The sequence below is a fragment of the Streptomyces sp. NPDC051738 genome (genome assembly GCF_044453205.1).
Classification (GTDB): Bacteria; Actinomycetota; Actinomycetes; order Streptomycetales; family Streptomycetaceae; genus Streptomyces.
Genome location: NZ_JBITCM010000006.1, coordinates 287,358 through 345,028 on the forward strand (window position 1 = coordinate 287,358; position 57,671 = coordinate 345,028).

The following is a 57,671-nucleotide window of genomic DNA, read 5'->3' on the forward strand; positions in this document are numbered from 1 at the left end:
TCGTCAGTGAGATCCGAGGGCATGAGATCAAGAACTGGCAGGACAACTTCCTGGTCAGGTCCTTGTCCGCGACGATCACCCTGCCCGAGCCCGACCAGGCCGCCGTCTGGCTGGCCCCGGCCGAGCTGACCACGGTCGACATCGACGCGTACAACCTCGACATCGTCCGGCAGGCCCTCACCTCACGAAGCCCTGAGCCGCTCCGCCAGTTCACGTAGCGCGGCCAGATAGTCCGGTACCGCCAGCGGGACCTTCGCCACCGCGCCCGGGTGCGGTCCCGCCGCCGTGAACACATCGGTGTGCCGCCGCCGTTCGGCACCCGTCTCCAGGAACAACGTCACCGTCGGCGCGTCCGTGTCGCACCAGGCCCGATGCAGGGTGTGCGCGGGCAGCGCGTACGAACTGCCCGCCGCGTACTGCCCCACATGCGTCAGCCGCAGCCGCGCCGGACCCGTCGGTTTCAGCACCCAGTCCGCCGACCGCTCCGCCAGCGACTCCTCGTAGCGGGCCGCCGCGACACCGTCGGTATCGGCGGAATCCGCGGAATCGTCGGCGACTACTTCGTACAACTCCATCGCCAAACGGCCCCGGACGACATACGACGCCAGCGGCGAACGGTGGTTGTGGATGTCCTCCTCGCCGATCGCCCCCGCGCCCGGATGCCACACATGCGCGCGCAGCATGTGGCGCGGGCCGCCGTCGATCAGCAGCAGCTTGTCGAAGCCGAGGACGTGACGGTACGACAGCCGCGCGCAGCCCTCCGGATCGCCCTCGCCGGAGGCGAGTTCGCCGATCAGGTCCAACAGCCGGTCGGGGGAGCCCAGTTCGGTGACGACCGAGCGTGCGGCAGCCGCCCGCTCGTGCCCGGGCAGTTCACCGTCCAGCGCCTCGGCCAGTCGCCGTCGCGCCGCCAGGACCTGCCGACCGCCCATGCACTCATCCTCCAACAGCCGCTCTCCGCCCGTGAGTTCAGCCACCGGGCTGATACATCCATACGGCATGCGCGCGCAGCGCCGACAGCCCCTGATAGGTCATCCACATGGGCCGCCGCAGATCGGTGCCGGCGCCCCGCCCCCAGTACCAGATGCCGTCCGACTGTCCCGCCCACACCGCGGCGAGGGCCCCGTCCAGCCGTACCCGCCACTCGTCCTCCAGCCCGTCGGCGCGGGCGATCTCCAGGGCCCCGGGGGAGAGCAGGGCGCGGACCAGCCAGGAGGCGGTGAAGTGCCGTACGTTCAGCACCTCGTGGCGGGAGGGGTCGTCGGTGCGGGGGCGGCGCACCTCCTCGTGCAGGTTCTCCAGGTCGGGGCAGGTGTCGTGCGGTGCGTCCGGACAGGACAGCAGCCAGCGGACGCCGTCCTCGCGGGCGGTCCGGGCCCGCGCGGCGCGCGCGTCGCCGTCCTCGCCCAGGACCCGGGCGGCCCGGTCGAGGGCGACGACGGCCTGCGCGGTGTGCAGCGGGGACGGCCTGCCGTACGGCGGCTGCAGCCGGTGGCCCCAGCAGCGCAGATGGTCGCGGCGCGGGTCGCTGATCGCGCCGTCCGCGAGGGCCTCGCGCAGCAGGGGCAGGACGTCGGAGCGGGGCGCGGCGCGCAGCAGCCCGCGCAGCACGGTCGTCACCACATGGGTCGACTCCCGTCCTGCGCGGTCGAGTTGACGGGTGAAGCCGCTCGTACAGTGGTCCACCTCCGCGGCCAGCCGCTCGGCGGACGTGCCAGCCCGGGCCAGAGCGCCCAGCACCAGAGCGGTGACCTCGGGACGCGCCTCGGACCCTTGCGAGCGCGCCGACCAGCCGCCGCCGGGGAGCCGCAGCCGCCACAGCGTGTCCACCAGGTCGCCGGTGCTCAGCCGGCCGTAGGGCACGCCCAGGTCGAGCATGATGTGCAGCCCGTACGCGGTGCCGACGGGGGTGGGCCGGGAGGGCGAGTCCTCGCCGAGGGAGTGCGGCCAGCCGGTGAGTTGCCCGAGCTCGGGGTCGTCGACGACGGACACCTGGTCGACGAGGGAGTCGTAGGCGGCGGAGAAGACCTTGGGGAGCGGGCCGGGCGCCCCCGGTGCCATCGCGGCGGGCCCCACGGCGGGGAGTTGCGCGGCATCCACGGCCGCCGCTGCCGCCCGGGCCCGCAGCAGCGCCGCCGCCAGCCAGGCCGCGACGAAGGTGCCGAGTCCGCTGATCCCGGCGATCACATACCGGGCGGCCGAACCGTCGAGGGAGTCGGGCAGCACACTGAACAGGAACTGGAACACGCCGTACCCGGCGGCGGCACAGCCGAGGCCGCCGAGCCAGCCGACGAAACGCGCCGGGGGCGAGCCGTCCGCGGAATCGTCGTCGGGAGCGGGAGGCGGCGAACCGGGCTGACGGGAACTCAACGGACCGCGTCCGAGCTGCTGTTGGGACAAGACGCGCTCCCTCCCCCGTGGCGCCTGCGTGTGACCTCCGCGAAGCTTCCAGTCTAAGTGGTCAGGGTGACAACTGGGGCGGCTGCCGGTCGTGCCCACCGCGCGGCCAGTGCGCGAGCGCCACGTGCAGGGCATCGACGGCGCGCTCCCAGGACTCCCGTACGTCCCGGGGAGCACCGAAGGCGCCCGTGGACTCCAGGGCGCAGTAGCCGTGGAAGGTGCTGCGCAGCAGACGTACGGCGTCGGTGAGGTCGGGTTCCTCCAGGCCGTAGGCGCGGAGCATGCCGTAGGTGATCTCGGCGGTGCGGCGCATCGCGGGGGAGTCGGCGACCAGGGCCTGGTCCACCCGGATCTGGGTCGCCGCGTAGCGGCCCGGGTGCTGGAGGGCGTACTCCCGGTAGGCGTCGGCGAACGCCTTCAGCGCGTCTCTGCCCGCCCGGCCCGCGACCGCCACGGCGATCCGGTCGATCATCTCCCCGCCCGCGAGCAACGCGATCCGCGTCCTGAGGTCCTGAAGGTTCCTGACATGCGAGTACAGGCTCGCGTCCTTCACACCGAAGTGCCGCGCCAGCGCCGACAGACTGACCTTCTCCAAGCCGACCTCATCGGCCAGGTCCGCGGCGGCCGAGGTGATCCGGTCGGCGGTGAGACCCGCTCGGGGCATGGGTGACCTCGTTCCTGTGAGCACTGGTCCGTAGCCTAGAGGTCTTAGGAAGCTGAACCTCATCGCATCAGCGGCGGCAGCCCGGTCAGCACACCCCAGCCCGCCGCGCCGGCCGCCAGCAGCGCCGTCGGCCAGCCCGCCCCGGCGGCGAGCGCCAGACCGCCGACGACGGCGGCGGCGAGCAGGGCGAGGGTGAGGGCAACCAGAGTGCGGACGTCGAAGAGCGGCATGTCGTGTCCTTCCCGTACGTCTCGGGGCCGTTGCCCCGAGGGATCCGTACGGCCAGCCTCCGGCCCCGCGGGCCCCTTCGGCGGCGACGGCGAACGACTCCGAACGACCACGAACGAGCGACGAGATCCCCGAACACGCCACCCTGGCTACGCTGATGACGAACCGTCGGAAACCGCGTGTCAGGGGAGACGCATGGCCACTCCGCAGGGCACCCTCGAACCGCTGCTCCGCTTCTGCGGCAGTCTGCGGGAACTGAAGTTCGTCTCGGGAGCGCCCTCCCTCGGCGACCTGAAACGGCGGATGCCCTCACGCCCCGCCGCCAGCACGCTCAGTCCCCTGCTGGCCGGGAAGATCCGCCGTGCCCCGCGCTGGGAACTCGTGCGCGAACTCGTCACCGCCTGCCAGGAGCACGCGAAAGCGGTCGGCATCGACATCCCCGAGGACCTCGGCTCCGTCACCGCCTGGCGTCGGCGCCATGACGAACTGGTCCGGGCCCTGGACGGTTCGGCACCCCAGCAGTCGCCCGACGAGCTCGGCGGGCTGCTGCGCCTCACCGCGTCCGGACTGCCACCCGTCCTCGGTGAACTCACCGACGCCGACCTGGGGGTGGCCCCGCCGCTGCCCGGCGCGGACGCCGGGTACATCGCCCGGAGCGACTTCGACGAGGAGATGCGCAGCATGCTCTCCCTCGAAGGCCCGCCCTACCCGTACGTCCTCGCGTACGGCGAGGACCGTGCGGGCAAGACCCGGTCGGCCGTCGAGGCGCTGCGCGCGGAGTTCGCCGCCGGCACGCCGGTGCTGATCCCGCACACCGTCTCCGCGGTGTCACGGCTGCGCTCCCACGCCGAGATGCCGGGCCGCCTCGGGACACCGGTCGTGCTCTGGCTGGACGATTTGACGGAGGCCGACGTGGAGCGGCTGACGCCGGAGCTGCTGCAGTGGCTCTCCGGGTGGGCCGTGACGGCCGGAACCATCTCCGCGCGCCGATGCGGGGCGATTCTGGAGGAGACCGGACCCGACGGCGCCGGCGCCCGGGCCGCCCTGAGCACCGCCTGCCTGGTGCATCTGCCGCTCGAACTCGACGAAGCCGAACGCGCCGAGGCCGCCTGGCACTTCGCGGGCGGTGCCGTGCCCAGGAGCTTCGCCGAGGTGGTGGAAGCCTCGCAGCCCCGCGAGATGCTGCTGCGGCTCAACACGGCCCGGTCCGCCAACCCCGTCGGCGTCGCCGTCGTCCGGGCCGCCGTGGACTGCCACCGGGCCGGACTCGACCGGGGTCTGACACGTGACGAACTGCTCCGGCTGCTTCCGCCGTATCTGACCGTGCTCGGCGCTCCCATGGCCACGGAGGACGCGATCGAGCGAGGGCTGGACTGGGCCCGGGACCCGGTCGTGGGCGGCCGTGCACTGCTTCAGGCCGCGCCGCGCGAGGCGGGCACGGACCGCTGGCAGGCCGCGCCGGAGCTGGTTGGCGAGGCCGACTCCGGTCCCGTGCCGGGCTTTCTCTGGCCGGAGCTGCTGGATCTGGCCAACCCCGAGGAGGCCCTGCGCATCGGCTACCAGGCCGGGAGGCGGGACGCCCCGGTGTACGCGGCCGCCGCCTTCACCAAGGCCATGAAGGACGAGGAGAACCGGTCGGTCGCCCTGCTGTGGCTCGGGAGGGCGAAGTCGCTGCTCGGTGCGAACACCGGTGCCAAGGAGGCCTTCCGGCAGCTCATGCGGACCGGCGACGCCGAGGAACGGGCCCAAGCCGCCCTGGAACTCGGTGCGTTGCTGAAGCTGGAAGGGGACGTCCCGGGCGCGGAGGAGGCATGGCGCCGGGCGGCGGCGAACGGGGACGAGAAGCGCGTCGCACCGATGGCCCGCTTCCAACTGGCCATGATGCTGGTGGACGAAGGCGCGGACAGGGAGGACATCGAGGCCCTCTTCCGCGAGGTCGCCACGAGCGGGCACACCGATCTCGCCCCGAGGTCGTGGGCCATGCTCGCGGGGCTGTATCAGGACCGCGGTGATCTGCCGGCGGCCCTGGAGGCATGGGAGCGGGCCGCGGAGTGGGATCACGCCGAGGTGGTGGCGCTGATGGAGGAGTCGGTCCCCGATCTCAACCAGCGGATGGTGGAGCTGGCGGAGGTGCTGCACGGGGGACCCGCGCCCCGGACCGCCGGGGAAGTGCTTGAACAGGCCGACCGGCTCAGGGACCTGGGCGACTTGGCGGGGGCGCTGGCCGCCTTCGAGGCCGCTGCGGACTGCGAGGATCCGGACGTACGGGCCCGGGCGCTGCTCGGCGCCGCCCGGATCCTGCGCGGGCAGGAGCGGGGCGATCAGGCGGGTGCGGCCTTCGAGGCGGCCGCGGAGTGCGGTGTACCGCGGCACGCGGCCAAGGCGCTGCTGGAACTCGGGGTGCTCCTGGCCGAGGCAGGAGACGAGCCGGGGTCGTACCGGGCCTGGTCGAGGGCCGTGGCGACGGGCGTGGCCGACGAAGCGGAGATCGCCGCGCTCAACCTCGGCCTGCACGGGCTGGGGCGCGGGCGCGATGCGGCCGCGGAGACGGCCTTTCGCCGGGCGTTGGAGACCCAGAACCCCAGGATCAGGGCGAAGGCCGCGCTGAACCTGGCACTGCTGCACGCCGAGGGCGGGGCCGAGGACGACACGGTGGACGGCTGGTACCGCACGGCCATCGAGACCGAGGACCCGGAGTTCATGCCGCAGGCCGCCATCGCGCTGGCGGGCCGGCTGGTCGGACGGGGCCTGCGGGCCGAGCCGAAGCGACTGCTGGGCATGGCGATGGCTGCCGAGGACCCTGGTGAGAAGGCGCGCGCGACCATGTTCCTGGGCGCGCTGCACGACCTCGACGACGACGTGGACCGCGCGGCGGCCCTGTACCGCCAGGCCATCGAACTGCGGCACCCGGACCGTTCCGTCGAGGCCCAGCTGTACCTCGGGCGGCTCTGCCTGCGCACCCATCGCGACGACGCGGCACGCTGGCATCTGCGGGTGGCCCTGGACGCGGGGCACGCCGAGCACTCGCCCGAGGCGGGGCTGCTGCTCGCGCAGATCCACCAGGGGTACGGCGAACTCGACGAGGCCGAGCTGGTGTTGGGGCAGCTTGTGGAAACGGGTCACGACGAGGTGGCCGCCGAGGCCGGGGAGCTGCTCGGGGAGGTGCTGGCGGGCCGGGGCCGTACCGGGGAGGCGCGGCGGGTGTGGGCATGGGTGGCCGAACAGGGCCGGGAACCGCACGCGGGCGTCGCCCGTACGCGACTTGCGGCACCCGGCGACCGCGAGCTCTGAGGCCGGGGCGGGCCCGGCCCTGGACGGATTCGCCTGCGCCGGGCTGGTGATCGCGTGAGGCGACGCCTCTCCCGTACGGCGGTGATCAGCCGATCGGCGCGTACAGCACCCCCAGCTTGTCGATCTCGTCGCCGGCCCGCCCCGTGAACCCGGCGATCTGCCAGCCGGACGGCGCCGTGAAGGTCTTGCTGTCCGAAGTCGCCGTACCGGCGGACAGGGTACGGCCCTTGTCGGTGGTGAAGGCCGCCGAGAAGATCCGCGTACGGCTGTCCTTCTGGCCCTGCGTCAGCTTCACGGAGGTGAGGTGCTCGCCGGAGGCGAGGGTCAGGGAGGACGCCGTGCCGCCCGTACCGCCGTGCGTGAGGGCCGTGCCGCCGTCGTGCGTGAGGGACACCGAGTCCAGGCGGGAGCCGCCGCGCAGGGTCAGGGTGCGCGGGGACACCGAAGCCGGCAGGTCGTCGGCGTCGTTGAAGGCGGTGCCGTGCGGGCCGCCGATGAAGTCGCTCGCCCGCAGGGAGGAGTTGAGGGTGTAGGAGAAGTCGACCGCGTGCGGGAAGTGGTCGGACAGGTTGCCGCCCGCGGAGTCCAGGAACGACGCCCACTCGTTGTTGTAGCGGGTGGCGTTGAGTGTCAGGAGCTTGCTGCCGCGGTAGAGGACCTTGTCGACGACCTCGCAGCCGTTCGGCGGCGCCGTCGTCGGGCACAGCAGCGCGTCCGCGCCCTGCGTCGGCCGGACGCCGCCCTTGACCAGCTGCACCCAGGCGTCCGTCAGGCCGTTCTCGTCGGCAAGGGTGCGGATGTTGTCGCCGCTGCGGGTGTACCTGGTGTTGGTGTCACCCATGACGATGACCGCGTTGCCGGAAGAGTTCGCCTGGATGAAGTCCGACAGCTGCTCGACGTTGGCGCGGCGGGCGGCCAGCGCCTCGTCCGTGGCGTCGGCGTTGGTGTGGACGTTGTAGAGGTCCACGAAGACGCCCTCGGCAAGGCGGACCCTGGCGAGCGAGAAGCCCTTGGGGGTCAGGCAGTTGGTGCCCGTGCAGTCGTTCCACTTCACCCGCTCGAAGTCGTCGAAGGCGTAGTCCGAGAGGGTGTTGAGGCCGTCGCCGAAGGGTACGCCGCCGCTGGTCGCGGTGCGGTACGGGTGGTTGTCGCCCGCGTACAGGGCCGCGTGGTAGTTGAAGTCCTCCTGGACGTTCACGATGTCGTACGCCGCCAGCCGCGGCGATATCAACGGGGTGTTCGTCTCCGGATTGCCGGAGCTCAGGCCCTCCGGGAGGCCCGCGACGTTGTACGTCAGGACGTTGAAGGTGCCGGAGGTGGCGGCCGTCGCGGACGGGGCCGCGGCGGTGGTGAGGCCGGTGAGGGCCAGCGCTGCTGCGGCGAGGGTGCCGATGAGTCTTCTCATGTGGGGGTGTCTCCGGTGGGTGACGAAGAATCCATTGGGTGACGAAGAAGGTGAGCGCTGCTCAGGTTCGATGTCAACCAGGGTGACGTACAAGGGCGGTTGAGGAAACAGTGAGCGACGCGGCGTTCCGCCGTGTCCGGGGCACCCGCTGGCCACGCGGCGCTCGTTCAACGTTCATGTTTCGCCTTGATCCTCCACAGGCGGCGCAGAAGCGCCGCGGCGGGCGGCCGCAGACGGCAGTCGTCATGCAGCCGTGGAAGGCAGCGGCAATGGGGAGGCGTTCATGGGACACGGACACGCGCACGGCCATCACCACCACGGACCCGGGCACGGACACGACCACGCGCACGACGCGGAGGCGTCCGGTGCCCTGCCCGCCGCCTTCGACACCACCGTCCCCGACGAGGCCCTGACCTCCGAGCAGCAGTCCCGGCGCACACTGCTGCGCCGGGCGGGTCTGCTGGGCGCCGGACTGGCCGGCGGCGTCGTGGCCCCGACGGCGGCCGCCGCCACCACGTCCACCGCGTCCGCCGCATCCCCCGCCTCCGGCGGCCGCAGGACCAACGGCTTCCTGTGGCTGGCCGGCGACCACCACATCCACACCCAGTACAGCAGCGACGGCAAGTACCGCGTCGTCGACCAGGTCCGCCAGGGCGCCAAGCACGGCATGGACTGGCTGGTCATCACCGACCACGGCAGCACCACCCACGCCAAGATCGGTGTCGACAAGGTCAACCCGGACATCCGCAGCGCCCGCGCCGCCTACGAGGACACCCTCGTCTTCCAGGGCCTGGAGTGGAACATCCCGGGCGCCGAGCACGGCACCGTCTTCGTGCACCCCGGCACGAACGAGGTCTCGGTCCTCAAGCAGTTCGAGACCGACTACGACGGCAGCGTGAAGGGCGCCTCCGACTCCACGCCCGCCAACGAGGCGCTGGCCGTCGCGGGCCTGAACTTCCTGGCCGAACAGGTCAGGCGCCGCAAGGTCAAGGACGCGCTCATGCTCGCCAACCACCCGGCGCGGCGCGGTGTCGACTCCCCGCACGAGATCCGCGGCTGGCGCGACGCGAGTCCGACGCGGCAGATCGCCGTCGGCTTCGAGGGCGCTCCCGGCCACCAGGCCGCCGGACTCCCGGCTCCCCTCGGCATGGCCCGCGCCCGCGGCATCTACGACAACAACCCCAGCGCCAACTCCTTCGCCGGCTACCCGCCGGAGAGCTACCGGACCTGGGGCGGCTTCGACTGGATGACCGCCACCGTCGGCGGCCTGTGGGACAGCCTCCTCGCCGAGGGCAAGCCGTGGTGGATCACCGCCAACTCCGACTCCCACCAGGTGTACGCCGACACTGCCGTGCGCGGCACCGGCGGCGACTTCAACACCGACGGCCGCCACCCCGACCCGGTCTACGGCGGCCAGATCGACATCACCCAGGGCGACTACTGGCCCGGCCAGTACAGCCGTACGCACGTCGGTGCCGACGGCTTCTCGTACGCCGCCGTCATGGACGGCATCCGCGCGGGCCGCATCTGGGTCGACCACGGCGGGCTCATCGGCGGCCTCGACGTGCGCGTCACCGGTGGTCGCCGCTGGGCCACGCTCGGCGGGGCCCTGCACGTCAGGAAGGGAACGAACGTCACCCTGACGGTCGACGTGGCGCTGGCCGGCGGCCCCAACTGGGCCGGTTTCGTGCCGAAGTTGGCCCGCATCGACGTCATTCAGGGCGATGTGACCGGACCGGTCGCGGACAAGGACACGTTCACCGCGCCGACGGCCAAGGTCGTGGGGTCGTACGAGGTCAACAAGCCGACCGGCACGGTCCGCCTCACGTACGACCTCGGCAAGGTCGACCGCCCGGTCTATGTCCGCGTCCGCGGCACCGACGGCAACCGCAACGCCGTGGGCCCGATGGGCGCCGCCGTCGATCCCGTCGGCCCGGCCATCGACGTCGTCGGCGACGCCGACCCGTGGCGCGACCTGTGGTTCTACTCCAACCCGGTGTGGGTCCTGCCGTCGTGACGCCGCACGTCCTGAGCGTCGACACGGAGATCAGGGACCTTCGTGCGGCCGACCACCTGCTGCGCACCCTCGCCGCCCAACTCGTCCTACCCGAGGGTGCGTTCGGCTGCACCCACCTGGTGCGGGGTGAGCGCCCACGCGTCGCGCTGTCCCTCACCCTCCCGTCCGAGCCGCTCCTGCGTACCGCCCAGGAGCGGCTCACCGCCCAGGGACACGCGGTGTCCCCAGGGGCGCCGGACGCGGTGGGCCGCGCCGTGATCTACCCGGGCGTCTCGTCGCTGACCGGCACCCTGAGGATCGCGGACCTGCTCACTCGCTCGGCGATCGACCGCGTCACGGTCCTGGGCACGCCCAGCCGGCCGACCTCGGAAACCCGGCTCGCGACAGGCGATCACGTACGGCCGCAATGGCAGAGCGGCGAACTCGTCCTGACCGCCATGCCGGCGGCGGGCGGCACGCTCGTCCCGTTCGAGGTGCCGAATCCCACCCCGTGCTGTGCGGACCACTGAGGCGGCATCGGGACGGCGGCGGGACGGCACCGGGACGGCGGCGGGGCCCGGGTAGGCGACGGGGGGCGCCGCCGAACCACCCCCTCAGGCCGCCGGATTGAGCCCGTTCGACAGCCCGGTGTAGGCGGGCTTCGCGCCGTAGCCCTCGTTGTACGGCAGTGCTGCCCCGTAGCCGCTGAAGGTTCCCGGTACCCATGAGTACTTGTCCGTGAGGCCCCAGACGGTGACGCCGGCGCAGCGTGGTACGCCCAGGCAGTTCTCGCTCGCCGTCTTGTAGTCGGTGGACTGCTGGGCGAGTTCGGCGGTGGAGGCGGGCAGGGGGATGCGGACGTCGAGTTCGGTGATGGAGACCTCGAGGCCGAGGTCGGAGAAGCGCTTGAGGTTCGCCTTCATGGAGGACGGCAGCTGGCCGACGACGAAGTGCGACTGGAAGCCGATGCCGTGCAACGGGACGCCCTGGGCGAGGAGTTGCTTCGCCAGGTTGTACAGGGCGTCGCTCTTCGCGTTGTCCGCCTCGATGTTGTAGTCGTTGATGTAGAGCCTCGCGTTCGGGTCCGCCGCGTGCGCCCAGCGCAGGGCGTTGGCTATGTGGCCGGTGCCGAGCTTGTCCTGCCACAGCGAACCGCGCATCGAGCCGTCCTCGTTGAACGCCTCGTTCACGACGTCCCAGGCGTAGATCTTCCCCTTGTAGCGGCCGACGGTCGTGTCGATGTGCTTCTTCAGGAGCGTGTTCAGCTCGGACGCCGAGAAGTTGCCGTTCTTCAGCCAGGACGGCAGCTGCGCGTACCAGACGAGGGTGTGGCCCCGTACGCCCTGGTTGTGCGCGGCGGCGTGGCTGACCAGGCGGTCTGCCGCCGCCCAGTTGTAGCTGTTCCGGCTCGGCTCCAGCGCGTCCCACTTCATCGCGTTCTCCGCCGTCACCGAGTTGAACTCCCGGTCCAGGACGGCGGTGTACGCCGACTCGCTCTGCAACGGCCCGTCGGCGACCGCAGCCCCGATCCGCACGCCGCGCCCGTCCGCGTACCCGCGCAGGGTCGTCGCGGCCGAGGCGTCCGGGGTGAACTGGGGTACGGCGACGGTCGCGGTGGCGAGGAGGGCGCCCACGGCGGCCAGGGGGAGCGGGCGCAAGAGGCGTCGGCGGCGGTGGGTGCGGGGGGTGGGGGACACGGCTCCTCCTGGGGTGGGGGGACGCGGGCGCGGGAGCGTTCTTTCCTGGTTGCCGCCGGCGCCCGTAAGGTTGCCGACAGCGGGACGCCCGCCTCCCGCGCAGCCGCCCCGGCCGCCCGGCCCGCCCGATCAGGTCACCCGTTCACCCCCGTGTAGTGCCGCAACGCCCACCGCCACACCACCCGCGACGCCAGATACCCGGCGACGCCGAGCAGCGGAGACGCCGCCGCCAGCCAGTACGGCACGCCGATGTCGTGGTCGTGGCCGGTCAGTACGGCGGTCGGCAGGTACGCGACGAAGGCGAGTGGGAGGGCGTAGGTCAGGAAGCCGCCCACCGCCCGGGGCAGGACGTTCAGCGGGTAGCTGCCGAACGTGCCGAGCAGTTCCTCCAGCCAGCGGCTCCAGTAGTCGGCCGCCGGGAAGCGCAGGCAGGCGCCGGCGATCGCGGTGAACAGGGCCGCCTCCAGCAGCATGCCGCCGATGATCGCGGCGATCAGATACGAGATCCGGCCAGCCGTCCAGTCCAGGTGACTGCGGCTGAGCGCGCCCACCATCAGGCCCGCCGCGACCGTCAGGTCGCCGATCGCGTTGGTCGGGAAGTAGGCGAGCTGGACCTGGCGGTACACCGGCATGGGGCGCAGGAGGTAGACGTCGATCCTGCCCTCCTGTACCTGCCGGCCGATGAAGTGCATCCGCCCCAGGAAGAGCACGAACAGACCGTGGGCGAGCATCCGGATCGCCGGGATGAGCAGGACGTCCGAGCTGTCCCAGCCGCCCATCCCGGTGAACCGGGCCAGCAGCACCGTCGCGAACACGATCACCGACACCTGCCAGATCGCGCCGATCGCGATGTTCAGCAGGAACTCCGCGCGGTACTCCATCGCGGCCCGGATGTTGAGCAGCGAGATGCGCCACACGATGCGCAGGGACTTCGCGGTCTTCGACGACATCTCAGCCTCCCTGCGAGATCACGCGCCGCGCGGCCCGCCGCCACACCCACCGGGTGAACAGCGCCAGCACGACGACCCACGCGGCCTGAATCGCCAACTGGGCGCCCGCGTCGGACAGTTCGATACGGCCGACGTAGATCGACAGCGGCACGCTCAGCGTCGCCTGGAACGGCAGGAAGCCGCTCAGCGTGATGAACCAGTCCGGGAAGAACCACAGCGGTGCGTACACCCCGGACAGCAGGTTCTGCGCGAAGATCAGGATCAGCATCGCGGAGTTGTTGCGGAGGGTGAAGAAGCACAGCTGGTCCAGGGCGAGCATGACGTAGTACAGGACCCACTGGCCGAGCAGCATGCTCAGCATGAACACCCCGGCCACCGCCGCCGACTCGGGGGGTTCCACCACCCCCGCCGCGAGGCACACCGCGTATCCGCCGAGTGCCCACGCCAGCCCGTACAACTGCTCGCCGAGCGCGCGCAGGGCGTAGTAGCGCTGGGGCGGCAGCGGGCGCAGATACCAGTAGACGATCGTGCCGAAGTGCATGTGCTGCAGCACCGTGTCCCGGCCCGCGTACTGGTCCAACTCGCGGAGGCGGGAGGCGAGTACGGCCATGACGGCGTACGTGACCGCCTGATCGCGGCTCAGTCCGGCGGTGGTGCCCGTCTGGGCGTACAGGCCGCGCCACAGCGAGGCAACCAGGACCACCTGGACGGTCAGTCGCAGCAGGACGGCCGTCATCCGGGGCGGTGTGTGCAGCTCGCCGAGCGGCGTGACGCGGGCGGCGCGCCAGCCGTGCAGAACGGCGGCCATCTCAGGCTCCCTCCGCCACCGACTCGGCATGCACGTACGCGGCCCGCATCACGTCCTCCAGGTCCGCCTCGTCGAGGGCGAGGTCGGTCACCTCGTACCGCTCGATGACCTGCTTGAGCGCCTGGTGCACGGTCGGCGCGTCGACGCCGTCCGGTCCGAAGACCGCCTGCGGACCCTCCCGTCGCAGCAGCGCGATGCCCGGCAGGGCGCCGACCTCGGCGTGCGGGTCGGCCAGCGTCACGCGCACCTGCCAGGTCGAGCCGAACTTGCGGCGGATCTCGTCGAGGGTGCCGTCCAGGACGAGCCGCCCGTGGTTGATCAGCACGACCCGCTCGGCGAGCCGCTCGACCTCGGTCATGTCGTGGGTGGTGAGCAGGACCGTACGGCCGCGCTCCTCCACCTGGTGCCGCAGGAACTCCCGCACCTGCTCCTTCACCACCACGTCCATGCCGATGGTCGGCTCGTCGAGGAAGACGACCGGCGGGTCGTGCAGCAGCGCGGCGGCCAGATCGGAGCGGACGCGCTGGCCGAGGGAGAGGTGGCGGACCCGGGTGTCCCAGAAGGAGGAGAGGTCGAGGAGGTCGTCGAACTCCTGCAGGCGCGTGGCGTGTTCGGGCTTCGGCACCTCGTAGATGTCGCGCAGGATCGCGAACGACTCCCGCACCGGGAGGTCCCACCACAGCTGGGTGCGCTGCCCGAACACGGTGCCGATGTTGCGGGCGTTGCGCTCGCGCTCCTCGTACGGCACCACACCCGCGACCCGGGCCTCGCCGGCCGTGGGGGTGAGGATGCCGGTCAGCATCTTGATGGTGGTGGACTTGCCGGCGCCGTTCGGGCCGAGCAGGGCGAGGAGTTCGCCGGGGGCGACGGAGAAGGTCACGTCACAGACGGCGTGCTTGGCGACCTTCTCCGGGTTGACCAGAGAGCGGAGCGCGCCGGCGAAGCCGGGGCGGCGGACGGTGGTGTGGAAGGTTCGGGACAGACCACGAACCTCGATATTGCCATTCAAGCGACATCAACTCCTTTGCTGGGAACGCAAGTTGCGGCCGGTCGGCATCACTGCCGACCGGCCGCTGGGTGGCCCTCCGACCGTGTCGGAAAGTCGATCAATCGGTCAATCGATTTATGATCGCCCGGTCACGGCTTCTCACTCGGCGATCGAGAACACGAACGAGAACTCCGTCGGCTCCGCCTTCAGGAAGTACTGCGGCAGCGGACCCGGACCGCAGGACTGCGAGCCGATGCCGTGCTGGCCGTGGTCGAGGTTGACCCAGACCGTGTCGCCCGGCGTGAGGTCGGTCAGGTGCCGGGCGGCGTCCAGCTGCTCGTTGGTCCAGCGGCGGGCGCTGAACCAGAACTCCGGGGCGCCGTCGATCCGCAGCCCGCCGAGCTCCGCCCAGCGGACGTCGGCACGGGCGCCGTTCTCCTGCGGGCGGACGTACGGCGTCTGGAGTTCGTCGATGCCCGCGTCCCACTGGAGGTGCTTCGCCGCGGCCCTGGTGTCCGGGTACGCCTCGCCGCCACTGCCGTACCAGACCGCGGAGTCGGTGCTCTGCGCCGGCAGCCCGAAGCGGACGCCGAGCCGGGGCAGCGGCACCTTCCAGTCGCCCTCGGGGACGACCGAGACGGTGAGGCGCAGTCGCGTGCCGTCGGACGTCCACCGGTACACGGTGCGCAGGCCCACCTCGCGGGCGGCGGGCGCCACCCGGGTCCGGACGATCAGCGCGTCGCCGTCCGACTCCACGCCCTCGATCCGGTGCCGCATACGGTGCAGGCCCAGCTGCCGCCACAGCACGCCCCACCGGGTGTCGTCCTGCCAGGACGCGCCCTCGTCGTTGTCGGTGGTGGCACGCCACACGTCCAGGCGCAGGCCGGTGACGTCCACCCCGCCGATGGACCGCAGGGCACCGCTGCGGGCGTCGAACGTGGCCGGGCCGAGCGTGATCCGCTCGCCGTCGGCCGTGGGTCCGGCACCGGTGACCGCCGGGAGGGGAGCGCGCGGCGTGACCGTCCGCTGTGCCCACGCCACCTCGTGGCCCTTGCCCGCCCAGGGGGTGTCCTCGGCGAGCAGCGCGCGGACCGTCCACTGGACCTCGTCGCCGTTGCCGTCGGGCGCGGACGCCGGCAGCTTGACCTCCGCCGACTCACCCGGCGCGAGCGGCGGCACGGCGAGCGTGTGCGCGCCGGTGGGGAAGCCGTCCACCTGGTAGGAGAACTCGAACTGAAGGTGGGAGAGATCGCCGAAGTCGTAGGCGTTCGTCACGCGCACCGTGCCGTCCGCGCCGTCACCCTCGATACGGACCGGCTCGATCACCTTCTTGTACTCGACGAGCCCCGGCGACGGCGTCCGGTCAGGGAAGATCAGGCCGTCGCAGACGAAGTTGCCGTCGTGCAGCTCCTCGCCGAAGTCGCCGCCGTAGGCGTAGCCCAGCTCGGCGTGCTTGACGCCGTGGTCGATCCACTCCCAGATGAAGCCGCCCTGGAGCCGCTCGTACCGCTCGAAGATCTGCTGGTAGTCCGCGATCCCGCCCGGTCCGTTGCCCATCGCGTGCCCGTACTCGCACTGGATGAACGGGAGCTCACGCCTCTTGTGCGTGCCGCCGTCCAGGTTCTGCCCGATCCGCTCGACCTCCTCGTGGGAGGCGTACATCCGCGAGTACACGTCGGTGTCCCGGCAGTCCCAGTCGCCCTCGTAGTGCACCAGGCGCGAGGAGTCCCGGCCGTGGATCCACTCGGCCATGGCGGTCAGCCCGCGTCCGGTGCCGGCCTCGTTGCCGAGGGACCAGAAGACGATCGACGGGTGGTTCTTGTCGCGCTCGACCATGCGGGCGGCGCGGTCCAGCAGGGCCGGCGTCCAGCGGTCGTCGTCGACGGGGTTGTCGCGCCAGGCCTGCTCGGTGAAGCCGTGGGTCTCCAGGTCGCACTCGTCGATGACCCACAGGCCGTACTCGTCGCACAGATCGAGGAAGGCCGGGTGCGGCGGGTAGTGCGAGGTGCGCACCGCGTTGAGGTTGTGCCGCTTCATCAGCAGCACGTCCTCGCGCATGGTCTCCAGGTCGAGGGCGCGGCCCTTCTCGGGGTGCCACTCGTGCCGGTTGACGCCCTTGAAGAGGACCGCCCTGCCGTTGACCTTGACCAGGCCGTCCTCGAGGACGACGGTACGGAAGCCGATGCGCAGCGGAACCCGCTCGCCCTCGGTGACCAGCTCACCGTCGTACAGCTTCGGGGCCTCGGCCGACCACGGCTCGACCGCGACCGTCACCGACTCACCGGTCGCGACATCGATGTCGAGGGCGGGCACGGACACCCGCCCGTCGACGTCGGAGTCGACGCGCAGGGTGCCCTCGCCCGTGCTGTGGTCGTAGGAGGCGTGCACGAAGAAGTCGCCCGCGCTGCCCGCCGGACGGTGCAGCAGGGTGACGTCACGGAAGATGCCGGGCAGCCACCACTGGTCCTGGTCCTCCAGATAGGAGCCCGCCGACCACTGGTGCACCCGGACGGCGAGCACGTTGCCGGCCGGCTTCAGCAGGTGCCCCACCGCGAACTCGTGCGGCAGCCGGGAGCCCTTGAACTCGCCGATGTCCGTGCCGTTCAGCCAGACGCGGGCGCAGGACTCGACGCCGTCGAAGCGCAGGACGGCATCGCCGTCGGCGGGCCACTCGTCGGGCAGGTCGAAGACCCGCACATGGTCGCCGGTCGGGTTCTCGGTCGGGACGTGCGGCGGGTCCACCGGGAAGGGGTAGAGATGGTTGGTGTAGATGGGCGAACCGAACGCGCCGTCGCCCTGCAGGACCCAGTGGCCGGGGACCGTGACCTCGGCCCAGTCCCCGGCGTCGTAGCCCTCGTCGGCGAACGAGTCGTCCTGGGCGTCGGCGGTGGCCGACAGCCGGAAGCGCCAGCTGCCGTTGAGTGACAGGGACTTCGCGTCCGAGGAGGCGTACCAGGCGCGGGGCGGCAGGGCCCCGCGGCCCGGGGAGACGTCCTCGACGTAGTCGACGGAGGGGGTGGTGCGGAAAGACATCGGTCTCCAGCTCGTGAGAAGAAGGCGTCAGCCCTTGATGCCGGTCTGTGCGATCCCCTGCACCAGCCAGCGCTGGAGGAAGAGGAACACGAACACCAGGGGCAGGATGGAAACGGCCGTCGCCATGAAGATCAGATGGAAGACGACGGTCTGGTTGGTCATGTAACTGGAGAGCGCGACCTGGACGGTCCACGAACTCGGGTCCTGGCCGATGACCAGCGGCCACAGGAAGGCGTTCCAGCCGTTGATGAAGGTGATGGTCGCCATGGCAGCGAAGAAGTTCAGCGAGTTGGGTACGACGACACGCCAGTACGCGCCCCAGTAGCCCAGCCCGTCCATGCGCGCCGCCTCCTCCAGTTCCTTGGGGAATCCCAGGAAGTACTGCCGAAAGAGGAAGCAGGTGAAACCACTGAACAGGCCCGGAATGATGAGACCCCGGTAGGTGTCCACCCAGCCGAGCGAGGAGACCAGCACGAAGCTCGGCACGAAGGTGACCGCGGTCGGGACCATCAGGGTTCCCAGGACGGCGTAGAACACCTTGTTGGCGTGCTTGTACGGGATGCGGGCCAGACCGTAGCCCGCGAGGGAGCACACCAGCAGGACGCCGACGGTGTGCAGGGTGGCCACGACCGCCGAGTTCCACAGGGACTGGGCGAAGGGGACCGTCCCGTCGCTGAAGAGCTCGCTGATGTTGCCCCACTGGATGTCCGTGGGGAAGATCTTCCAGTTCTCTCCGGTGATCTCGGCGTCGGTGGAGAGGGCGTTGCGGACGAGGATGTAGAACGGGATCAGGAAGAGGAAGGCGGCGACGCCCGTGGCGATGTAGAGGCCGGTGGAGCTCATCACGCCGCCACCGCGCCTGGCGCGGCTGGGTGTGTCCGACGTCGGCGCGGACTTCCGCACCTTGGGCATGGTGGTGGTCACTTGGACTCGTCACCCCTTCCGAAGCCCATGATCTTGCCCTGGAGCAGGGTCACGGCACAGATCAGCACGGTCAGGATGAGTGCGCCCGCGCTGCCGGCGCCGTAGTCCTGGCTCTCGCCCAGGGCCTTGTAGTACAGCTCGACGAGGGGCGGGCGGCCCCAGGTGGTCTTCGACAGCAGGTTGAAGAACTCGTCGAAGGCCTGGTAGGCGGCGATGAGCAGCAGCAGGATCACCGCGGTGGACGTGGTACGCAGCTGGGGCAGGGTGATGTACCGGAAGGTCTGCCAGCCCGACTTGGCGCCGTCGATGGCGGCGGCCTCGTACAGCTCGTCCGGGATGTTCTGCAGCGCCGCGATGAAGAGGATCATGTAGAACCCGGACTGCAGCCACAGCCGGGCGGTCACGATGACCAGCCAGTACCAGGGCGGGTTGGGGTCGATCAGCCAGGCGATGTTCTCGACGCCGAACCAGCTGAGGACCGTGTTCATCAGGCCGAAGCGGACCCCGCTGAAGATGGACATCTTCCAGATGAGCGCAGCGGCGACATAGCTGACCGCGGTCGGCAGGAAGAAGACCGAGCGGAAGAACGCCCGCATGAACCGGAGCCGGTTCACCAGCAGGGCGAGGCCCAGCGACAGTGCCCAGGTGGTGGGCACGATGAACGCGGCGAAGACGGTGAAGGTGCCGAGCGAGCCGACGAAGTCGTCGTTCGTCAGCATGTACTTGTAGTTGTCGAAGCCGATGAACTTGTCCGGCGTGACGGTGAAGCGGGCCTCGAAGAAGCTGAGCCAGAGGCTCCAGAGGATGGGCGTGTAGACGAAGATCGCCAGACCGATCAGGAACGGCCCGGTGAAGAGCCAGAAGGCGAAGGTTGGGCTGCCCCGCAGACCCCGCCGCGGCTTGGCCGGTGAGGCCTTCGCCGGGGCGGGGCTCGCGAGGTCGAGCTTGCTGGTCGTCGACATGTCGTGGTCCGTCCCGCGGCCTATCCGAACAGCTTCTTGAGCTCGCGGTTGACGGCTGTGTCGGCCTTGGCGAGCGCCTTCTCCGGGTCCATGTCCTTGCGGACGGAGTTGGCGAAGACGTCCTCCAGGGCGGTGATCATGGCCTGGGTCCAGCCGATGTTGTCGAAGTGACCGAACTCGTTGAAGAGCTTGACGCCCTCAGCGGCGTTGCCCGACTTGAGCTTGTCGGCTTCCTTGGCGAGGGAGATGCGCGGCGGGATGTGGAAGCCGTAGGAGGTGGCCCAGTCCTCCTGGTACTCCTTCTGGTCGATCCACAGCCACTTCACGAACTCCTTGGCCGCGTCGGCGTTCTTGCTCTTGGCGTTGACGAACATCGACCAGCCGCCGTTGTAGACCGACTGCTTGCCGGAGTCGACGGTCTTCGGGAAGGGGAAGACGCCCCAGTCGTCGCCGAGCGCGTCCTGGATCTGCGGCATGGCCCACATGCCGCAGAACTGGATGGCACACAGGCCCTGGTTGAGCGAGGACGGGTCCCAGGACTCGGTCGGGGCGCCGAGGAGTAGGTCGCCGCTGGTGAACAGTCGGCGCATCTTCTTGATGCCCTCGACGACGCCGTCCGTGTGGTAAGCGATCTCGTTCTTCTCGTTGAGGGTGTCGGCGCCCGCCGACCAGATCATGGGGTTGATGACGTTGTGCAGGTCGTTGCCCATGTACAGGCCCTTGACCTTGCTGGTGGTCAGCTTGGCGGCGGCCTCGATCAGCTCGTCGAGCGTGGTCGGCACCTCGACCTTGGCCTTCTCCAGCATCGACCTGCGGTAGAAGAAGAACTGCGGGTCGTCGATCATCCGGACGCCGTATATCTTCCCGTCGACCGTGTGCGACTTGATGTCGGCCGGGTTGAAGTCGTCCTTGACCGGCTCGACGATGTCGGTCAGGTCCGCCACCTGGCCGCTCTTGACCATCTGGATCTGCGGGTGGAACTCGAAGAGGTCCGGCGCGTTGTCGGTGAGCAGGGCCGAGAAGAGCTTGCTCTCGAAGTCCGCGCTGGTGATCCACTGCGTGGTCACGTTGGCGCCCTTGTAGGCCTTCGCGTACCGCTTGATGGCCTGCTCGGTGCCCGCCTCGCCGTACGCGTGGAACATCTGCACCAGGCTGTCGCCGGAACTGCTCCGGCCGGTGTTGCCGCCGCACGCGGCCAGTCCGCCCGCGGCCGCCAGGCCCATCGCGGCCCGCAGTACGTTTCGGCGGTCCCAGTTGCTGTTGCTCAATGCCGACATGCTGACGTCCTTGTCTCGAGTACGGCTTGCGGCTCTGCGCCCGTGCCTGTGGCTGGAGCGGCTCAGCGCCAGGTGGCTCAAAAGGGGTTGCGGTGCGGGACGTTAACCTTCGGCTAAGGCTTCGGCAAGGGGTTGGACGAAGCCTGCACGAAGCGTTGTGCAACGTTCGGAATACCGGACGTTACGGAGCCACGTACCTGCCCGTCGTCATGCAGGTGGTGCGGTACGACTCCTTGCGTGGGCGGTGCGTTTCACCGTCCTGTGCCCCACGGGCGAGGCTTTCTGGCCCACCGACTGCAGGGCCCCTTCCAACGCGAACGTCGCCGCGCCCAGGCACACCGGATCCGTCGGGATGGGGGAGAGAACGATCCGGGTGGCGGCCAGGGGCCGCCTGAGCGCGTGCCGGGCGACGGCCTCGCGCACCTCGTGCAGCAGCGGTTCGCCGAGGGTCGCGGCGACCCAGCTGCTCAGCACGACGACTTCGGGGTTGAACAGGTTCACCAGGTCGGCGATGCCGGCGCCGAGATAGCGGGCGGTGTCCTGGACCACCTTGAGCGCCACCGGGTCGTGCGCGGCGACCCCACGGGCCAGGGCGTCGATCGTGGCCGTCTGGTCCTCCGGGTGCAGCAGGGCGCTGTCGGCGGCCAGCTCCCGAAGGTTCACCATGATCCCGGGCGCCCCGACATACGTCTCCACGCAGCCGTGGTTCCCGCAGTGGCACGGCCTCCCGTCCAGCACGAGCGTCGTGTGGCCCCATTCGCCGGCGCTGTTGCTCACCCCCCGGTGCAGCCCGCCGCCGAGTACGAGCCCGGCGCCCACACCGGTGCCGAGGTTGACCACCACGGCGTCCCCGCTGCCGCGCACGGCACCGAACCACAGCTCGGCCACCGCGCTGGCGCGCAACGGGTTGTCCATGTAGAGGGGGTAGGCGATGTGCTCGGCGAGCAGGGCGAGCAGCGGCACGTCGTGCCAGTCCCAGTTGGGCGCGTACTCGGAGACGCCGGTGTCCCGGTCCACCTGCCCCGGCACGCTCACCCCGACGCCGAGCACCCGGGCGCCCTCCACGCCGGCCTGCGCGACCACCGATCCGACGGCGGCGGCGACATGGCCGACGACCTGCTCGGGGCGGCTCTCGCCGGGGCGCATGTCCTCGTCGGCGCGGGCCAGGACGTTCAGCGCGAGATCGAACAGCTCGACCCGTACGTACGTCTCCGCGATGTCGACGCCGATCAGCGCGCCGCCGGACGCGTTGACGGCCACGAGCCCCCGCGGGCGGCCCCCGGCCGAGTCCTCGAACCCGACCTCCGTGATCATCCGGAGGTCGAGCAGCTCGCCCACGAGGGTGGCGACCGTGGCGAGACTGAGGCCGGTGGCGCCCGCCAGCTCCTGCCGGGAGGTGGGCGACGTGGCGATGATCTGGCGCAGCACCTCGTAGCGGTTCGCGGTGCGGATGTCACGTGATGTGCGCTTCACCGGGCGTGCCCCCGTCCCTTCGGTTCAGGCCGGGTCGACGTCGGCACCGGCGAGGCGCAAGGCTATGGCGTGCGCCGACTTTCGACAAGGGGTTAGGAAAGGGGCTGTAGAAAGTCTTTCCGCTGGAAGGGCCCGGTGTGCGGGTACTGGCAAGTATCAGCCGTCGAGGACGTCTCGCACAAACGCGTTGGCGAACTTCCCCGCCGGGTCCAGTTCCCGCGCCAGCGCCCGGAAGTCGGCCAGCCGCGGGTACCGCCCGCGCAGCACCTCCGCCGGCACCGCGAACACCTTCCCCCAGTGGGGCCGCGGCGCGAAGGCGTCCAGCGCCTCCTCCAGCCGCCGCACCACCGGCAGGACGGCCGCGGTGTCCTCGATCCAGGTGAAGTGCAGCGCCACGGTGTCCCGCCCGTAGGAGGGGCTGAGCCACTGCTCATCGGCGGCGACCCGGCGCACCTCGCAGGTCTGCAGCACGGGGGCGACCGTCGCCCGGATCCCGTCGACGGCCCGCAGTGCGTCGACGGCGTACCGGCTCGCCAGCAGATACTCCGACTGCAGCTCGGCCCCGCTGCTCGGCGTGAACTCCGCCCGGAAGTGCGGCAGTCGCTGGTGCCACGGCCCCGGCGCCCCGAACTGCTCGGTGCAGTTGACCGCGGGCATCCCCGGCACCGGGTGCAGCTTCTCGGTGGCGGGCGCGGCCCACGGGAAGTCGGGCAGCGGCTGGTCGGTGCGCCGCTTGAGCCACACCTGCCGGAAGCCGGGTTCGCGCCAGTCGGTGAAGAGGCTGACGCTGTACGCGGACGCCATCACCGTGTCGAACGTCGCCAAGTCCAGCCCGTCCAGCGGCAGTTCGGTGAAGAGGTGCTGCTCGACGTCGAAGGACGGCTCCAGGTCGAGGGTGAGTGCCGTGACGACACCGAGGGCGCCCAGCGAGGTGACGGCACCGCCGAACCGCGGGTCCTCCCGGCCGACGGTCACCACCGAGCCGTCCGCCGTGACCAGCTCCACCTCCCGCACGGACGTGGCCAGCGAGCCGTTGCCGACCCCTGAGCCGTGGGTGCCGGTGGCGACCGAGCCGGCCACCGAAATGTGCGGCAGGGAAGCCATGTTGGGCAGCGCGAGGCCGTGCGCGTACACCGCGCGGGCGAGTTCGGCGTACCGTACGCCGCCCGACACCCGTACCGTACGGGCCTCGCGGTCCACTTCGATCGCCGGCGGCAGGGCGGCGATCGACAGCAGGACGCCCTCGGGGCCCGGGTCGGCGATCTCGTTGAAGGAGTGCCCGCTGCCCAGCACCCGGACCCGCTCGCTCCCGGCCACCAGGGCGCGGATCGCGTCGAGCGAGTACGGCCGGTGCAACTCCTTGGCGGAGTAGGTGATGTTGCCCGCCCAGTTGGTGATCGTCTCGGTCATCCTTGCCGTCCTTCAAGGTGAGTGCCTGTGCGTTGACCCTCTCATCTGCGGCTGCCTACGGTAGAGACCGCTTTCTCACCTCGCGGAGCCGGAGGCCACGCCCTTGACCCAGCGGCCGTACGCCCTGTTCGCCATGTCCGCCGAGAACGTGCCGCAGGTCTTCCCGCCGGAGGTGCTGGCACGGCTGCGGACGCTGGTGGACATCGACCCCGACCTGGTGGCCGAGGACTTCACGGACCCCCGCCTCGCGGGCGCCCTCGCCCGCACCGAGATCCTGGTCACCGGCTGGGGCTGCCCCCGCCTCGACGCCTCCGTCCTCGACGCCGCCCCTAAGCTGCGGGCGGTCCTGCACTCGGCCGGCTCGGTCAAGGGCCTCGCCACGCCCGAGCTGTGGCGGCGCGGCATCGCGGTCAGCTCGGCGGCGGTGGCCAACGCCGTGCCCGTCGCCGAGTACACGCTCGCCATGATCCTGCTCGCCGGGAAGGACCTCTTCGCGGCTCGCGACCGCCTGCGCACCGAGCGCACCTTCCCCGGCTGGGGCCTCGTCCCCGGCATCGGCAACCACGGCCGCCGGGTCGGCGTGATCGGGGCCTCGCGCATCGGCCGCAAGGTGATCGAGCTGCTGCGCCCCTTCGACCTGGTCGTCGGCCTGACCGACCCGTACGTCGACGAGGCGGGCGCCGCCGCACTCGGCGTACCGCTCCTCCCGCTGGACGACCTCCTGCGCACCTCGGACATCGTGACGATCCACGCCCCCGAGACCCCGGAGACCCGCCACCTCATCGGCACCCGCGAGCTGGCCCTGATGCCCGACGGGGCGGTCCTGATCAACACCGCACGCGGCGGCCTGCTCGACCACGACGCCCTGATCGCCGAGCTCCGCGCCGACCGCCTCTCCGCGATCCTCGACGTCACCGACCCCGAGCCCCTGCCCGCCGACTCCCCCCTGTACGACCTGCCGGGCGCCTTCATCACCCCGCATCTGGCGGGCTCCCAGGGCAATGAGGCGGCCCGCCTGGGGCTCGCGGTGGTGGAGGAGGCGGAACGGCTGGGGGCGGGTGGGGAGGTGGCGTACGCGGTGAACCCCGCGGCGTTGGAGAGGGAGGCGTGAGGGGCGGGGAACGGTTGGGGTAGCCGCTCTTCACGCCTCTTCACGGGGCCCTGCTCGATGGCCCCTCGGCGCCACGAGCGCCCCCGAGGGGGACCCGGCGCCGCTCACGCCGGGGCGGGGGCATACCGTGAGGAGTCGTACGCCTGAGCCGGGAGGAGATTACGGATGGGCAGCCGCACCGCACTGGTCGAGGATCTGATGGAGCGATTCCCGCACGTACCGCGGGAAGCCGTCTTCAAGGAGGATCTGCTCCGGGGTGGGGTGGCCTTCGATCCATCTGCCCTCAGTGACAACGAGGACGGCGAGGTCAAGCCGAAGTCGTACTTCATCTTCTCCTTCGACCACGGCACCCTGCCCGAGCTGGGCGAGGCCGCGCTGCGGCGACCGCCGGAGGAGATCATCCTGACCGGCGGGCCGTACGACCTGCGGCGCACCGTCGTCTCGGTGCGGGTGAACCCGTCGTCCCCGTATCGCGTCGCCGCCGATGACGACGGCGTCCTCGGCCTCTACCTCGACGGCAAGCGGATCGCCGACGTCGGTGTGCCGCCGATGCCGGAGTACTACCGGCACACCCTCTCCAACGGGAAGTCGGTCATGGAGGTCGCCCCGACCATCCAGTGGGGCTACCTGATCTACCTCACTGTCTTCCGGGTCTGCCAGTACTTCGGTGCCAAGGAGGAGTGCCAGTACTGCGACATCAACCACAACTGGCGCCAGCACAAGGCGGCCGGCCGGCCGTACACCGGTGTCAAGGACGTCGAGGAGGTCCTGGAGGCCCTGGAGATCATCGACCGGTACGACACGGCGAAGGCATCCACCGCCTACACCCTCACCGGCGGTGCCATCACCAAGACGGTCTCCGGGCGCGACGAGGCCGACTTCTACGGCCACTACGCCAAGGCCATCGAGGAGCGCTTCCCGGGCCGCTGGATCGGCAAGGTCGTCGCCCAGGCGCTGCCGCGCGACGACGTGCAGCGGTTCAAGGACTACGGCGTGCAGATCTACCACCCCAACTACGAGGTGTGGGACGAGTACCTCTTCAAGATGTACTGCCCGGGCAAGGAGCGCTACGTCGGCCGCGACGAGTGGCACAAGCGGATCCTCGACTCGGCGGAGATCTTCGGCGCCCGCAACGTCATCCCCAACTTCGTGGCGGGCGTGGAGATGGCGGAGCCGTTCGGCTTCACGACCGTCGACGAGGCCATCGCGTCCACCACCGAGGGGCTGCGCTTCTTCATGTCCCAGGGCATCACGCCCCGCTTCACCACCTGGTGCCCCGAGCCGACGACCCCGCTGGGCAAGGCCAACCCGCAGGGCGCGCCGCTGGAGTACCACATCCGCCTGCTGGAGTCCTACCGCGCCACCATGGACGAGTTCGGCCTGTCCTCGCCCCCCGGCTACGGCGAGCCCGGCCCCGGCCGCGCGGTGTTCTCGGTCAGCTCCTTCATGGACAGCCTTCCGGCGCAGGAGTCCGCGGCGGTACAGGCGGACTGAATCCGGAGGATTGACGGCACGGGTGAGACGGAAGGGGCTCGCATCCGTACAAGTGGCTGGAGTGGCGAGGACGCGACGGTCTGTCATGACATCTGAACACAGCGCTTGTCAGTTGTGTTGAAGACGTGAAAGGCTCATGCCCTGCCGCGAGGTTCCCCCCAACTCCATTGCCAATATGGCGAGTTGACCTCGCATGTGGATGCAGGAGTCTCATGCCCGACCTGCCGACCCCCCAGGACGCCACCGAGGCCGCGCTGTTCTCCGAGTGCTGGGACGCCGTGCTCTCGTACGCCGATCTGTGCACGGCCGGCTCCACCGCGGCCGGTCAGCTGGCCGCGGAGGCGTTCTCGTCCGGCATACGCGAGGCCCGCGAGGCCGAGACCGTGACCTTCAGGATCGCGGGCCGCCGCTCGGCCCGCCTGCCCCGGATCCCTCTCCTCCTGACCGCCGTACGCACCACGGCGGCCGGGTGGGAGGAGAGCGGGCAGGGCCACAAGCTGGACCCCGACCTGCGCCTGTGGCTCAACTCCGACAAGGCCGCCCGCTACACCGGACCCCCGCTGCAGCGCCCGGTCGCGCTGCGCGCACTGCGCGACATGCAGGAACCGGACGCCGCGCTGCTCTGGCTGGCCGAGGTGGAGGCGCTGCCGCTGCCCGTCGTGGCCCGCCGGCTCGGCCTCGACCCGGACTCCCTGTCCGATGAACTCGCCCAGGTGCGGGGCCTGTTCAGGGACCGCAGCCAGCGCAACCATCTCGACACGCCGATGGACGCGCACTGCCGCAGCTACGCCCGCCTCCTCGACGCCGTCACCCGCTCGACGGGCGCCGACACCCCGGACGACCTCTCCCGTCACCTCGCCACGTGCGTGCAGTGCGCCGAGGCCGCCGCCTGTCTGCGCCTGCACGGCGGCGGCCTGCCCGGTGCCCTCGCCGGCGGTGTCATCGGCTGGGGCGGCCTCGCCTATCTGGAGCGCCGCCGCCGGGCCGCCGAGGTGCGCCTCGGCGCCGGACGCCCCGACCACGGGGACATGGACGGGGGCCCGCCGAACCCTGGGGCGCACAAGGCGCGTGTCGTGCGCAACGGCCTGCTCGTCGCCGCCGTCCTCGTCTCCGCGCTCGCCCTCGCGGTGTCGGTGATGCCCGCCGGCTCCACCGGGGACGGCGCCCCCGCGGGCGGTGACCCCTCCGACCGCCAGCCGGTCGCCGGCCCCGGCTTCACCGCGCCGGTGACCTCTGCCACGCAGCCCGCGTCACACTCGCCGGAACCGTCGCGGACCACCCCGCGCGACGAGTCGCCCGAGCCGAAGAACCCCGACCCGGAGCCCCAGGGCACCACCTCCTCCACGGCCGAGGAGGACGACCCGGACCCGTCCCCGAGCGAGGCGTCGACGTGCAGCGTCCACTACGACCTCGTCAACGAATGGCCCGACGGCTTCCAGGCCACCGTCACCGTCACCACCGAACAGGCCCTCGACGGCTGGCGCGTCGCCTGGTCCTTCCGCGACGGCCAGGAGGTCGGCCAGATGTGGGACGCGAGCTTCGCCCAGAACGGCTCCCGGGTCACCGCCAAGGCCGCCGACTACAACAAGACGATCCGCGCGAACGACACACTCTCCTTCGGGTTCATCGCCTCCTGGGAGGGCGAGAACTCGGCGGCGCACGACTTCACGTTGAACGGGCGCGACTGCGCGAAAACCAGTTGACGGGTGTTCGTGGGGCCGGGCTACAGTGACGGCGGTTCAGAGCGGTGGCCGGTGGCCGCCGCCGAGGGGACGTATCTGACGTAGGTGAGGAGGTGTCGACCGATGGCTGTCTTTGCGATGAGCACTGCCCGCATCCAGTTCGTCAAGTCCACCTCCGCGGCCACCGGCTGATCACACCTGACCTCTCCGCGTCCTGCGTACGCGGCTGCCGGGGCCGCCCTTGTGAAGGGTCACCCGTTGACTTCCACCTCTGTTCACTCCGCGTTGGCTCCCTACGGCTGGGACTCGGCCTGGGCCGACGCGTTCACCCCGTACGACGCCGAGGGGCTGCTGCCCGGGCGGGTCGTGCGGGTCGACCGCGGGCAGTGCGATGTCGTCACCGCCGACGGCGTCGTACGGGCCGACACGGCCTTCGTCACCCCGAACGATCCCCTGCGGGTCGTGTGCACGGGTGACTGGGTCGCCGTCGAACCCGCGGGCAATCCGCGCTACGTACGCGAGTATCTGCCGCGCCGTACCGCCTTCGTGCGCTCCACCTCCTCCAAGCGGTCCGAGGGGCAGATCCTCGCCGCCAACGTCGATCACGCCATCGTCGCCGTGTCGCTGGCCGTCGAACTCGACCTCGGCCGGATCGAACGGTTCCTCGCGCTGGCCTGGGAGTCGGGCGCGCAGCCCGTCGTTGTCCTCACCAAGGCCGACCTCGTGCCGGACGCGGTGACGTTGTCGCATCTCGTCCAGGATGTGGAGACCACGGCGCCGGGGGTGCCCGTGCTCGCGGTCAGCGCCGTGGACGGGGACGGGCTCGACGTGCTCGTCGCCCTCGTGTCCGGCGGTACGTCCGTGCTGCTCGGGCAGTCCGGCGCGGGCAAGTCGACGCTCGCGAACGCGCTGCTCGGCGAGGACGTCATGGAGGTCCAGGCCGCGCGTGACGTCGACGGCAAGGGGCGGCACACGACCACCACGCGCAATCTGCTCGCCCTGCCCGGGGGCGGGGTCCTGATCGACACCCCGGGGCTGCGCGGTGTCGGGCTCTGGGATGCCGGGACGGGGGTCGGCCAGGTCTTCTCGGAGATCGAGGAACTGGCCGAGCGGTGCCGCTTCCTGGACTGCGCGCACGAGGCCGAACCGGGGTGCGCCGTGCTGGCCGCGATCGACGCCGGTGAGTTGCCGCAGCGACGGCTGGAGAGCTACCGCAAGCTGCTGCGGGAGAACCAGCGGATCGTGGCCAAGACGGATGCGAGGGTCCGTGCGGAGCTTCGGCGGGACTGGAAGCGGAAGGGGGCCGAGGGGCGCGCGGCGATGGAGGTGAAGCGGGGGCGTTGGCGGTGACGGTTCCGGTGACTTGGTGGCCGTCTGGGGGGGCTGCCGCCCCCGCACCCCCGCTTCGGCCCTGAACGGGCCTCGTCCTCAAACTCCCCCAGAGGGGGCACCCCCAACGGGCTGGTGGGTCAGCGTCACGTCCGATTTCCGCTAGCCCAGCCCCCGCCCACGGCGGACACTGGACACCGTGATGGACCAAGACACCAGGTACGAGGCGGTCCGCAGCCGGGACGGTCGTTTCGACGGCGAGTTCTTCTTCGCCGTCGAGACGACCGGCATCTACTGCCGTCCCAGCTGCCCGGCGGTCACCCCGAAGCGGCACAACGTGCGGTTCTTCCCGACCGCCGCCGCCGCGCAGGGCTCGGGTTTCCGGGCCTGCCGGCGGTGTCGGCCGGATGCCGTGCCGGGGTCCGCCGAATGGAATGTGCGGGCCGACGCGGTGGGGCGGGCGATGCGGCTGATCGGTGACGGGATCGTCGACCGGGAGGGCGTCGCCGGGCTCGCCGCGCGGCTCGGGTACAGCGCCCGGCAGGTGCAGCGGCAGCTCACCGCCGAGCTCGGCGCCGGGCCGGTGGCGCTCGCGCGGGCCCAGCGGGCGCACACCGCGCGGGTACTTCTGCAGACCACCGAGCTGCCGATCACCGAGATCGCGTTCGCCTCCGGGTTCGCCAGCGTGCGGCAGTTCAACGACACGATCAGGGAGGTGTACGCGTCGACGCCGAGCGAGCTGCGGGCCGCCGCCGCACCGAAAGGCGGTCGGGGCACCCGGCGTACGGGCACTCCGTCGGCCGGGATACCGCTGCGGCTGGCGTATCGGGGCCCGTATCAGAGCGGCGCCGTCTTCGACCTGCTGGAGCGCGAGGCCGTACCCGGAGTGGAGGTGGTGACCGGGCTGCCCGGGCGCCGGACCTATCGGCGCACCCTCCGCCTCCCTCACGGCACCGGAATCGTCGCCGTCGACGAGCGGACCGGTGCCTCCAGGGCACAGGGCGGCGCCCACCCGGGCGGCTGGCTCGACGCCCGTCTCCACCTCACCGACCCCCGCGACCTGACCACCGCCGTCCACCGGCTGCGGCGCCTCTTCGACCTCGACGCCGATCCGTACGCCGTCGACGAGCGGCTCGGCGCCGATGGCCGGCTCGGGCCGATGGTCGCCGCCCGGCCGGGGCTGCGCTCGCCCGGTGCCGCCGACCCGGAGGAGCTGGCGGTTCGGGAACTGGTCGGTCCGGCGGAGGCGGAGCGGCTGGTGGTGCGGTACGGCAAGGCGCTCGACTCGCCCTCCGGCAGCCTCACCCATCTCTTCCCCGAACCGGCCGCCCTCGCCGAGGCCGAGCCCGATGGCCCCCTGGGCGCGCTCGCCGCCGCCCTCGCCGACGGTGCCGTACGGCTGGACCCGGGGGCGGAGCGCGACGCCGCGCAGGCCGCGCTGCTCGGTCTGCCCGGCCTCGACGCCCGTACCGTCGCCGTCATCCGCACCCGCGCCCTCGGTGACCCGGACGTCGCCCCGCCCGGCGTCGACGTCCCCGACAGCTGGCGCCCCTGGCGCTCCTACGCCTGGCAACACCTGCGTGCAGCAGGGGAGTTGGAGTAAGCATGACCGCCCTGACCATCCACTGGACCGAGCTCGACAGCCCGCTCGGCCGCATCCTCCTCACCGCCGACCCGACGACCGGCGCCCTGACCTCCCTCTCCGTGCCGGGGCAGAAGGGCGGCCGCACCGTCCAGGACGGCTGGCGCCACGACCCCGCGCTCTTCCGCGCGGCCGAGGAACAGCTCACCGCCTACTTCGCCGGTGAACTCAAGGAGTTCCAGCTGGAGTTGCGCAGCGAGGGGAGTGAGTTCCGGGAGCGGGTGTGGGCCGCCCTCGGCACCGTTCCGTACGGCGCGACGACCACGTACGGCGAGATCGCCGCGCGCATCGGTGCGCCCCGCGCCGCCGTTCGGGCGGTCGGCGGTGCGATCGGAGCCAACCCGCTGCTGGTCCTGCGTCCGTGCCATCGCGTGATCGGCGCCGACGGGTCACTGACCGGGTACGCGGGCGGCCTCGAACGCAAGGTGCGGCTGCTCACGCTGGAGGGGGCGATCCAGGGCGCGGGGTGACGAGTCCGAGGTGGGCCGTCTTCTAGGGCCGGCCTGATCCTCCGGACAGGCTCCAGGCCCGTCGGCCTAGTCCGTGCGCGGCAGCCCCCACGCAGGTGCCTCCTCGTTCGGCCGTACCGGTGCGATCCTCAGGTCCGGGCGGTCGCCGCACGCCGTGATCAGGGCCGACCGGCCCTTCGGCAGGGCGACGCGGATCGCCCCCTCGTCGGCGTCGGAGTACCGCAGCGGCCGGCCCTGGTCGTCCCGCACGTCGACCGGCTCCGCGATGCCATGCCGTACGACGCAGGGGGCGCCCGCCTCGCTGGTCAGCCGTACCCAGCGGGTGGCCCCGCCCTCGCGGACCGCCGACAGCAGGAAGGCGCCCTGCGTGCGGAAGTCGTGCACCGTCAGGTCGGCCCAGGCGGCGGGGAGGGCCGGGAAGACGCGGATCACTCCGCCCCAGGACTGGCAGACCATGTCGTGCAGGGACTGGGCCGCCGACAGCGGGGTCTCGATGACCGGGCCCGACTCCTTGTACATGGTGTTGGGCTGGATGAAACGGGCCATCAGCTCGCCCAGGTACCTCAGCGCGTCCTCGCCCTTGCCGAGCAGCGCCGACATCGACGCCGCGCCGGTGAACGTGTAGCCCTGCAGGGCGCCCTCGAAGCCCACCCAATGCGCCAACGACCGCTCGATCAGGGCGCGTTCGTCGGGCGTGCGGCCGGTCAGCTCGTACAGCGGGTACACCGCGAGCAGGTGTGAGTAGTGGCGGTGAGACTTCGCGAACGGGATGTCCGCGCCGATCATGAAGCCGTTCGCGTCGGTCGGGTACGGCGCCCGCCTGGCCAGCACCTCGCGCCAGCGCGGCGCCAACTCGTCGTCGATGCCGAGGAGTTCGGCCGAGTCGAGGAGCGTACGGCAGCCCCAGGTCAGCAGCATCAGGTCGTAGTTGCAGTCCTGTGAGTTGCCGCCGTACTCCGGGGAGAAGGTGGCCGGGAGGTGCAGCCGGCCGTCCGGGCCGGGCTCCAGGAAGTGCAGGTAGTAGGTGATCGCCTTGCGGAGCAGGGGGAAGAGGACGTCTCCGAGGATCGACTCGTCCATCGTGTGGCGGTAGCTGAGCCAGACGTTGTGCAGCGCCCAGGTGAGGTTGCCGACCTCCGGGGTCGGCGGGTCCTGGCCGGGGATGCCGACGCCGTAGCCCATGAGGGTGCTGGCGGCGCCGTTGACCAGCCGGGGGTCCGTGGTGCGCGGGATGCCGAGGGAGTCGGCGCGGTACGGGGCAGCCGTCTCCTTGGCCAAGTTGTCCCGGAACTCGCCGAGCGAGCGGGTGATCGCGTCGAGTTCGAGGTGGTTGGAGCCGTGGATCAGCCAGTACTCCAACTGGGCGTTGAGGTTCCACCAGGTGTTGGGCCAGGGCGTGGACTCCAGCCAGGGTCCGCAGGTCGCCATCACCGGGGCGTCGCGGCGGGCGGCGGAGGCGGTCTTGTAGAGCTGGATCCAGTAAAAGCGCTGGAGTCGGGCGTCGGGCACGGAGAGGAAGCTCTTGCGGTAGTAGGTGTGCCACCAGGCGCGGTGCGTCAGCGCCAGGGCGGAGTAGGGGAGCGGGCTCGCCCTGCGTACGGCCCTGAGCGCCCGGTCCAGCGCCGTCGTCCCCGGGTGGGAGTGCGCGACATGGACGTACAGCGTCCGCGCCGTGCCGCCGCTGCGGCGCTCCCGCCACGCCGTCACATGCTGGCCGCCCGCCAGCAGGGGCTGTACGGCGGCGGACACTCCGTCGTGCTCGGCGACCTCGGCGGGCGGATTGCCCCGGTAGCCGTCGGGGAGCGGTTTGAAGGCCGCGCGGGGGCTGATCGCGTCCGCCGGGTGGAACACCCACCGGAAGCCGCGCTCACCCGCGCTCGGGGTGACCTCGACGGCGAGGACCGAGCGGTCGGTGTGGACCAGGGCGCGCAGGGCGAGCGTGCCCTGGTCCGTGGTGAGCGTGCCGGTCAGTTCGGCGTCCCGCAGGCCGAGGCGCCAGTCCAGGCCGGTGATCGTGCCCACCGGCTCCAGGGTGAAGTGGCCGATCGGGAGGCGGGCCAGCCCGAAGAGGGAGCCGTACTCGGGGCGGTGGTCCTGCACCTCGGAGTGCTGGACGTTGAAGCGGACGGCGCTCGTCTCGGCGCCCGGCTCGGCGTAGATGCCGGAACCGAGGAAGCCGTTGCCGAGGAAGGGGCCCTCGTACCAGGTCGTGGGCATGCGCTGCCAGACGAGGTCGGCGTCGGCGAGGACGGTGCGCCAAGGGTCGGAAGGGCCGTCGTGGGTGGCCTTCCCGTCGGTTTCGGGGTCGGCCGCGCTTGCCTGGGCGGGGAGCCCGCCGGTGAGGAGGGTCCCGCCGAGAGCGGATCCGGTGGCGAGCACGGTACGTCTGGACGGGCTGGGCATTGCGCCTCCCGGCGGCTCGTACAGTTACGTCTGCGATTCATCGGAGCTATCCCGCGACGCAACGTAGAGAAGGGGTGCCAGGTCGTCAATATGGCGGGAGAGACCCGATGTGTCAGCCCCAGATCACCGCGCCCAACCACGCCCCCGCGATCAGCTCGCAGGTGAACAGCTCCACCAGCACACTCGACCCGCCCGACCGCATCGCCGTCCGAAGCGCGGCCATCGCCTCACCGTGGCGGCCGAGTCGGAGGCGTTCCTCGATGTAGATGCCGGCCATGAAGCCGGGGATCGCGCCCAGGACGGGGATCAGGAAGAAGCCGAAGAAGGAGCCCGCTCCGGCGTACGCCGCCATACGACGGCTCGCCCAGCTCGGGCGCAGTTGGCGGGGCGGCAGTGCCCAGCGCACCACCTGGGAGAGGAACAGCGCGACGGTGGCCCCCACGAGCACCCACCACGCGACCGGCTGGGGGTCCTTCAGCGCCCACCACATGACCGCGGCCCACACCAGCCACGACCCCGGCACCCCGGGCACCAGTACTCCGCACAGGCCGAGCAGGAGGACCAGGCCGACCAGCAGGAGGTCCCACACTCCCATCTGACCAGAGTGCCGGAGCCGACGAGAACACGCAGATCAGCGGTTACGCCGTCGGTGCATCCCTGTCATCGCTGTCATCCCCGTCACCCCTGCCGCTCCCGGGCCACCCACCCCCGCTCATACGCGTGCCACCCCAGCTGCAGCCGAGTCGTCACCCCGGTCAGCTCCATCAGCCGCTTCACCCGGCGCTGCACGGTCCTCAGGCCCAGGTCCAGCTGCTTGGCCACGCTCGCGTCGGTCAGGCCGGCCAGCAGCAGGGAGAGCACCTCCAGGTCGGTCTCGTCGGGCCCGTCCGGCTGCTGCTCGGTGACGCCGGACGTGCCGAGCCGGACCGGCAGTGCCTCCCGCCACACCGACTCGAACAGCCCGGAGAGGAGCTCCAGGAGCCCGCTCGCGTGGACGACCAGCGCGGCCGGCTCCGAGGTGTGCGAGGTGAGCGGTACGAGGGCGAGGGTGCGGTCGGCGATCACCAGCTTGGTCGGGACCTGCTCCACCACCCGTACCTGCTCCTCGCGGCCGAGCGCGGCGGACAGCTCGGTGATGCCGTGCGGCTGGTCCAGGACGGAGCGCTCCAGGACCACCCGGTAGCGCACGCCGCGATCGGCGGCCTGCTCCTCCGCGTCGTTCTCCATGCCGGTGACGGCGACCGGACTGCCGGTGACCAGTGCGCACACCTCCTCGCTCGCGCCGAGCTGGAGCTGCAGGAACCGCTGCGACACCGCGGCCGCCCCGATCACCACCTCGACCAGGTCGTGCACGGCGGGCTCGGTGGTCCCCGCCCGGTACTCCTCGGCGAGCATCGCGGCGGCCAGCTCCGCCTTCTCCAGCTCGTGCCGCTGCTGGGTGAGCAGGGCGCCCAGCGCCACCCCGGGCGGCGCGGCGACCCAGCGGCCGGGGCGCGCGGAGGACTGGGCCGCGAGTCCGTGCCGCTCCAGTCGGCGCAGGGCGCGCTCGGTGTCGTACTCGCCGAGTGTCAGCCGCCGCGCGAGATCCGGTAGGTCGGCGGCGCCCACGGACACCAGGGCCCGGTACGCGGATTCATGCGTCTCGTCGAGACCGATCGCTCCCAGCATCGGGCCGCGCCCCTCCCCAAGTCGAACACCGGTGTCCGGCCCGTGGCGGAAAACGGCCACGGCGGAAAACCGCCTCCGCACATCATCGCCGCACCACCCGTCACTCTGCCAAGGTGTCGCCACCGCAGCATCAACCACCGCCCGCTTTGCCCGACTTGGGCCTCCTTGGCCTGCGCTTTCGCGCCGCCGGGCAGGCGGCAGCACGGGAAGAGACGATCTTGGGGAGAGCGATACCGCGTACGGCGCTGGGCGCGGCGACCGCCGCCATCCTGGCCGTGACGACAGCCGTACCCACGCACGCGGCAACCGCCGCATCGACGCACGCGGCAACCGCCGTACCCGCACCCGGGGCCACCCCCGGCGCCACCCCCGGCGCCACCCCCGGCTCGGGCGCCGGCTCCGTCGTCACCCTCGTCACCGGCGACCGTGTCCTCGTCACCCGGGACGGGGCGGTCGCCCTGCCCGGCGCGGACGGCACGACCCCCTTCACCCAGACCCGCCGGTCCGGCGACGACCTGTACGTCTACCCCCAGGCCGCGGTCGAGGCGATCGCCGACGGCCTGGTCGACGAGGAGCTCTTCAACGTCACCGGCCTGGTCCGCCAGGGCTACGACGACGCGCACCGCCGCACGCTCCCGCTGATCGCCACGTACGACCGCTCCGTCGCCCGAACCGTCCCGCCCACCCCGCGCGGCGCCGAACGCGGCCTCGTCCTCGACCCGATCGACGCGGTCGCCCTGGAGGCCGACAAGAAGAAGGCAGCCGACTTCTGGGCGGACCTCACGAACCCCCGATCCCGCGCGGCCGGCGACCTGAAGAAGCTGTGGCTCGACGCCAAGGTCGAGGCCACCCTCGACCGCTCGACCCGCCAGGCGCACGCCCCCGAGGCCTGGGCCGCCGGATACGACGGCAAGGGCACCAAGGTCGCCGTCCTCGACACCGGCGTCGACGCCGAACACCCCGACCTCAAGGGCCGTATCACCGCGTCGAAGAACTTCACCGACTCCCCGGACGACGGCGACCACAACGGCCACGGCACCCACACCACCTCCACCGTCGGCGGCACGGGCGCCGCGAGCGACGGCAGGAAGAAGGGCGTCGCCCCCGCAGCCGACCTCCTCAACGCCAAGGTCCTCAACGACTACGGCTCCGGCGAGACCTCGTGGATCATCGCCGGTATGCAGTGGGCCGTCGACCAGGGCGCCGACGTCGTCTCGATGAGCCTCGGCAACCCGGCCCGCACCGACTGCACGGACCCGATGGCCCAGGCGACGGAGGAGCTGGCCCGGGCCGGCGAGAACACCCTCTTCGTCATCGCCGCGGGCAACACCGGACCCGGCAACAACACGGTCTCGTCCCCGGGTTGCGCCCCGAGCGTCCTGACCGTCGGCGCCGTCGACCGCGACGACTCCACGGCCTCCTTCTCCAGCCGCGGCCCGGCGTACGGCTCGCACACCCTCAAGCCGGAGATCGCCGCACCGGGCGTCGGCATCTCCGCGGCGCAGGCGGGCGGGCGCGGCGTGTACGCGTATCAAGCCATGAGCGGTACGTCGATGGCGACCCCGCATGTCGCGGGTGCCGCGGCGATCGTCAAGCAGCGCCACCCCGACTGGAGCGCCCAGCGGATCAAGGCGGCCCTCGTCGCCTCCGCCGACGCGGACATCCCCGGCCACGTGCGCGAGACGGGCGGCGGGCGCCTCGACGTCGGCGCCGCGATCGACCAGAAGGTGCTGGGCGCACCCGCGCTCCAGGCCGGGACCTTCACCTGGCCGCAGGACGCGAGCGACCGCACGACGGTCGCCGTGCCCTACACCAACACCACGGACAGGGCGGTGGAGTTGAAGCTGACGGTGCCCGCCGTCACCGGCAACGACGGCTCCACCGTCCGCTCAACGGTCGCCCGGCTCGGCGCCCGCTCGGTCACCGTCCCAGCCGGGGCCACGGTCGAGGTCCCCCTGCGGATCGACCCGACGGCCACGCTCAAGCGGGCCCAGTACGGCGACATCACCGGCCGCGTCCTCGCCACGGCAGACGACGGCGGCACCGTCTCCACGCCCTTCGCGCTGTACGTCCAGCCCGAGACCGTCACCCTGCGCGTGAAGCTGATCGACCGCCTCGGCAAGCCCGCCGACGGTGCCTCCTCCGTCGACCTGATCGGCACCGACGACGCGAGCGGGGAGCGCCGCTTCAACGAGGGCGCCGGCGATCAGACGTACCGGATCCGCCCCGGCGCGTACTTCCTCTCCAGCTTCGTCACGACCCCCGGGACCGGGGGCACGCTCCTCGACTCGCTCACCTACCTCGGCCGTCCGCAGCTGGAGATCCGCGACGACACGACCGTCGTCCTCGACGCCCGCAAGGCCCACCGCCTGACCGTCAGGACGGACCGACCGTCCGAACTCCGGGGCGCCACCCTCGGATTCGCCCGCAGCTGGGACGACACCTGGCTGCACGCGGGCACCGCGGTCGGCGGACGCGAGCTGCGCGGCTACTACGCCTCCGTCACCGGCAGGGCGAGCGACGGGGACTTCGAGTTCGACAGCTTCTGGCGCGCGGCGGCCCCGCAGATCACCGAACTCGCCGTGGCGGGCGGCCGCTCCCTGCACCCGACCACCGCCTCCTTCAGCTCCGCCAACCTCGACGGCACGGGCCGGGCGCCGCTCTTCGACGCCAAGTCCGGTACGGAGGACGAACTTTCGGGAGCGGCCGGAAAGATCGCGCTCGTCGGGATCCCGGACGGCGGGAGCGCGTACGAGGTCGCGACGCGCGCGAAGGCGGCAGGCGCCGTGGCGGTCCTCGTCCACCGTGACGCCCCGGGCCGCTGGTACCCGTCGGCCGGCTTCACCGGCGGCCCGCTGCCGGTCCTCGCCGTCCCGGCGGACGAGGCGAAGGCGCTGCTCGCGGCCGGGGACGTGACCCTGCGGTGGAAGGCCACCGCCAAGAGCCCGTACGTCTACAACCTCGCCTTCCCGGAGAAGGGCCCGATCGGCGACGACCGCACCTACCGCGTCCGGGACCGGGACCTGGCGGCGACGACGGCGACGTACCGCTCGATGGCGTCCGCCGCCACCGACCACATCGACCTGACCTCCATGACCCGCCCGAACGGCCTGACCGGCTACTTCGGCGCGCTGGAGACGGTCCCCGCGCCCTTCCGGCGCACCGAGTACCACTCGCCGGGCGCCACCGGCTGGGAGCACGAGGTGTCCAGCAGCTTCCCGTGGGGCGAGTTCATGATCGACCCCATGCGGACGTACGAGAAGGGGGAGCGGCGGACCGAGGAGTGGTACGGCGGCGTCCTCGCACCGGCGACCCCGCTCGACGACAGCGGCCGGCCGGCCCTCGCAGCCGAACGGCAGGGCAACCTGATCGGCGTGGCGCCCGGCTTCTGGGGCGACGGTCAACACCAGGGAGTGCAGGGGAGCTTCGGTGACATCGGCGGCATGACCCTGCGGCGGGGCGGCGAGACGATCGGCCAGAGCCCGTACCCGTTCGGGGTGTTCACGGTCCCGGCCGAGGAGTCGACGTACGAACTCACCCTCGACACCGCGAAGATCGGCCCTCCGTCCCGGGCCTGGAATCGCTCGACGAGCACGACGACGACCTGGTCCTTCCGCTCGGCGCCGGACGAGGACACGTACTCGCAGGGCATACCGTTGCTGTTCCCGAGGTACACGCTCCCGGAGGACGGTCTGAAGACACTCCCCGCCGAGGACGGTCAGGCGATCACCCTCACGGCGACGGGGCACGCGGGCTACGAGCCCGGGGAGTTGACCGAGGCCGGGCTCGCCTACTCGTACGACGACGGTGAGACATGGACCGAGGCGCGGACGGAACGGCAGGACGACGGGAGCTGGAAGGCGGTCGTGAACCACAGCGCAGCGACAGGAAAACCGGTCACACTCAAGGCAATCCTGACCGATGCCAACGGCACTTCGGTCACCCAGATCGTGACCCGGGCCTACGACGTGCGCTGACGCGCGCGAAGGGGATCTGGGCCCGGGTCACACGGCAGTCGCCGGGCGGCTCTCCCGTGGGGGGTGGGGCTGCCCGGCGACATGTATCGCCTCTTGGGGTCGGATTTTCCTGATGCCCCGTTTTCATCCGGCCCGAGCGGTGGACAATTGGGGGCATGAGCCAGCAGGGGGGAAGGCCCACCGGTCACGAGGACGACTGGTGGGGGCAGCTGTACGGCGACTACGCCGAGGACACCGGCCCGACGGCCGCGCCCGACTCACTGGACGACCGGTTCGCCTCGGCGGCGGGGGTGTCGGCGAAGGGGCCCACCCTTCCGTCGCCGCGGACGGGCCCGGACGCCGCAGAGGTTCCGTCGACCTTCCCGGCGGGCCTGCCGAAGCCGCCGGGATTCACGGTGGAGGCGCCGCCGCCCCCGCAGCGCGCGGCGCCGACGCATGACGACGCCGAGCCGCCCCGCACGGCGACCCAGGTCGACGTCCCCACCCTCCCTCCGCCCTCCCTCGCCTACGTGGGCAGCGGCCCACCCACCTACGCCCCCGAACCCACCGCACTCCCGCCCGCGGACCCGGACGACCTCGACGACCTGGTCGCCGACACCGTCCTGGACGGCGCGCACTACGGCGCCTGCACCCTGCGCGCCGTCTCCACACGCGGCGACTCCGCCCGCTACCGGGGCGAACCCCGCCGCGACTCGCTCCTCACCGCCCGCTTCGGCACCGGCGACCACGCCCTGATCCTGGTGGCGATGGCAACCGGCGCCCGCGCCACCCCGAACGCGCACCGCGCCGCCACCGAGGCCTGCCACTGGATCGGCCGGGCCGTCGGCCGCAGCCACCCGAGGCTCGCGGAGGACATCAGGGCCGCGCGGCGCGGCGACCTGAAGTCCGGCCTGCACCGCCTCACCGACCGCAGTCTCGGCAAACTCCGCGCCAGTGCCGCGGAACAGGGCATCGAGCCGGAGGAGTACGCGGCGACCCTGCGCTGTCTGCTGCTCCCCGCCGACCCCGAGTGCCGTACGCGCGTCTTCTTCGGCATGGGAGTGGGCGGGCTCTTCCGCCTACGGAACGGCGAGTGGCAGGACATCGAGCCGCGCGTCACCGACGCCACCGGCGAACCCGTCCTCGGCTTCGGCTCCTTGCCGGCCGAAACCCCCGAGGGCGACCGCCTCACCATGGACCTCGGCATCACCACACCCCCGAGCCCCTACGACCCCGCCCCGGAGGAGCCCCGCGAGCCCTTCCGCTTCCGCGCCTCGGTGGCCCGCCCGGGAGACACCCTCCTGATGTGCACCGGCGGCCTCGCCGACCCCCTGCGCGGCGAACCCGAACTGGCCGCCCACCTGACCGCCCGCTGGTCCGCCCCCGAACCCCCCGGCCTCGCCGAGTTCTTGGCCGACACCCAGGTCCGCGTGAAGGGCTACGCCGACGACCGTACGGCGGCGGCGGTGTGGGAGGCGTGACAGGCCCTAGCTGTAAGCCCTCCATGCACGGGCCGAGGTGTCGTACTCGTAGCGCGGCAGCCCCTTGATGCTCGTCGTGCGGAACGGGCGGCCGTGGTCGTCGATGCGGACCGTGCCGGTACGGCCCTGCGAGGACCAGTCGAGTTCGAGGTACCAGTCACAGGTGCAACCGGTCGTCTGCGCGTCGACCAGCAGCACCTCCGGGTCCTCGGCGGACACGCGATACGGAAGCCGCATCGCCGGGATGGTGACGCCCGAGTCGTTGCCGTCGACCGGGCGGGCGATGGGCCGGTCCTTGTCCAGGTCGACGTCGAAGTAGCGGGGCGTCAGCGCGCCACCGCAGCCGTTGTTCATGGCGTACGAGTTGCCCTCAAGGGGCGCCGAGCGGCCTACGACGCGCACCCGGAGCGCCTCCAGGACGACGGCCGTCGACGTCCGCCCCTGCACGCTGATCTCCACCATCGTCTGCCGACCGTGCACCGCGCTCTGGCTCGCCGCCCAGACTGCGGCGTCCTGCGGGGCCGGCGGCGGGGCCACCTGCTGCGGGGACTTGGAGGTGACGTAGTCATGGCCGCAGCCCGCGTTCCAAACATGGGAGTCGGCGCTCCAGGTGAGGGGAACGCCGGACGGGGGCTGTTTGTCGGCTTCCTTCGAGGGCTGTCCGGCGGTCTCGGTGGGCTTGGCCGAGGACTCCTTCTCCTTCGACGTGCCGACCGAGGGCGAGGGGCTGGTGGGGGAGGGGCTCGGGGACCTGGTCGACTTCGGGCGGGGGGTGCCCGGCTCCGTCGTACGGGTCGGATCGGCGCCCTGGACGGAGTCGCTGGCCCGGGGACGGTTGTCGTCCGGCAGGGCGGTGAGGCTGCCGAGCGTGGCGAGCAGCGCCGTCGCCACGGCGGCGGAGACCAGGAGACTGCGGCGGCGGTACCAGGGGCGGCGGGGAGGCTCGGTCGGAGTCGGTGCCGGTTCGTCGGGCAGCTCGGAGGGGGCGTCGTCAGCGGGTGAGGGGGCGCTGTCCGCCGTAGGAGGAGCCGCCGCAGCAGAAGCTGTTGTGGAATCGGCCGTCGAGGGAGGACCCGCCGTCCGTGCCCGCTGCCGCGCCGCCACCGCCCGGATCCACAGCCGGTGCAGCTCCACCCGCTCCTCCGGCGTCGCCCGGCACAGCGCCGCGAAGCGCTCCACGGGCGCGAAGTCGAGGGGGACCGCTTCGCCGGCGCAGTAGCGGTGCAGCGTGGAGGTGTTCATGTTCAGGCGGCGGGCCAGTTGGCCGTAACTGCGGTCGGTGCGTTCCTTGAGGCGTCTGAGCAGCGCCGCGAACACCTGGACGTCGTCGTCCTGCACTTCCGACACAGTTCCCCCGCGTCCTTGCGGCCCGGGACGGCATCCCAGGCACCCCATATACCTGCACGTCAGAAGGGCTGGGATGGTTCCACCGTCGCGGATCGGGCGACGGCGCTTGCGGCAGCCCGCTGTGACGGCTGATGCTTTTGGTGTCGCACCGACCAGGCCGACAGGGCCTACGGCCGGACGGACCATCCGGCTTCGGTGACACGACCGAGTTCCGATAGTTCTTCACGCTCTCATCTCACTCACGGGGGACAACCATGCCCAAGCGCACCCGAGCCGGCGTGCTCGCCGCACTCGCCGTCGCGTGCCTCACCGCAGGCGCCGCACTCTCCGCCGCACCGGCCGGCGCGGCGACCAAGGCGCCCGCACCGAAGTTCCTCGCGGCGTCCGAACTCCCGCCGCACCCCTCCTCCGCCTGGACCGCGGGCAAGGTCACCGACGGCGTCCCGGAGGAGATGCAGTACTGCTTCGGCGACGCGCTGCTCGCCTACGACGCCCGCCACCGCACCTTCCGCACCGACCTGGAGACCAACGCCCAGCAGCTCAACGTCGTCGTGGGCGACAACGCCAAGGCCAAAGCCCTCGCCACCCGCCTCGACAAGGAGGTCCGGTCCTGCGCCGCGCGCAGCGACGCCGACCCGGAGATCGAGGCCGAGTACCGGAGCTTCGGCAGCCTGCCGGTCGAGGAGGGCGCCCGCGTCCACGGGGTGCACACCCGAGCCTCCTGGGGCGCCATGGACATCTCCCTCTTCTCCGTCGGCCGGGACGGCGGGACCGTCACCGTCGTGCAGTGGGGGCAGATGGGCGACTTCACGAGCGCCCCGGTGAAGGCCTTCAAGAAGACGACCACCACCGCGGTCAACAAGCTCTACTGACCGACGCGCCACCGCCGGACCATCACACCAGCGGGGCCGCCCTCCCGGACGGGGGTCGGGCGGGCGGCCCCGCATCCATGGCACCGAATTCCAGCCAGTTTTCGCAGCCTTCGGCACCGGAGCCGACAGCGCGTCCGCGTCGAGCCCCAACCGTCTCAGCTCTGTATGGAGTACGGCGGTAACGGCAGACCGGAATAGGCGAACGGACCGATCCACCACCGTAAGAACACCGCCGCGGCCGTCGGCACGTAACCGTGCGGGACCGCCCTGGTCGGCCGCCCCGTGCAGAAGCAGATGAACCGCCTCGCCTCCCCTGGCCGGAGACCCGCCCCGGCCCGGTGAGAGCGTACGTCGCCGGTGGCCGACCCGTTTCGGCCGTCGGGTACGGCGACTCCCGGGCGGCCGGTGGGTGACGTTCCAGGTTTCATCCACCTCACCCGGGCCGCCCCAACCGTGGCCGAACACCCGGTCGTTGACGATTCGACATGACTGTCGGGGGTCCGACCTGGGAAATGGTTCCCGTGAACGTGTTCGAGCAGGAGGGGAACCGACATCGGCACGCGGGCGGGGGTCATGAAGAGGCAGGCACGGGGAGGCGGTCCCATAGCGATCGGGGCCTTCTCGGTGGAGACGGTGGAGGACAGGGCCGCGAGCACGGGGGAACACAGGCAGACGTCTCAGCTCAGGCGCAGACTCGGGCGGGCGGACCTGCGGGCCGTACCGGAGGCACGCAGGGCGCTGCGCGAACTGTTACGGACTTGGGGGAGGCCCGGACGATCGGACATAGCCGAACTGCTCACCAGCGAGCTCGTCACCAACGCGATCGTGCACACCGACGATGACGCGGTCCTGACGGCCACCGTCGGACCTGGTGGACTCCGGGTGGAGGTACGGGACTTCGTGGCCCGCCGGCCCAGACTGCGCGTACCGAACGCCGACAACGGTACGAACGGCAGAGGCCTGGTCCTGGTCCAGTCCCTCGCGGACGCCTGGGGTGTGCGGGCGCACGGCGTGGGGAAGGCGGTGTGGTTCGAGCTCGGCGCGGATGCCGCGTGATGCCGTACGACACCTTGTGACGCGCGTACGACAACGGAAGTCGCCGTACGACAACGGGAAGGGGCGCGACCCGAGTTGCGGGTCGCGCCCCTTCCCGTCGACGACAGGAGTGCGGCGTCTCAGCCGAACTGCTGCTCAAGGTCCTTGAGCTTGCGCTCCAGGGAGTCGAGTCTCGGCAGCGCCATGGTGTCGTCCTCCGCGGTGAGGTCGACGGTGACCGGATCAGAACCGTGGCGGACGGGCTGCAGTGAGGGACGTGACCGCACGGGCAGTTGCTCCGGCGTCGATATGGCAGGCTCCGCGGAGACTTGGGCCGAGGCGCGCTCCAGGGCCGCCTGCGGCTCCACCTGCCGTCCGGTGCCGCGGCCGACGAAGCCGCGGTGGCCCCGGCTGATGGCCTTCAGCTGGGCGCGCTCCATACGCTGCTGCTCGCGGCGGCGCAGGCGGGCGGTCTCCTTCTGCCGCATGTCCTCGCGGACCTCGTCCACCGCCTCGTCCAGGCTGCGCACGTTCTCCAGGAGCATCAGCGACCAGGCCCTGTAGGTCTCGCGAGGCGCCCGCAGCCAGCGGACGATCCGGATCTGCGGGAGGGGCCTCGGGACCAGACCCTGCTCACGCAGGGCCGCCCGGCGGGTCTGCTTCAGCGCCCGGTCGAACAGCACGGCCGCGGACAGGGACATGCCGGCGAAGAAGTGCGGGGCGCCGTCGTGGCCGATGCCCCTGGGCGCGTGCACCCAGTTGAACCAGGCCGCGGCGAACGCGAACGTCCACACGAGTATGCGGGAGCCGAGCGCCGCGTCACCGTGGCTGGCCTCCCGGACGGCGAGTACGGAGCAGAACATGGCCGCGCCGTCGAGGCCGAAGGGCACGAGGTACTGCCAGCCGCCGGTGAGGCCGAGGTTCTGCTCACCGAAGCCGACCAGACCATGGAAGGAGAGTGCCGCGGCGACCGCCGCACAGCAGAACAGCAGGACGTAGGAGACGGTGCCGTACATGGCCTCCTTGCGCCTGCGGCGCTCCTCGCTGCGCTCCCACGAGTCGTCCGCGCTCGTGTCCTTCCCCGAGGCCTTCCCGCGCCGAAGCACCGCTATCGCCGCCAGCAGGCCCAGGAGCAGGACGGCGCCCGGAAGCAGCCAGTTCAGCGATATGTCGGTCAATCTCATCTGGGGTCCCTTGCATTGGGATAGGGCGTAACGCCCGCCATAGTGGCCCAATCCCAACGGCCCTCAGGGGGTTTCGGGGCAAGAGGCCGCCAAGGAAGTGCAAGGGGATGCCCAGGGCGGCGTTCTGCTCGAACTGCCGCTTGAGGGGCGGGAGTTGAGTTCGAACAACACTACCCGTACGGGTGGTTCCACGGAAAGTTCCTGCGCGGAGTGAGGAATTTGTGAAACGCCTGTAACCAAAACGAGTGTCCCGCTCCCGGGTGATCTTACGGCACGGCGGATTACGGCCATACCTGAGGGGGCCTCAACTCGCGGCGGCCAGAAGCTTGGTGACCCGGTCGGCGTCGCAGGTGCGCGGGCAGGTGGCGCAGGTGTCCTCGGGGCGCAGTGTGTAGAACATGCAGCAGCTCGCCCGGTCCCGGGTGGGCAGTGACTCGCCGTTCGGGCCAGTCAGTTCACGGAAGGCGGCCGAGCCGACGTACGGCTGGGTCGCGCCCGGCAGCAGCAGCTCCAGCTCGCGCCGTGCCCGGTCCTGCTCGCCGTCGCCGAACAGGTGGGCGACGTACCAGAGGCCCTCGACGATCTCGTCGGTCGCCATGCCCCACAGGGCGCGTCCACGTCGCCGCATACGGGGCCCGAAGCCGGCGAGGACGGGTTCGAGGTGCTCGGCGACGGCGGCCCGGACCTCGGCGCGCAGCGCCTCCTCGTCGGGGACGACCCTGGCCCCTGGCAGCAGGGCGGCCGGGTCGTCGGGGAGGCAGGCGAAGGTGGTGGGGCGGGCGGCCAGGGCGCCTATGGCCAGGCCGGGGGCCGTGCGGTCGTACGAGACGTGTGTCACGGGGAAGCGGGGGACCCGGCGGAGCAGGAACCAGGGCACGGTGATCAGCAGGCAGACGGGCCAGGCGTACCGGTGCAGGCCGAAGCTGGCGACGACGTCCGGCCGCGCGGGCTGTCCGTAGTCGCGCAGTACCTGTGCGTCGTCCCAGGCCAGGAAGGCGTCGAGGCCGGTGCCGCCCTCCGCGAGCGCGGTGGCCGTGACCCAGCCGCCGTGCCGGGGGAGTTCCTCGTCGGTCGTCGGCTGGGTGATGTCGAGCCCCGGGAAGGCCTCGGTGAGACGGGTGTACGCGTCCGCGAGGGCTATGGGGGGCACGGGCATGGTGGCCGCCGATTCGCTCGACTTTGAAGGTAAGGCTTACCTTACCCAAGATCGCTGCGGTTTGAACTGTCGAGTTCTGCGCCTAAGGTGCTTGACGAGCGAGTAACAACCCGCCGTAATGACCCCAAGTACCGACACGTCCGGAGGAGGACCCGTGAGGCAGGGCGCGCAGGGCTCCGCGGGCACGGGGATTCCTCGGGTGTCGGATGGGCCGTCGGGTGTGCCGAGGGTGCCGCCGCAGGGCGGGGCCGCGGGCGTCGACCGGGGGCCAGGGTCGGGTCTGGGACCAGGTTCGGGTGCGGGGCAGGATCGGTCCCGAGGGGCCTCGGGGGTGCCGGCGGCCCGTGGTGAGCACACCCACAGTGAGCAGCCCATTCCGCGTCCGGTCGTGCAGCGGGCCTCCGTGCGCGGGCAGATCCTCGACGCGCTGCGTACGGCGCTGGTCACCGGTGAGCTGGCTCCCGGGGAGGTCTACTCGGCTCCCGCGCTCGGTGAACGCTTCGGCGTCTCCGCGACGCCGGTTCGCGAGGCCATGCAGCAGCTCGCGTTGGAGGGGGCCGTGGAGGTCGTTCCCAACCGCGGGTTCCGGGTGGTCGAACGGGGGGCCCGGGAGCTGGCCGAGCTGGCAGAGGTCCGTGCGCTGATCGAGGTGCCGGTGATGCTGCGGCTCGCGCGCAGTGTGCCCGCCGAACGCTGGGCGGAACTGCGGCCGTTGGCCGAGGCGACGGCTCGGGCGGCGGCTACGGGGTGCCGGGCGACGTACGCGGAGTCGGACCGTACCTTCCACCGTGCCGTGCTCTCCCTCTGCGGGAACGACCAACTCGTCCAGATCGCCGACGACCTGCACCGCCGTGCCCAGTGGCCGCTGGTGAGCCCCGCTCGCCGGGTCGGCCGCGGCCGCGCCGACCTTCTCGCTGACGCGGCGGAGCACACGGCGCTGCTGGACGCGTTGATCGGTGGGGAGTTGGACGTCGTGCGGTCGCTGGTGGGGGAGCATTTCGCGGGCGCGGGCCTTTAGCTTTTCTCGCCCCCGCCGCCCCTACCCTTCCCGTCCCTGGGGGCTGCCGCCCCCAGACCCCCGCTTCGGCCCTGAAGGGGCCTCGTCCTCAAACGCCGGACGGGCTGAAATGCCGGGACCGGCGCCCAGAGGTGGCCGCCCCCGCGGGTGGGTGGGGGTTCGGGGCGCCGTGCGCTCGTCCTCAAACGCCGGAGGGCTGAGATCAGCCCCTCCGGCGTTTGAGGAGCGGGGTCTGGGGCGGAGCCCCAGAAGGATGGGACGGGTAGGGGCGGCGGGGGCGAGGAAGTCCTGCGGTGCGCTCACGCCGTGGCCGCGCCCGTGGTCGGAGGGAGCGGGGCCAGCTGGCGGGCCAGCCACGTGGGCACGCCGCCCAGGAGGCGGAACAGGCGGCGGGCCTCCTCGCGCAGGCGTGACGCCTCCGGTTCGACCTCCGCGTCGGCCAGCGACGCCAGCGCGGGCGCCGTACCCACCAGATAGCCCAGCTCCTCGCGGATTCGGAGGGACTCGGCGAAGCCGTGCCGGGCCTCCGCCAACTCGCCCTCGCGCAGGGCGAGTCCGGCCAGGTGGCGCCAGGTGAAGGAGAGGAGCAGGGGGTCGGCGTGGGCGGTCGCGCCGGCGTGGGCCCGGCGGTAGGCCGCACGGGCCGCCTGGGGGGAGTGCGCGAGGTTCTCCGCCAGCAGCCCCCGCCTGAAGTCCAGCAACGCCCGCCCCGCCGCCCCCGGAGGGATCAGCGCCGCCGCCCGCCCCAACGCCGCCCGCGCCTCGTCGGCCCGGTCGCGCACTGAGTGCAGGGTCGCGGCGTAGGCAAGTTGCCCCCGTTCACAAGCGGCCGCCCCTCGCTCGTCGTCGCTGTGGGCGAGCGCCTCGGCCGTGCGCAGCGCGTCCTCGGCCTCCTCCCAGCCCTGCTCGGTGTAGAGACAGCGCTCCACCTGCAGCGCGGCCCGCTGCAGCGCGGCCTGAGCGGTGACCGGCTGGAGCAGCGCCGCCGCGTCCGCCCAGCAGGCGCGCGAGCGCAGCCGCCATACCGCGGTCTGGAGTGGATCGTCACCGGCGGTCGTTCCGTTACCAGACATGGCGGTATGTGCCACCTAGCCCTCCCCAAGGTCCTGTCCTGCGGATCAGCTCGGGGTCGCGGGGCATCGTCCCTGGATACCCGGCCTGATCCGCGGATCAGGCCCAGCGCGCCATCGAGCTGTTGAGTGGTGGCGGCATCTCAGCACGAATCTCCGGGCCCGGCCAAGAGGGTGGGTGAAGGATTTCACAAAGTCGTGGGACAGCGACGGCACTTGGTGCCATGCGGATGCCGTCCGTACGAGGGCTTCCGGGTGCTCAACTCATCCGCAATGCCAAGAAGAAATCCAGCTTGTCCTCCAGGCGCGAGAGGTCCCTGCTCGTCAACTGCTCGATCCTGCCCACTCGGTAGCGCAGCGTGTTGACGTGCAGGTGGAGGCGGGTCGCGCAGCGGGTCCAGGAGCCGTCACACTCCAGGAAGGCCTCCAGGGTGGGGATCAGTTCGGCGCGGTGGCGTTGGTCGTAGTCCCGGAGCGGGTCGAGCAGTCTGGCCGTGAAGGCCCGGCGGACGTCGTCCGGGACGAAGGGCAGCAGCAGAACGTGCGACGCAAGCTCCTGGTGGCCCGCCGCGCAGACCCGGCCCGTGCGGGCCGCCGCCACCCGGCGGGCGTGCCGGGCCTCCTCCAGGGCGCCGCGCAGGCCCTCCGCCGAGTGCACGGCGGCGCTCACGCCCAGCGTGACCCTGCCGTCGTCGTCCAGGCCGGCCGACAGCGGGTCCCGGATCGAGTCCAGGAGCGCGTCGGCGAGGATCCCGGCCTCGGAGCCGTCGTGCTCCGCGGAGACGGCGGGGAGGGGGACCAGCGCGATGGCCTCGTCGCCCGAGTGGGCCACGGCGATGCGGTCGGAGGGTTCCGTGCCCGTCGCCAGCGGGTCGACCAGGATCTCCTCCAGGAGGGACTGGGCGATCGGGCCCGCCTCGGTCTCCGCGCCGTCCCATTCGACGCGGGCCACGACCACCTGCCAGTGCGGGGCCGCTCCCAGGCCGGGCAGCAGCACCGGGGCCGCCACCCGCAGGCGCGCGGCGATCTCGGCGGGGGCCGCGCCCGTCTGGACCAGTTCGAGGACCTCCTGTGCGAGACGGCGGCGGACGGTGCGCGCCGCGTCCCTGCGGTCTCGCTCCACCGCGATCAGCTGCGTGACGCCCTGGAGGAGGTCGAGCCGCTCCTCGGGCCAGTCGCCCGCGTCCGCCTCCACGGCCAGCAGCCAGTCCGACAGCACCGTCTCGCGCACGTCCCGCGAGGCCTGCGGGGAGCGGCCGCTGCTGCGGATCGGGAACAGGGAGTACGTCGTCGAGCCCAGCGTCAGCCGGTGCGGACCGCGCCGGCCGGTGCGGGCGGCCGACAGGTACTCCGCCGCCAGCTTCGCGCACACGTCGGCGGGCAGCGCCGGGCCCGCGCCCTTCGGGCCCGCGATCAGCCGCCCCGTCGGCGACAGCACCAGCGCGCGCAGGTCCAGGTCCGAGCCGAGCAGGTCGAGGACCACGTCCGGGCCGCCGCCCGCCGGGCCCGACGTCATCATCCGGCGGTGCCGGTCGACGACGGCCGCGAGGTCCCCGGCCCGCTCGCCGCTCACCTGCCGTACGACATGCTCGGTGATCGTCGCGAACGCAACCGACTCGTGTACGGCGAACAGGGGCAGGCGGTGCCGGGCGCAGGCCACGACCAGGTCCTCGGGTACGTCCCCCAGCTCGGCCTCGCCGGCCGCCAGCGCCACCACCCCGTTCTGCACGAGGAGGTGCACGAAGGGGTCGGAGTCCGCGGCGTCGCGCCGCCAGGCCAGCCCGGTGAGGACCAGCTCACCGCCCGAGAGATAGCGGCTGGGGTCCCTGAGGTCGGTGGTCATCACACCGCGCACGGTGCGGTCCAGCTCGTCCTCGCCGCCGAGCAGCTTGAGGCCCAGCGCGTCGGTGTCCAGCAGTGCGCGCAGCCGCATTCTCGTCGCCGCCGTTCTTTGTCTCGAAATCTACGATGGATCTAGGAGGGGGTGTGGTGAGCGGCCCGTCCGACGGGCCGGTGAGTGGCGACGGGCTTCTGCCGGGCTGTGTTCCGGCTGTGTCCCTGGTCGCAAGGGCTGTAACTCGCGTTTCCATGGAGCTGTGCTTGATGTTTCCAAGGGAAAACGAGGAGGTTACTGGTGGCCTCCGTTCATACGAATCTACAAGATGCCCGCCCTGGCCAGCCAACTCCTTCATGGTTTCCGTGACTGACCGGGTCGGAGTACGGCGCTGTGTACTGACGTCAGTGCCCGTTAACAACACATGAACGAGCCGGGCTCGCAGCACCTGATCTGGCTCAAACCGTACGACCCCCGAGACGAAGGAGAGAGTCGGTCATGGACTTCCTTCGCCCCGCCAGCTGGGAGGAGGCGCTCGCCGCGAAGGCCGAGCACCCCACTGCTGTGCCGATCGCGGGTGGCACCGACGTGATGGTCGAGATCAACTTCGACCACCGCCGGCCCGAGTACCTCCTCGACCTGAACCGCATCGGCGACCTCTACGAGTGGGAGGTCGGCGAGGACCGTGTGCGGCTGGGCGCCTCCGTCCCGTACACGAGGATCATGGAGAGCCTGCGCGCGGAGCTGCCCGGTCTCGCCCTGGCCTCGCACACGGTCGCCTCGCCGCAGATCCGCAACCGCGGCGGCGTCGGCGGCAACCTCGGCACCGCCTCTCCGGCCGGTGACGCCCACCCCGCCCTCCTCGCGGCCGGTGCCGAGGTGGAGGTCGAGTCGGTGCGCGGCAGCCGCCGTATCCCGATCGACGCGTTCTACACCGGCGTGAAGCGCAACGCGCTCGCCGCCGACGAGCTCATCCGGGCCGTGCACATCGAGAAGGCCGACGGGCCGCAGCAGTACTCCAAGGTGGGGACCAGGAACGCCATGGTCATCGCCGTGTGCGCCTTCGGGCTCGCGCTGCACCCCGAGACGCGGACCGTGCGTACCGGGATCGGTTCGGCGGCGCCCACGCCTGTGCGGGCCAAGGCCGCTGAGGAGTTCCTGAACGCGGCGCTCGAAGAGGGCGGCTTCTGGGACAACCGCAAGATCATCACCCCGTCGGTCGCCCGGCAGTTCGCGGAGCTGTGCTCCGGCGCCTGCAACCCGATCGACGACGTCCGGGGCACGGCGAGCTACCGCCGGCACGCGGTACGCGTCATGGCGCGCCGCACGCTGACCTGGACCTGGGAGTCGTACCGCGGCACCGCCGCCCGCACGGAGGGAGTCGCCTGATGCGCGTCAACTTCACCGTCAACGGACGTCCGCAGGAAGCCGACGACGTGTGGGAGGGCGAGTCCCTGCTGTACGTGCTGAGGGAGCGCATGGGCCTTCCGGGGTCCAAGAACGCCTGTGAGCAGGGCGAGTGCGGTTCCTGCACGGTCCGGCTGGATGGCGTTCCGGTGTGTTCGTGTCTCGTCGCCGCCGGGCAGGTCGAGGGCCGCGAGGTCGTCACCGTAGAGGGGCTCGCGGACTACGCCAAGCAGCGTGCCGAGCACGGCGGTTGTGCGACCGGTGCCTGCGGTACGTCCCTCCAGGATGCTCAGCAATGGGCGGCCACGGGGCAGGACTCGCAGACCGGCGAGGGCGCCGAACTCTCCACGATCCAGCAGGCGTTCATCGACGCCGGCGCCGTCCAGTGCGGCTTCTGCACGCCGGGTCTGCTGGTCGCCGCCGACGAGATGCTGGAGCGCAACCCGAACCCGACCGACGCGGACATCCGCGAGGCGCTCTCGGGCAACCTGTGCCGCTGCACCGGCTACGCGACGATCATGGACGCGGTTCGCCTCGCGGCCGCCCGGCAGGGAGAGGCGGTCTGAGCAGATGCCCACCATCGGCACTCCCACCAAGATCACCCAAGGCTCCCGGACCAAGGGCGGCATCGGTGAGTCCACGCTCCGTCCGGACGGCACCCTCAAGGTCACCGGCGAGTTCGCGTACTCGTCCGACATGTGGCACGAGGACATGCTCTGGGGTCAGATCCTCCGGTCGACCGTCGCGCACGCCGAGATCGCGTCCATCGACACCAGTGAGGCCCTCGCCACGGCCGGCGTCTACGCCGTCATGACGTACGACGACCTGCCGACCGAGGTGAAGCGCTACGGCCTGGAGATCCAGGACACCCCGGTCCTCGCGCACGGCAAGGTACGCCACCACGGCGAGCCGGTCGCCATCGTCGCCGCCGACCACCCGGAGACGGCCCGCCGAGCCGCCGCCAAGATCAAGGTCGACTACCGCGAGCTGCCCGTCATCACCGACGAGGCCTCCGCGACCGCCCCGGACGCGATCCTCGTCCACGAGAACCGCGACGACCACCACTCCGGCCACGTCCCGCACCCGAACATCGTCCACCGCCAGCCGATCGTGCGTGGCAACGCCGAAGAGGCCGCCAAGAAGGCCGACTTCATCGTGAAGGGTGAGTACACCTTCGGCATGCAGGACCAGGCCTTCCTCGGCCCCGAGTCCGGTCTCGCCGTGCCCGCCGAGGACGGCGGCGTCGACCTGTACATCGCCACCCAGTGGCTGCACTCCGACCTGCGCCAGATCGCCCCGGTCCTGGGCCTGCCCGAGGACAAGGTCCGTATGACGCTGTCCGGCGTCGGCGGCGCCTTCGGCGGGCGCGAGGACCTGTCGATGCAGATCCACGCCTGCCTGCTCGCGCTGCGCACGGGCAAGCCCGTGAAGATCGTCTACAACCGCTTCGAGTCCTTCTTCGGGCACGTCCACCGCCACCCCGCCAAGCTCTCCTACGAACACGGGGCGACCAAGGACGGCAAGCTCACCCACATGAAGTGCCGGATCGTCCTGGACGGCGGCGCCTACGCCTCGGCCTCCCCGGCGGTCGTCGGCAACGCCTCCTCGCTGAGCGTCGGCCCGTACGTCGTCGACGACGTCGACATCGAGGCCCTCGCCCTCTACACCAACAACCCGCCCTGCGGCGCCATGCGCGGCTTCGGCGCCGTCCAGGCGTGCTTCGCCTACGAGGCCCAGATGGACAAGCTGGCCGACGCGGTCGGAATGGACCGGGTCGCGTTCCGGCAGCTGAACGCCATGGAGCAGGGGACCATCATGCCGACCGGGCAGCCGGTCGACTCCCCGGCGCCGGTCGCCGAACTCCTGCGCCGCGTCAAGGCGATGCCCATGCCGCCGGAGCGCCAGTGGGAGTCCAGCGAGGGCGCGGACGTACGGCAGCTGCCCGGTGGTCTGTCCAACACCACGCACGGCGAAGACGTCGTACGCGGTGTCGGCTACGCGGTCGGCATCAAGAACGTCGGCTTCTCCGAGGGCTTCGACGACTACTCCACCGCCAAGGTCCGTATGGAGGTCGTGGGCGGCGAGCCCGTCGCGACCGTGCACACGGCCATGGCGGAGGTGGGCCAGGGCGGTGTCACCGTCCACGCGCAGATCGCCCGCACCGAGCTGGGCGTCACCCAGGTGACGATCCGCCCGGCGGACACGCAGGTGGGCAGCGCCGGTTCGACGTCCGCGTCGCGTCAGACGTACGTCACCGGCGGCGCCGTCAAGAACTCCTGCGAGCTGGTCAGGGAGAAGGTCCTTGAGCTAGGGCGCCGCAAGTTCGGCTCCTACCACCCTGCCTGGGCCACCGCTGAACTGCTCCTGGAGGGCGGCAAGGTCGTCACCGACGGCGGCGAAGTGCTCGCCGACCTGGTCGACGTACTCGAAGGCGAGAGCGTCGAGATCGAGGCCGAGTGGCGGCACCGTCCGACCGAACCCTTCGACCTGCGCACCGGCCAGGGCAACGGCCACGTCCAGTACTCCTTCGCCGCGCACCGCGCCGTCGTCGAGGTCGACACCGAGCTCGGCCTGGTGAAGGTGATCGAGCTGGCCTGCGCCCAGGACGTCGGCAAGGCGCTCAACCCGCTGTCCGCCATCGGCCAGATCCAGGGCGGTACGACCCAGGGTCTCGGCGTGGCGGTCATGGAGGAGATCATCGTCGACCCCAGGACCGCGAAGGTGAAGAACCCCTCCTTCACGGACTACCTCATCCCCACGATCCTCGACACGCCGACCATCCCCGTCGACGTGCTCGAACTCGCCGACGACCACGCCCCGTACGGGCTGCGGGGCATCGGCGAGGCTCCCACCCTGTCGTCGACCCCGGCCGTCCTCGCGGCGATCCGGGACGCGACCGGGCTGGAGCTCAACCGGACGCCGGTACGGCCTGAACACCTCACGGGCACGGCGTAAGGAAACCCAGCAAGAACTCTCCGGGCGGCGCAGGGAACGTCACACTTCGCCGCGTCGCCCGGAGTGCCCAGTTCGTTCGTCTCGGGCCGTCCCCCGGGTCGTGCGGCCGAAGCACCTTCCCAAATCCCGCAATCGTCCAAGGCAACACGCGGGTGCCCCTTTGAACCTTGGGAGTAGGCCCACATGACCCAGCAGTCACTTGAGCCGAAGACCGTCGCCGACGACGCGGGAGAAGGCACCCGCGTCCCGGCCGGACGGGCTTGGCTCGACCGGTACTTTCACATATCCAAGCGAGGATCCACGGTCGCGCGCGAGGTGCGCGGCGGCGTCACCACCTTCATGGCGATGGCGTACATCCTCCTGCTCAACCCGCTGATCCTGTCCGGCAAGGACGCGGCAGGGGACACCCTCGCGCAGAAGGCCCTCATCACCGCGACCGCGTTCGCGGCGGCCTTCACCACGCTGCTCATGGGCTTCTTCGGCAAGGTGCCGCTCGCCCTCGCCGCCGGCCTCTCCGTCTCCGGCGTCCTCGCCTCGCAGGTCGCCCCGCAGATGACCTGGCCGCAGGCCATGGGCATGTGCGTGATGTACGGCGTGGTCATCATGCTGCTGGTCGTCACCGGCCTGCGCGAGATGATCATGAACGCGATTCCGCTCGCGCTGAAGCACGCGATCACCATGGGCATCGGCCTGTTCGTCGCCCTGATCGGCCTGGTGAAGGCCGGCTTCGTGCACCAGGGCGAGGCGGCCCTGCTCAGCCTCGGCCCGGCCGGTGAACTGGCCGGCTGGCCCGTGCTGCTCTTCGCCGTCACCCTGCTCGGCATCTTCATGCTCCAGGCGCGCGGCATCCCCGGCGCGATCCTGATCGGCATCGTCGGCGGCACCGTGCTCGCCGTCGCCCTCAACGCACTCGACGTCATCGACCCCAAGCAGTGGGCCAGCGGCGCTCCCGAACTGCACGGCAGCGCGGTGTCCATGCCCGACTTCTCCATCTTCGGCAACGTCGAGTTCGGCGGCTGGGGCGAGGTCGGTGCCATGACGGTCGGCATGATCGTGTTCACGCTCGTGCTCGCCGGGTTCTTCGACGCGATGGCGACGATCATCGGCGTCGGCACCGAGGCCAAGCTGGCCGACGACAAGGGCCGGATGCCGGGTCTGTCCAAGGCGCTGTTCATCGACGGTGCCGGCGGTGCGATCGGCGGTGTGTCCGGCGCGTCCGGCCAGACGGTGTTCGTCGAGTCGGCGACGGGCGTGGGCGAGGGTGCCCGTACGGGTCTCTCCTCGGTCGTCACCGGCCTGTTCTTCGCGGCCTGTCTGTTCTTCACGCCGCTCACGGCGATCGTGCCGGGCGAGGTCGCGGCGGCCGCCCTGGTGGTGATCGGCGCCATGATGATGATGAACGCGCGGCACGTGGACTGGGCCGACCGGGCCACCGCGATCCCCGTGTTCCTCACCGTCGTGATCATGCCGTTCACGTACTCCATCACCGCCGGTGTCGCGGCCGGCGTCATCTCGTACGTCGCCATCAAGATCGCTCAGGGCAAGGCGCGGGAGATCGGGGCATTTATGTGGGCCCTGACAGGCATCTTCCTGGTCTTCTTTGCCCTCAATCCCATTGAGAGCTGGATGGGCGTGCACTGACCGTGTGGAGGGCAGTGTGAACCGCCCTCCACACGACCGCTGTCAAGGAGACCGACCCATGCTGGACATCGCCGAAGAACTGCACCGGTGGGTCGGGCAGGGACGCGACTTCGCCGTGGCCACCGTGGTGGCGGTCGGCGGCAGCGCACCCCGCCGGCCCGGTGCCGCGCTCGCGGTGGACGCCGACGGCACGGCGATCGGGTCGGTCTCCGGCGGTTGTGTGGAGGGCGCGGTGTACGAGCTGTGCCGACAGGCGCTGCTGGACGGCGAGACGGTCCTGGAGCGCTTCGGGTACAGCGACGAGGACGCCTTCGCGGTCGGACTGACCTGCGGGGGCGTCATCGACGTCCTCGTCACGCCGGTACGGGCCGCCGACCCGTCCCGCCCCGTGCTCGCGGCCGCGCTGCGGGCGGCCGCGGGTGGGCGGGCGGCGGCGGTGGCACGGATCGTGTCGGGGCCACGGGACCTGATGGGGCTCGCTCTTCTGGCCGGCCCCGACGGCACGTACGAGGGCGGCTTCGGCGCCCACCCCGAACTGGACCGCACGGTCGCCGCGGAGGCGGTCGCCCTCCTCGACGCGGGCCGCACCGGCACCCTGGAGATCGGCGAACAGGGCTCGCGCTGCGGGGCCCCGCTCACGGTCCTCGTCGAGTCCTCCGTCCCGCCGCCCCGGATGATCGTCTTCGGCGCGATCGACTTCGCGTCGGCGCTGGTGCGGATAGGCAAGTTCCTCGACTACCGCGTGACCGTGTGCGACGCCCGCCCGGTCTTCGCGACGAAGGCCCGCTTCCCGGAGGCCGACGAGATCGTCGTGGAGTGGCCGCACGAGTACCTGGAGCGGACGTCCGTAGACGCCCGGACCGTCCTGTGCGTACTCACCCACGACGCCAAGTTCGACATTCCCCTGCTCCAGCTGGCGCTGCGGCTGCCGGTGGCGTACGTCGGCGCGATGGGCTCGCGGCGCACGCACCTCGACCGCAACGACAGACTGCGCGAAGTCGGCGTCACCGAACTGGAGTTGGCCCGCCTGCGCTCCCCGATCGGCCTGGACCTCGGCGCCCGTACGCCCGAGGAGACGGCCCTGTCGATCGCCTCGGAGATCGTCGCCGACCGGCGTGGTGGAAGCGGCGTCTCACTGACGGGCGCGCACACGCCGATCCATCACGACGCGACGTCGACGTCCGCGTCTGCCGGGCGGATCGGGTCGGTGGCCTGAACCCTCGGCACCGGCTGGTCGGGCCAGGCGAAGGCGTACGCCGGGTCGCCGCCCCGGCCGATCCTGACGTAACGCAGCAGCTCGCGGACGATCCCCGCGTTGCCCATCGCCCACCCGTGCTGCGGTTCCAGGTCGCTCGGGTTCGCCCGGTGCTCGACGTTGGACCAGCGGGCGCCGTCGGTGTCGCGGGTGGC

At 71.5% G+C, this 57,671-nt stretch carries 44 protein-coding genes (2 of these 44 cut by a window edge); 20 read left to right on the forward strand and 24 right to left on the reverse strand.

Features of this window, described 5'->3' with window-relative positions; all coding sequences use genetic code 11:
* On the forward strand, nucleotides 1-218 hold the 3' end of the coding sequence (locus tag ACIA8X_RS16820) for an NUDIX hydrolase (protein WP_393447787.1). 235 nt of this gene lie to the left of the window's left edge; the window shows 218 of its 453 coding nt (coding positions 236-453); its start codon lies off the left edge, out of view; the stop codon is at nucleotides 216-218.
* Here the strand turns inward: ACIA8X_RS16820 and ACIA8X_RS16825 are convergent.
* The 4 genes from ACIA8X_RS16825 to ACIA8X_RS16840 all read right to left on the reverse strand — a co-directional run bounded on the left by ACIA8X_RS16825 (nucleotide 183) and on the right by ACIA8X_RS16840 (nucleotide 3,294).
* Nucleotides 183-932, reverse strand: a complete 750-nt coding sequence (locus ACIA8X_RS16825) for a hypothetical protein (RefSeq protein WP_393448077.1) — start codon at nucleotides 930-932, stop codon at nucleotides 183-185. The genes ACIA8X_RS16820 and ACIA8X_RS16825 overlap by 36 nt on opposite strands.
* Nucleotides 933-969: 37 nt before the next feature.
* Complete coding sequence (locus tag ACIA8X_RS16830; protein WP_393447789.1) at nucleotides 970-2,400, reverse strand: hypothetical protein; 1,431 nt, start codon at nucleotides 2,398-2,400, stop codon at nucleotides 970-972.
* 61 nt (nucleotides 2,401-2,461) lie between these two features.
* The gene (locus ACIA8X_RS16835; RefSeq protein WP_393447791.1) at nucleotides 2,462-3,064 is read right to left on the reverse strand and encodes a TetR/AcrR family transcriptional regulator; all 603 of its coding nucleotides are present in this window, start codon (nucleotides 3,062-3,064) and stop codon (nucleotides 2,462-2,464) included.
* A gap of 59 nt (nucleotides 3,065-3,123) precedes the next feature.
* Nucleotides 3,124-3,294, reverse strand: a complete 171-nt coding sequence (locus tag ACIA8X_RS16840; RefSeq protein ID WP_393447793.1) for a hypothetical protein — start codon at nucleotides 3,292-3,294, stop codon at nucleotides 3,124-3,126.
* A 193-nt stretch (nucleotides 3,295-3,487) separates the two neighbouring features.
* Here ACIA8X_RS16840 and ACIA8X_RS16845 point away from each other — a divergent pair, with 193 nt between their 5' ends.
* Nucleotides 3,488-6,583, forward strand: a complete 3,096-nt coding sequence (locus ACIA8X_RS16845) for a tetratricopeptide repeat protein (protein ID WP_393447795.1) — start codon at nucleotides 3,488-3,490, stop codon at nucleotides 6,581-6,583.
* 85 nt (nucleotides 6,584-6,668) lie between these two features.
* Here the strand turns inward: ACIA8X_RS16845 and ACIA8X_RS16850 are convergent, their stop codons facing one another.
* Nucleotides 6,669-7,988: a jacalin-like lectin gene (locus ACIA8X_RS16850; protein ID WP_393447797.1), complete on the reverse strand. Its 1,320-nt coding sequence runs from the start codon at nucleotides 7,986-7,988 to the stop codon at nucleotides 6,669-6,671.
* A 283-nt stretch (nucleotides 7,989-8,271) separates the two neighbouring features.
* Here ACIA8X_RS16850 and ACIA8X_RS16855 point away from each other — a divergent pair, with 283 nt between their 5' ends.
* Together ACIA8X_RS16855 and ACIA8X_RS16860 are read left to right on the forward strand one after the other, a co-directional pair.
* On the forward strand, nucleotides 8,272-10,005 hold the full coding sequence (locus tag ACIA8X_RS16855; RefSeq protein WP_393447799.1) for a PHP domain-containing protein: 1,734 nt from the start codon (nucleotides 8,272-8,274) through the stop codon (nucleotides 10,003-10,005).
* A complete protein-coding gene (locus ACIA8X_RS16860; RefSeq protein WP_393447801.1) occupies nucleotides 10,002-10,514 on the forward strand; it encodes a hypothetical protein in 513 nt (170 codons plus the stop codon). Before ACIA8X_RS16855 ends, ACIA8X_RS16860 begins: the two co-directional genes overlap by 4 nt.
* Nucleotides 10,515-10,598: 84 nt before the next feature.
* Here the strand turns inward: ACIA8X_RS16860 and ACIA8X_RS16865 are convergent, their stop codons facing one another.
* The 10 genes from ACIA8X_RS16865 to ACIA8X_RS16910 all read right to left on the reverse strand — a co-directional run bounded on the left by ACIA8X_RS16865 (nucleotide 10,599) and on the right by ACIA8X_RS16910 (nucleotide 23,506).
* The gene (locus ACIA8X_RS16865; protein WP_393447803.1) at nucleotides 10,599-11,681 is read right to left on the reverse strand and encodes an endo-1,4-beta-xylanase; all 1,083 of its coding nucleotides are present in this window, start codon (nucleotides 11,679-11,681) and stop codon (nucleotides 10,599-10,601) included.
* A 134-nt stretch (nucleotides 11,682-11,815) separates the two neighbouring features.
* Complete coding sequence (locus tag ACIA8X_RS16870; RefSeq protein ID WP_399458560.1) at nucleotides 11,816-12,631, reverse strand: ABC transporter permease; 816 nt, start codon at nucleotides 12,629-12,631, stop codon at nucleotides 11,816-11,818.
* Between the two features lies 1 nt (nucleotide 12,632).
* Nucleotides 12,633-13,439, reverse strand: coding sequence for an ABC-2 family transporter protein (locus tag ACIA8X_RS16875; protein WP_399458561.1), 807 nt, complete (start codon nucleotides 13,437-13,439; stop codon nucleotides 12,633-12,635).
* Nucleotide 13,440: 1 nt separating this feature from the next.
* Nucleotides 13,441-14,448, reverse strand: a complete 1,008-nt coding sequence (locus ACIA8X_RS16880) for an ATP-binding cassette domain-containing protein (RefSeq protein WP_399458562.1) — start codon at nucleotides 14,446-14,448, stop codon at nucleotides 13,441-13,443.
* Nucleotides 14,449-14,586: 138 nt separating this feature from the next.
* Nucleotides 14,587-17,460, reverse strand: coding sequence for a glycoside hydrolase family 2 TIM barrel-domain containing protein (locus ACIA8X_RS16885; protein ID WP_399458563.1), 2,874 nt, complete (start codon nucleotides 17,458-17,460; stop codon nucleotides 14,587-14,589).
* Nucleotides 17,461-17,487: 27 nt separating this feature from the next.
* Nucleotides 17,488-18,384 carry a carbohydrate ABC transporter permease gene (locus tag ACIA8X_RS16890; protein ID WP_393447813.1) on the reverse strand — a complete coding sequence of 299 codons (897 nt, stop codon included), beginning with the start codon at nucleotides 18,382-18,384 and terminating at the stop codon, nucleotides 17,488-17,490.
* Nucleotides 18,381-19,346, reverse strand: a complete 966-nt coding sequence (locus ACIA8X_RS16895; RefSeq protein ID WP_399458564.1) for a carbohydrate ABC transporter permease — start codon at nucleotides 19,344-19,346, stop codon at nucleotides 18,381-18,383. Before ACIA8X_RS16895 ends, ACIA8X_RS16890 begins: the two co-directional genes overlap by 4 nt.
* A 20-nt stretch (nucleotides 19,347-19,366) precedes the next feature.
* Nucleotides 19,367-20,623 (reverse strand): ABC transporter substrate-binding protein, encoded by a 1,257-nt coding sequence (locus tag ACIA8X_RS16900; protein WP_393447817.1) that lies wholly within the window; start codon nucleotides 20,621-20,623, stop codon nucleotides 19,367-19,369.
* A gap of 207 nt (nucleotides 20,624-20,830) precedes the next feature.
* On the reverse strand, nucleotides 20,831-22,096 hold the full coding sequence (locus ACIA8X_RS16905; RefSeq protein WP_399458565.1) for an ROK family protein: 1,266 nt from the start codon (nucleotides 22,094-22,096) through the stop codon (nucleotides 20,831-20,833).
* Between the two features lie 156 nt (nucleotides 22,097-22,252).
* Complete coding sequence (locus tag ACIA8X_RS16910; protein WP_393447821.1) at nucleotides 22,253-23,506, reverse strand: FAD-binding protein; 1,254 nt, start codon at nucleotides 23,504-23,506, stop codon at nucleotides 22,253-22,255.
* A 103-nt stretch (nucleotides 23,507-23,609) separates the two neighbouring features.
* On the opposite strand from ACIA8X_RS16910, the gene ACIA8X_RS16915 reads away from it, so the two are divergent.
* The 6 genes from ACIA8X_RS16915 to ACIA8X_RS16940 all read left to right on the forward strand — a co-directional run bounded on the left by ACIA8X_RS16915 (nucleotide 23,610) and on the right by ACIA8X_RS16940 (nucleotide 31,234).
* A complete protein-coding gene (locus tag ACIA8X_RS16915; RefSeq protein ID WP_393447823.1) occupies nucleotides 23,610-24,617 on the forward strand; it encodes a hydroxyacid dehydrogenase in 1,008 nt (335 codons plus the stop codon).
* 165 nt (nucleotides 24,618-24,782) lie between these two features.
* Complete coding sequence (locus ACIA8X_RS16920) at nucleotides 24,783-26,111, forward strand: radical SAM protein (RefSeq protein WP_393447825.1); 1,329 nt, start codon at nucleotides 24,783-24,785, stop codon at nucleotides 26,109-26,111.
* A gap of 212 nt (nucleotides 26,112-26,323) precedes the next feature.
* The gene (locus ACIA8X_RS16925) at nucleotides 26,324-27,814 is read left to right on the forward strand and encodes a cellulose binding domain-containing protein (protein WP_393447827.1); all 1,491 of its coding nucleotides are present in this window, start codon (nucleotides 26,324-26,326) and stop codon (nucleotides 27,812-27,814) included.
* 237 nt (nucleotides 27,815-28,051) lie between these two features.
* Entirely contained in the window at nucleotides 28,052-29,143 is a 1,092-nt protein-coding gene (gene rsgA / locus ACIA8X_RS16930) for a ribosome small subunit-dependent GTPase A (RefSeq protein WP_393447829.1), read from the forward strand.
* Between the two features lie 181 nt (nucleotides 29,144-29,324).
* On the forward strand, nucleotides 29,325-30,725 hold the full coding sequence (locus ACIA8X_RS16935; protein WP_393448079.1) for an AlkA N-terminal domain-containing protein: 1,401 nt from the start codon (nucleotides 29,325-29,327) through the stop codon (nucleotides 30,723-30,725).
* Between the two features lie 2 nt (nucleotides 30,726-30,727).
* On the forward strand, nucleotides 30,728-31,234 hold the full coding sequence (locus ACIA8X_RS16940; RefSeq protein WP_393447831.1) for a methylated-DNA--[protein]-cysteine S-methyltransferase: 507 nt from the start codon (nucleotides 30,728-30,730) through the stop codon (nucleotides 31,232-31,234).
* A gap of 66 nt (nucleotides 31,235-31,300) precedes the next feature.
* Here the strand turns inward: ACIA8X_RS16940 and ACIA8X_RS16945 are convergent, their stop codons facing one another.
* From ACIA8X_RS16945 to ACIA8X_RS16955, 3 genes are all read right to left on the reverse strand, one after another.
* The gene (locus ACIA8X_RS16945) at nucleotides 31,301-33,637 is read right to left on the reverse strand and encodes a glycosyl hydrolase family 95 catalytic domain-containing protein (RefSeq protein WP_399458566.1); all 2,337 of its coding nucleotides are present in this window, start codon (nucleotides 33,635-33,637) and stop codon (nucleotides 31,301-31,303) included.
* Between the two features lie 112 nt (nucleotides 33,638-33,749).
* Nucleotides 33,750-34,232, reverse strand: a complete 483-nt coding sequence (locus ACIA8X_RS16950; protein ID WP_393447835.1) for a DUF456 domain-containing protein — start codon at nucleotides 34,230-34,232, stop codon at nucleotides 33,750-33,752.
* Nucleotides 34,233-34,315: 83 nt separating this feature from the next.
* Nucleotides 34,316-35,305, reverse strand: a complete 990-nt coding sequence (locus tag ACIA8X_RS16955; RefSeq protein WP_393447837.1) for a helix-turn-helix transcriptional regulator — start codon at nucleotides 35,303-35,305, stop codon at nucleotides 34,316-34,318.
* Nucleotides 35,306-35,523: 218 nt separating this feature from the next.
* On the opposite strand from ACIA8X_RS16955, the gene ACIA8X_RS16960 reads away from it, so the two are divergent.
* On the forward strand, nucleotides 35,524-39,282 hold the full coding sequence (locus tag ACIA8X_RS16960; protein ID WP_399458567.1) for a S8 family peptidase: 3,759 nt from the start codon (nucleotides 35,524-35,526) through the stop codon (nucleotides 39,280-39,282).
* 155 nt (nucleotides 39,283-39,437) lie between these two features.
* Nucleotides 39,438-40,742 carry a PP2C family serine/threonine-protein phosphatase gene (locus tag ACIA8X_RS16965; RefSeq protein ID WP_399458568.1) on the forward strand — a complete coding sequence of 435 codons (1,305 nt, stop codon included), beginning with the start codon at nucleotides 39,438-39,440 and terminating at the stop codon, nucleotides 40,740-40,742.
* 6 nt (nucleotides 40,743-40,748) lie between these two features.
* On the opposite strand, the gene ACIA8X_RS16970 is transcribed toward ACIA8X_RS16965, so the two are convergent.
* Nucleotides 40,749-42,089, reverse strand: coding sequence for a helix-turn-helix domain-containing protein (locus ACIA8X_RS16970; protein ID WP_393447843.1), 1,341 nt, complete (start codon nucleotides 42,087-42,089; stop codon nucleotides 40,749-40,751).
* Between the two features lie 254 nt (nucleotides 42,090-42,343).
* Here ACIA8X_RS16970 and ACIA8X_RS16975 point away from each other — a divergent pair, with 254 nt between their 5' ends.
* Together ACIA8X_RS16975 and ACIA8X_RS16980 are read left to right on the forward strand one after the other, a co-directional pair.
* Nucleotides 42,344-42,961 carry a hypothetical protein gene (locus tag ACIA8X_RS16975; protein WP_399458570.1) on the forward strand — a complete coding sequence of 206 codons (618 nt, stop codon included), beginning with the start codon at nucleotides 42,344-42,346 and terminating at the stop codon, nucleotides 42,959-42,961.
* 573 nt (nucleotides 42,962-43,534) lie between these two features.
* Nucleotides 43,535-44,017 carry an ATP-binding protein gene (locus tag ACIA8X_RS16980; protein ID WP_393447847.1) on the forward strand — a complete coding sequence of 161 codons (483 nt, stop codon included), beginning with the start codon at nucleotides 43,535-43,537 and terminating at the stop codon, nucleotides 44,015-44,017.
* A gap of 119 nt (nucleotides 44,018-44,136) precedes the next feature.
* On the opposite strand, the gene ACIA8X_RS16985 is transcribed toward ACIA8X_RS16980, so the two are convergent.
* A complete protein-coding gene (locus ACIA8X_RS16985) occupies nucleotides 44,137-45,180 on the reverse strand; it encodes a DUF2637 domain-containing protein (RefSeq protein WP_393447849.1) in 1,044 nt (347 codons plus the stop codon).
* Between the two features lie 304 nt (nucleotides 45,181-45,484).
* Nucleotides 45,485-46,336, reverse strand: a complete 852-nt coding sequence (locus ACIA8X_RS16990) for a (2Fe-2S)-binding protein (protein WP_399458571.1) — start codon at nucleotides 46,334-46,336, stop codon at nucleotides 45,485-45,487.
* Nucleotides 46,337-46,490: 154 nt separating this feature from the next.
* Here ACIA8X_RS16990 and ACIA8X_RS16995 point away from each other — a divergent pair, with 154 nt between their 5' ends.
* Complete coding sequence (locus tag ACIA8X_RS16995) at nucleotides 46,491-47,354, forward strand: GntR family transcriptional regulator (RefSeq protein ID WP_393447853.1); 864 nt, start codon at nucleotides 46,491-46,493, stop codon at nucleotides 47,352-47,354.
* A gap of 299 nt (nucleotides 47,355-47,653) precedes the next feature.
* Here ACIA8X_RS16995 and ACIA8X_RS17000 read toward each other — a convergent pair whose 3' ends face one another.
* Nucleotides 47,654-48,442 carry a hypothetical protein gene (locus ACIA8X_RS17000; protein ID WP_393447855.1) on the reverse strand — a complete coding sequence of 263 codons (789 nt, stop codon included), beginning with the start codon at nucleotides 48,440-48,442 and terminating at the stop codon, nucleotides 47,654-47,656.
* Nucleotides 48,443-48,683: 241 nt separating this feature from the next.
* Entirely contained in the window at nucleotides 48,684-50,357 is a 1,674-nt protein-coding gene (locus ACIA8X_RS17005; protein WP_399458572.1) for a PucR family transcriptional regulator, read from the reverse strand.
* A 399-nt stretch (nucleotides 50,358-50,756) separates the two neighbouring features.
* Between ACIA8X_RS17005 and ACIA8X_RS17010 the strand changes: the two genes are divergently transcribed.
* The 5 genes from ACIA8X_RS17010 to ACIA8X_RS17030 all read left to right on the forward strand — a co-directional run bounded on the left by ACIA8X_RS17010 (nucleotide 50,757) and on the right by ACIA8X_RS17030 (nucleotide 57,477).
* Nucleotides 50,757-51,647 carry an FAD binding domain-containing protein gene (locus tag ACIA8X_RS17010; RefSeq protein ID WP_393447859.1) on the forward strand — a complete coding sequence of 297 codons (891 nt, stop codon included), beginning with the start codon at nucleotides 50,757-50,759 and terminating at the stop codon, nucleotides 51,645-51,647.
* Nucleotides 51,647-52,231, forward strand: coding sequence for a (2Fe-2S)-binding protein (locus ACIA8X_RS17015; protein ID WP_399458573.1), 585 nt, complete (start codon nucleotides 51,647-51,649; stop codon nucleotides 52,229-52,231). Before ACIA8X_RS17010 ends, ACIA8X_RS17015 begins: the two co-directional genes overlap by 1 nt.
* Before the next feature lie 4 nt (nucleotides 52,232-52,235).
* Nucleotides 52,236-54,620 (forward strand): xanthine dehydrogenase family protein molybdopterin-binding subunit, encoded by a 2,385-nt coding sequence (locus ACIA8X_RS17020; RefSeq protein ID WP_399458574.1) that lies wholly within the window; start codon nucleotides 52,236-52,238, stop codon nucleotides 54,618-54,620.
* 183 nt (nucleotides 54,621-54,803) lie between these two features.
* Nucleotides 54,804-56,261, forward strand: a complete 1,458-nt coding sequence (locus ACIA8X_RS17025; RefSeq protein ID WP_399458575.1) for an NCS2 family permease — start codon at nucleotides 54,804-54,806, stop codon at nucleotides 56,259-56,261.
* A gap of 58 nt (nucleotides 56,262-56,319) precedes the next feature.
* Nucleotides 56,320-57,477 carry an XdhC family protein gene (locus tag ACIA8X_RS17030; RefSeq protein WP_399458576.1) on the forward strand — a complete coding sequence of 386 codons (1,158 nt, stop codon included), beginning with the start codon at nucleotides 56,320-56,322 and terminating at the stop codon, nucleotides 57,475-57,477.
* On the opposite strand, the gene ACIA8X_RS17035 is transcribed toward ACIA8X_RS17030, so the two are convergent.
* Nucleotides 57,423-57,671: the final stretch of a lanthionine synthetase LanC family protein gene (locus tag ACIA8X_RS17035; protein ID WP_399458577.1), read on the reverse strand. Its footprint extends 1,062 nt past the window's final position; 249 of the gene's 1,311 nt are visible here — the last part of the coding sequence; its start codon lies beyond the right edge, outside the window; the stop codon is at nucleotides 57,423-57,425. The genes ACIA8X_RS17030 and ACIA8X_RS17035 overlap by 55 nt on opposite strands.

Excerpts from the sequence above, each read along its gene's own strand:
- ACIA8X_RS16825 (WP_393448077.1), bottom strand. The coding sequence starts at position 932 with ATGGGCGGTCGGCAGGTCCTGGCGGCGCGACGGCGACTGGCCGAGGCG.
- ACIA8X_RS16835 (WP_393447791.1), bottom strand. The coding sequence starts at position 3,064 with ATGCCCCGAGCGGGTCTCACCGCCGACCGGATCACCTCGGCCGCCGCG.
- ACIA8X_RS16840 (WP_393447793.1), bottom strand. The coding sequence starts at position 3,294 with ATGCCGCTCTTCGACGTCCGCACTCTGGTTGCCCTCACCCTCGCCCTG.
- ACIA8X_RS16845 (WP_393447795.1), top strand. The coding sequence starts at position 3,488 with ATGGCCACTCCGCAGGGCACCCTCGAACCGCTGCTCCGCTTCTGCGGC.
- ACIA8X_RS16850 (WP_393447797.1), bottom strand. The coding sequence starts at position 7,988 with ATGAGAAGACTCATCGGCACCCTCGCCGCAGCAGCGCTGGCCCTCACC.
- ACIA8X_RS16855 (WP_393447799.1), top strand. The coding sequence starts at position 8,272 with ATGGGACACGGACACGCGCACGGCCATCACCACCACGGACCCGGGCAC.
- ACIA8X_RS16870 (WP_399458560.1), bottom strand. The coding sequence starts at position 12,631 with ATGTCGTCGAAGACCGCGAAGTCCCTGCGCATCGTGTGGCGCATCTCG.
- ACIA8X_RS16875 (WP_399458561.1), bottom strand. The coding sequence starts at position 13,439 with ATGGCCGCCGTTCTGCACGGCTGGCGCGCCGCCCGCGTCACGCCGCTC.
- ACIA8X_RS16885 (WP_399458563.1), bottom strand. The coding sequence starts at position 17,460 with ATGTCTTTCCGCACCACCCCCTCCGTCGACTACGTCGAGGACGTCTCC.
- ACIA8X_RS16895 (WP_399458564.1), bottom strand. The coding sequence starts at position 19,346 with ATGTCGACGACCAGCAAGCTCGACCTCGCGAGCCCCGCCCCGGCGAAG.
- ACIA8X_RS16900 (WP_393447817.1), bottom strand. The coding sequence starts at position 20,623 with ATGTCGGCATTGAGCAACAGCAACTGGGACCGCCGAAACGTACTGCGG.
- ACIA8X_RS16910 (WP_393447821.1), bottom strand. The coding sequence starts at position 23,506 with ATGACCGAGACGATCACCAACTGGGCGGGCAACATCACCTACTCCGCC.
- ACIA8X_RS16920 (WP_393447825.1), top strand. The coding sequence starts at position 24,783 with ATGGGCAGCCGCACCGCACTGGTCGAGGATCTGATGGAGCGATTCCCG.
- ACIA8X_RS16925 (WP_393447827.1), top strand. The coding sequence starts at position 26,324 with ATGCCCGACCTGCCGACCCCCCAGGACGCCACCGAGGCCGCGCTGTTC.
- ACIA8X_RS16935 (WP_393448079.1), top strand. The coding sequence starts at position 29,325 with ATGGACCAAGACACCAGGTACGAGGCGGTCCGCAGCCGGGACGGTCGT.
- ACIA8X_RS16940 (WP_393447831.1), top strand. The coding sequence starts at position 30,728 with ATGACCGCCCTGACCATCCACTGGACCGAGCTCGACAGCCCGCTCGGC.
- ACIA8X_RS16945 (WP_399458566.1), bottom strand. The coding sequence starts at position 33,637 with ATGCCCAGCCCGTCCAGACGTACCGTGCTCGCCACCGGATCCGCTCTC.
- ACIA8X_RS16950 (WP_393447835.1), bottom strand. The coding sequence starts at position 34,232 with ATGGGAGTGTGGGACCTCCTGCTGGTCGGCCTGGTCCTCCTGCTCGGC.
- ACIA8X_RS16955 (WP_393447837.1), bottom strand. The coding sequence starts at position 35,305 with ATGCTGGGAGCGATCGGTCTCGACGAGACGCATGAATCCGCGTACCGG.
- ACIA8X_RS16965 (WP_399458568.1), top strand. The coding sequence starts at position 39,438 with ATGAGCCAGCAGGGGGGAAGGCCCACCGGTCACGAGGACGACTGGTGG.
- ACIA8X_RS16975 (WP_399458570.1), top strand. The coding sequence starts at position 42,344 with ATGCCCAAGCGCACCCGAGCCGGCGTGCTCGCCGCACTCGCCGTCGCG.
- ACIA8X_RS16980 (WP_393447847.1), top strand. The coding sequence starts at position 43,535 with ATGAAGAGGCAGGCACGGGGAGGCGGTCCCATAGCGATCGGGGCCTTC.
- ACIA8X_RS16985 (WP_393447849.1), bottom strand. The coding sequence starts at position 45,180 with ATGAGATTGACCGACATATCGCTGAACTGGCTGCTTCCGGGCGCCGTC.
- ACIA8X_RS16990 (WP_399458571.1), bottom strand. The coding sequence starts at position 46,336 with ATGCCCGTGCCCCCCATAGCCCTCGCGGACGCGTACACCCGTCTCACC.
- ACIA8X_RS17005 (WP_399458572.1), bottom strand. The coding sequence starts at position 50,357 with ATGCGGCTGCGCGCACTGCTGGACACCGACGCGCTGGGCCTCAAGCTG.
- ACIA8X_RS17010 (WP_393447859.1), top strand. The coding sequence starts at position 50,757 with ATGGACTTCCTTCGCCCCGCCAGCTGGGAGGAGGCGCTCGCCGCGAAG.
- ACIA8X_RS17015 (WP_399458573.1), top strand. The coding sequence starts at position 51,647 with ATGCGCGTCAACTTCACCGTCAACGGACGTCCGCAGGAAGCCGACGAC.
- ACIA8X_RS17020 (WP_399458574.1), top strand. The coding sequence starts at position 52,236 with ATGCCCACCATCGGCACTCCCACCAAGATCACCCAAGGCTCCCGGACC.
- ACIA8X_RS17025 (WP_399458575.1), top strand. The coding sequence starts at position 54,804 with ATGACCCAGCAGTCACTTGAGCCGAAGACCGTCGCCGACGACGCGGGA.
- ACIA8X_RS17030 (WP_399458576.1), top strand. The coding sequence starts at position 56,320 with ATGCTGGACATCGCCGAAGAACTGCACCGGTGGGTCGGGCAGGGACGC.